The 57,671-nt window shown below is 61.4% G+C and carries 48 protein-coding genes, 1 pseudogene and 1 riboswitch; of the genes and pseudogenes, 25 read left to right on the plus strand and 24 right to left on the minus strand.

Annotation, left to right across the window (positions count from 1 at the left end; all coding sequences use genetic code 11):
- Positions 1-115 precede the first annotated feature (115 nt).
- The 11 genes from C2E25_RS08315 (at position 116) to C2E25_RS08365 (ending at position 14,166) form a co-directional block, all read left to right on the plus strand.
- The gene (locus tag C2E25_RS08315; RefSeq protein ID WP_103115299.1) at positions 116-1,291 is read left to right on the plus strand and encodes a thiolase family protein; all 1,176 of its coding nucleotides are present in this window, start codon (positions 116-118) and stop codon (positions 1,289-1,291) included.
- A 228-nt stretch (positions 1,292-1,519) separates the two neighbouring features.
- Entirely contained in the window at positions 1,520-2,377 is an 858-nt protein-coding gene (locus C2E25_RS08320) for a 3-hydroxybutyryl-CoA dehydrogenase (protein ID WP_103115300.1), read from the plus strand.
- A 46-nt stretch (positions 2,378-2,423) separates the two neighbouring features.
- Positions 2,424-3,218, plus strand: coding sequence for a universal stress protein (locus C2E25_RS08325; RefSeq protein WP_103115301.1), 795 nt, complete (start codon positions 2,424-2,426; stop codon positions 3,216-3,218).
- A 79-nt stretch (positions 3,219-3,297) separates the two neighbouring features.
- Positions 3,298-4,080, plus strand: a complete 783-nt coding sequence (locus C2E25_RS08330) for an enoyl-CoA hydratase-related protein (protein WP_103115302.1) — start codon at positions 3,298-3,300, stop codon at positions 4,078-4,080.
- A gap of 239 nt (positions 4,081-4,319) precedes the next feature.
- Positions 4,320-5,480, plus strand: a complete 1,161-nt coding sequence (locus tag C2E25_RS08335; protein ID WP_103115303.1) for an acyl-CoA dehydrogenase family protein — start codon at positions 4,320-4,322, stop codon at positions 5,478-5,480.
- Positions 5,481-5,728: 248 nt separating this feature from the next.
- Positions 5,729-6,874: an acyl-CoA dehydrogenase gene (locus tag C2E25_RS08340; protein WP_103115304.1), complete on the plus strand. Its 1,146-nt coding sequence runs from the start codon at positions 5,729-5,731 to the stop codon at positions 6,872-6,874.
- Between the two features lie 221 nt (positions 6,875-7,095).
- A complete protein-coding gene (locus tag C2E25_RS08345) occupies positions 7,096-8,274 on the plus strand; it encodes an isovaleryl-CoA dehydrogenase (RefSeq protein WP_269845103.1) in 1,179 nt (392 codons plus the stop codon).
- A gap of 187 nt (positions 8,275-8,461) precedes the next feature.
- The gene (locus C2E25_RS08350; protein WP_103115305.1) at positions 8,462-10,069 is read left to right on the plus strand and encodes a carboxyl transferase domain-containing protein; all 1,608 of its coding nucleotides are present in this window, start codon (positions 8,462-8,464) and stop codon (positions 10,067-10,069) included.
- Positions 10,070-10,212: 143 nt separating this feature from the next.
- Positions 10,213-11,010 carry an enoyl-CoA hydratase/isomerase family protein gene (locus C2E25_RS08355; protein WP_103115306.1) on the plus strand — a complete coding sequence of 266 codons (798 nt, stop codon included), beginning with the start codon at positions 10,213-10,215 and terminating at the stop codon, positions 11,008-11,010.
- A gap of 217 nt (positions 11,011-11,227) precedes the next feature.
- Positions 11,228-13,234, plus strand: a complete 2,007-nt coding sequence (locus tag C2E25_RS08360) for an acetyl/propionyl/methylcrotonyl-CoA carboxylase subunit alpha (RefSeq protein ID WP_103115307.1) — start codon at positions 11,228-11,230, stop codon at positions 13,232-13,234.
- Between the two features lie 8 nt (positions 13,235-13,242).
- On the plus strand, positions 13,243-14,166 hold the full coding sequence (locus C2E25_RS08365) for a hydroxymethylglutaryl-CoA lyase (protein WP_103115361.1): 924 nt from the start codon (positions 13,243-13,245) through the stop codon (positions 14,164-14,166).
- 112 nt (positions 14,167-14,278) lie between these two features.
- Here the strand turns inward: C2E25_RS08365 and C2E25_RS08370 are convergent, their stop codons facing one another.
- The gene (locus C2E25_RS08370; protein ID WP_103115308.1) at positions 14,279-14,677 is read right to left on the minus strand and encodes a tautomerase; all 399 of its coding nucleotides are present in this window, start codon (positions 14,675-14,677) and stop codon (positions 14,279-14,281) included.
- Positions 14,678-14,877: 200 nt separating this feature from the next.
- Between C2E25_RS08370 and C2E25_RS08375 the strand changes: the two genes are divergently transcribed.
- From C2E25_RS08375 to C2E25_RS08385, 3 genes are all read left to right on the plus strand, one after another.
- Complete coding sequence (locus C2E25_RS08375) at positions 14,878-15,441, plus strand: DUF3750 domain-containing protein (protein WP_103115309.1); 564 nt, start codon at positions 14,878-14,880, stop codon at positions 15,439-15,441.
- An 87-nt stretch (positions 15,442-15,528) separates the two neighbouring features.
- Positions 15,529-16,638, plus strand: a complete 1,110-nt coding sequence (locus C2E25_RS08380; RefSeq protein WP_103115310.1) for an MBL fold metallo-hydrolase — start codon at positions 15,529-15,531, stop codon at positions 16,636-16,638.
- A gap of 4 nt (positions 16,639-16,642) precedes the next feature.
- A complete protein-coding gene (locus C2E25_RS08385; protein ID WP_103115311.1) occupies positions 16,643-16,969 on the plus strand; it encodes an MGMT family protein in 327 nt (108 codons plus the stop codon).
- 325 nt (positions 16,970-17,294) lie between these two features.
- On the opposite strand, the gene C2E25_RS08390 is transcribed toward C2E25_RS08385, so the two are convergent.
- The 13 genes from C2E25_RS08390 to C2E25_RS08450 all read right to left on the minus strand — a co-directional run bounded on the left by C2E25_RS08390 (position 17,295) and on the right by C2E25_RS08450 (position 31,440).
- Positions 17,295-18,185 (minus strand): CopD family protein, encoded by an 891-nt coding sequence (locus tag C2E25_RS08390; protein WP_233189380.1) that lies wholly within the window; start codon positions 18,183-18,185, stop codon positions 17,295-17,297.
- Between the two features lie 198 nt (positions 18,186-18,383).
- Complete coding sequence (locus C2E25_RS08395) at positions 18,384-19,682, minus strand: (Fe-S)-binding protein (RefSeq protein WP_103115313.1); 1,299 nt, start codon at positions 19,680-19,682, stop codon at positions 18,384-18,386.
- A gap of 236 nt (positions 19,683-19,918) precedes the next feature.
- Positions 19,919-21,301 carry an FAD-binding oxidoreductase gene (locus C2E25_RS08400; protein ID WP_103115314.1) on the minus strand — a complete coding sequence of 461 codons (1,383 nt, stop codon included), beginning with the start codon at positions 21,299-21,301 and terminating at the stop codon, positions 19,919-19,921.
- A 147-nt stretch (positions 21,302-21,448) separates the two neighbouring features.
- On the minus strand, positions 21,449-22,789 hold the full coding sequence (locus C2E25_RS08405; protein WP_103115315.1) for a TRAP transporter large permease: 1,341 nt from the start codon (positions 22,787-22,789) through the stop codon (positions 21,449-21,451).
- A gap of 20 nt (positions 22,790-22,809) precedes the next feature.
- Positions 22,810-23,310, minus strand: coding sequence for a TRAP transporter small permease subunit (locus tag C2E25_RS08410; protein ID WP_103115316.1), 501 nt, complete (start codon positions 23,308-23,310; stop codon positions 22,810-22,812).
- Between the two features lie 84 nt (positions 23,311-23,394).
- Positions 23,395-24,549, minus strand: a complete 1,155-nt coding sequence (locus C2E25_RS08415) for a TRAP transporter substrate-binding protein (protein WP_103115317.1) — start codon at positions 24,547-24,549, stop codon at positions 23,395-23,397.
- A 369-nt stretch (positions 24,550-24,918) separates the two neighbouring features.
- A complete protein-coding gene (locus C2E25_RS08420; protein ID WP_103115318.1) occupies positions 24,919-25,854 on the minus strand; it encodes a 3-hydroxyacyl-CoA dehydrogenase family protein in 936 nt (311 codons plus the stop codon).
- Positions 25,855-25,884: 30 nt separating this feature from the next.
- Positions 25,885-26,847 carry a branched-chain amino acid ABC transporter permease gene (locus tag C2E25_RS08425; RefSeq protein ID WP_420094623.1) on the minus strand — a complete coding sequence of 321 codons (963 nt, stop codon included), beginning with the start codon at positions 26,845-26,847 and terminating at the stop codon, positions 25,885-25,887.
- Between the two features lie 5 nt (positions 26,848-26,852).
- Positions 26,853-27,758, minus strand: coding sequence for a branched-chain amino acid ABC transporter permease (locus C2E25_RS08430; protein ID WP_103115320.1), 906 nt, complete (start codon positions 27,756-27,758; stop codon positions 26,853-26,855).
- 83 nt (positions 27,759-27,841) lie between these two features.
- Positions 27,842-29,056, minus strand: coding sequence for an ABC transporter substrate-binding protein (locus C2E25_RS08435; RefSeq protein ID WP_103115321.1), 1,215 nt, complete (start codon positions 29,054-29,056; stop codon positions 27,842-27,844).
- Between the two features lie 35 nt (positions 29,057-29,091).
- Positions 29,092-29,808 carry an ABC transporter ATP-binding protein gene (locus tag C2E25_RS08440; RefSeq protein WP_103115322.1) on the minus strand — a complete coding sequence of 239 codons (717 nt, stop codon included), beginning with the start codon at positions 29,806-29,808 and terminating at the stop codon, positions 29,092-29,094.
- A complete protein-coding gene (locus tag C2E25_RS08445) occupies positions 29,801-30,556 on the minus strand; it encodes an ABC transporter ATP-binding protein (RefSeq protein WP_103115323.1) in 756 nt (251 codons plus the stop codon). Before C2E25_RS08445 ends, C2E25_RS08440 begins: the two co-directional genes overlap by 8 nt.
- A 122-nt stretch (positions 30,557-30,678) precedes the next feature.
- The gene (locus C2E25_RS08450; protein WP_103115324.1) at positions 30,679-31,440 is read right to left on the minus strand and encodes a 3-hydroxybutyrate dehydrogenase; all 762 of its coding nucleotides are present in this window, start codon (positions 31,438-31,440) and stop codon (positions 30,679-30,681) included.
- A gap of 316 nt (positions 31,441-31,756) precedes the next feature.
- Here C2E25_RS08450 and C2E25_RS08455 point away from each other — a divergent pair, with 316 nt between their 5' ends.
- Entirely contained in the window at positions 31,757-33,175 is a 1,419-nt protein-coding gene (locus tag C2E25_RS08455) for a sigma-54 interaction domain-containing protein (RefSeq protein WP_233189381.1), read from the plus strand.
- 7 nt (positions 33,176-33,182) lie between these two features.
- Here the strand turns inward: C2E25_RS08455 and C2E25_RS08460 are convergent, their stop codons facing one another.
- Both C2E25_RS08460 and C2E25_RS08465 read right to left on the minus strand, forming a co-directional pair.
- Entirely contained in the window at positions 33,183-34,559 is a 1,377-nt protein-coding gene (locus C2E25_RS08460; protein ID WP_103115325.1) for a sigma-54 interaction domain-containing protein, read from the minus strand.
- Positions 34,560-34,693: 134 nt separating this feature from the next.
- The gene (locus C2E25_RS08465; protein WP_103115326.1) at positions 34,694-36,046 is read right to left on the minus strand and encodes a 3-oxoacid CoA-transferase; all 1,353 of its coding nucleotides are present in this window, start codon (positions 36,044-36,046) and stop codon (positions 34,694-34,696) included.
- Between the two features lie 392 nt (positions 36,047-36,438).
- Here C2E25_RS08465 and C2E25_RS08470 point away from each other — a divergent pair, with 392 nt between their 5' ends.
- From C2E25_RS08470 to C2E25_RS08500, 7 genes are all read left to right on the plus strand, one after another.
- Positions 36,439-37,002 carry a LutC/YkgG family protein gene (locus tag C2E25_RS08470; RefSeq protein ID WP_103115327.1) on the plus strand — a complete coding sequence of 188 codons (564 nt, stop codon included), beginning with the start codon at positions 36,439-36,441 and terminating at the stop codon, positions 37,000-37,002.
- Between the two features lie 111 nt (positions 37,003-37,113).
- Positions 37,114-39,258: an L-lactate dehydrogenase (quinone) large subunit LdhH gene (ldhH, locus tag C2E25_RS08475; protein ID WP_103115328.1), complete on the plus strand. Its 2,145-nt coding sequence runs from the start codon at positions 37,114-37,116 to the stop codon at positions 39,256-39,258.
- A gap of 44 nt (positions 39,259-39,302) precedes the next feature.
- Positions 39,303-40,415 (plus strand): hypothetical protein, encoded by a 1,113-nt coding sequence (locus C2E25_RS08480; protein ID WP_103115329.1) that lies wholly within the window; start codon positions 39,303-39,305, stop codon positions 40,413-40,415.
- A 5-nt stretch (positions 40,416-40,420) separates the two neighbouring features.
- A complete protein-coding gene (locus C2E25_RS08485; RefSeq protein WP_103115330.1) occupies positions 40,421-40,894 on the plus strand; it encodes a hypothetical protein in 474 nt (157 codons plus the stop codon).
- Between the two features lies 1 nt (position 40,895).
- Positions 40,896-42,737 carry a gamma-glutamyltransferase gene (gene ggt / locus C2E25_RS08490; protein WP_158247195.1) on the plus strand — a complete coding sequence of 614 codons (1,842 nt, stop codon included), beginning with the start codon at positions 40,896-40,898 and terminating at the stop codon, positions 42,735-42,737.
- 78 nt (positions 42,738-42,815) lie between these two features.
- Entirely contained in the window at positions 42,816-44,816 is a 2,001-nt protein-coding gene (locus C2E25_RS08495) for a sensor histidine kinase (RefSeq protein WP_103115332.1), read from the plus strand.
- Positions 44,816-45,469 carry a class II aldolase/adducin family protein gene (locus tag C2E25_RS08500; protein ID WP_103115333.1) on the plus strand — a complete coding sequence of 218 codons (654 nt, stop codon included), beginning with the start codon at positions 44,816-44,818 and terminating at the stop codon, positions 45,467-45,469. Before C2E25_RS08495 ends, C2E25_RS08500 begins: the two co-directional genes overlap by 1 nt.
- A gap of 178 nt (positions 45,470-45,647) precedes the next feature.
- Here the strand turns inward: C2E25_RS08500 and C2E25_RS08505 are convergent, their stop codons facing one another.
- The 8 genes from C2E25_RS08505 to C2E25_RS08540 form a co-directional block, all read right to left on the minus strand.
- Complete coding sequence (locus tag C2E25_RS08505; RefSeq protein WP_103115334.1) at positions 45,648-47,585, minus strand: response regulator; 1,938 nt, start codon at positions 47,583-47,585, stop codon at positions 45,648-45,650.
- A 122-nt stretch (positions 47,586-47,707) separates the two neighbouring features.
- Positions 47,708-48,685 carry an endolytic transglycosylase MltG gene (mltG, locus tag C2E25_RS08510; RefSeq protein WP_233189382.1) on the minus strand — a complete coding sequence of 326 codons (978 nt, stop codon included), beginning with the start codon at positions 48,683-48,685 and terminating at the stop codon, positions 47,708-47,710.
- A gap of 164 nt (positions 48,686-48,849) precedes the next feature.
- Positions 48,850-49,440, minus strand: coding sequence for a glycerol-3-phosphate 1-O-acyltransferase PlsY (gene plsY / locus C2E25_RS08515; protein WP_103115336.1), 591 nt, complete (start codon positions 49,438-49,440; stop codon positions 48,850-48,852).
- A gap of 91 nt (positions 49,441-49,531) precedes the next feature.
- Positions 49,532-50,824 (minus strand): ABC transporter ATP-binding protein, encoded by a 1,293-nt coding sequence (locus C2E25_RS08520; RefSeq protein WP_103115337.1) that lies wholly within the window; start codon positions 50,822-50,824, stop codon positions 49,532-49,534.
- Positions 50,821-51,816 carry a FecCD family ABC transporter permease gene (locus C2E25_RS08525; protein ID WP_103115338.1) on the minus strand — a complete coding sequence of 332 codons (996 nt, stop codon included), beginning with the start codon at positions 51,814-51,816 and terminating at the stop codon, positions 50,821-50,823. Before C2E25_RS08525 ends, C2E25_RS08520 begins: the two co-directional genes overlap by 4 nt.
- On the minus strand, positions 51,813-52,712 hold the full coding sequence (locus tag C2E25_RS08530; RefSeq protein WP_103115339.1) for an ABC transporter substrate-binding protein: 900 nt from the start codon (positions 52,710-52,712) through the stop codon (positions 51,813-51,815). The genes C2E25_RS08525 and C2E25_RS08530 overlap by 4 nt, the downstream gene beginning before the upstream one ends.
- A gap of 523 nt (positions 52,713-53,235) precedes the next feature.
- Positions 53,236-55,059, minus strand: coding sequence for a TonB-dependent receptor plug domain-containing protein (locus tag C2E25_RS08535; RefSeq protein WP_158247197.1), 1,824 nt, complete (start codon positions 55,057-55,059; stop codon positions 53,236-53,238).
- Between the two features lie 183 nt (positions 55,060-55,242).
- Positions 55,243-55,447: riboswitch (cobalamin riboswitch) on the minus strand.
- A 33-nt stretch (positions 55,448-55,480) separates the two neighbouring features.
- Complete coding sequence (locus C2E25_RS08540) at positions 55,481-56,125, minus strand: LysR substrate-binding domain-containing protein (RefSeq protein ID WP_103115341.1); 645 nt, start codon at positions 56,123-56,125, stop codon at positions 55,481-55,483.
- 174 nt (positions 56,126-56,299) lie between these two features.
- Between C2E25_RS08540 and C2E25_RS08545 the strand changes: the two genes are divergently transcribed.
- From C2E25_RS08545 to C2E25_RS08555, 3 genes and pseudogenes are all read left to right on the plus strand, one after another.
- Positions 56,300-56,512 (plus strand): helix-turn-helix domain-containing protein, encoded by a 213-nt coding sequence (locus C2E25_RS08545; RefSeq protein ID WP_103115342.1) that lies wholly within the window; start codon positions 56,300-56,302, stop codon positions 56,510-56,512.
- Between the two features lie 70 nt (positions 56,513-56,582).
- Positions 56,583-57,178: pseudogene (gene rhuM, locus C2E25_RS08550) on the plus strand (RhuM family protein); the annotation flags it as partial.
- Between the two features lie 160 nt (positions 57,179-57,338).
- Positions 57,339-57,620, plus strand: a complete 282-nt coding sequence (locus C2E25_RS08555; RefSeq protein ID WP_332882151.1) for a Fic family protein — start codon at positions 57,339-57,341, stop codon at positions 57,618-57,620.
- Positions 57,621-57,671: the final 51 nt, after the last annotated feature.

Raw genomic sequence — 57,671 nt, forward strand, 5'->3', positions numbered from 1 at the left:
CTAAGGGCCAAAGGCGAAAGGGAGTCCCTTGGCCGCTTGTGCCTTTACCTTTAGCCCTTGGCCGATTTTGTTTATTTCCTTAGCCGATTTTTACAAATTCGAAAGGATCCAACCTATGTCAGACGTATTCATTATCGAGGCCCTGCGGACCCCCTTCGGCAGTTTCGGCGGCAATCTTTCCGATGTCCCGGCGCCGCAGCTCGGAGCGACGGTAGTCAGGGAACTGCTGGCAAAAACCGGTGTTGCGCCTGACCAGGTCGGGCAGTTCATCGCCGGCCAGGTGATTCAGGCCGGGGTCGGCCAGGCTCCGGCCCGGCAGGCGATGCGGGCGGCAGGAATCCCCGACGGGGTTCCGGCGATGACCATCAACAAGGTCTGCGGCAGTGGTCTCAAGGCGATCATGCTGGCCGCCGACAGCATCCGTCTCGGTGACGACCAGCTTGCCATCGCCGGCGGCATGGAGAACATGTCACTGGTTCCCTACGCCCTGCCCAAGGCGCGCTACGGTATGCGCATGGGCAACGCTACGGCGATTGACCTGATGATCCATGATGCTTTGTGGGATCCCTACAGCGGTCGCCACATGGGTGAAGTGACCGAGGAAACCGTTGCCCGGCTCGGCATCAGCCGCGAGGACCAGGATGAATTTGCCATCGACTCCTATCGGCGCGCCCAGAACGCGGTCAAGGAAGGCCTGTTCGTCCGGGAAATTGCTCCGGTCTGTAAAAAGACCCGCAAGGGGGATGTCGTCATCAGCGAGGATGAAGACCCGTTCCGGGTCGATTTCGACCGATTCACGTCCCTGCGGCCCGCGTTTCGCAAAGACGGCACCCTGACCGCCGGTAATGCCTCGACCATCGCCGACGGGGCTTCCTTTGTCATGCTCGCCTCCGGTGAAGCGGTGGCGAAATACGGCCTGCAGCCGCGTGCCCGCCTGGTGGCCTACGCGACCAACAGCCTGCACCCGGACAATTTCCCCGAGGCGCCGGTCGGGGCGATTGAGCGGGCCTGTACCAAGGCCGGATTGACGGCCGGGCAGGTCGATCTGTTCGAGATCAACGAGGCTTTCGCCGCGGTGACCATGATCGCCATCCGCAAGCTCGGCCTCGACCGCGACCGGGTCAACATTAACGGCGGCGCCTGCGCCATCGGTCATCCGGTCGGCGCCAGCGGCGCCCGGCTGGTTACGACCCTGCTCAACGGACTGGAACAGCGTCAGCAGCGTTATGGTCTGGCGACCCTCTGCATCGGTGGCGGTGAGGCGGTTTCGGCGATCGTGGAACGAGTCTGACAGGAATATCGACCACGAAGACACGAAGTGACACGAGAATACCCTTTTAACGGAGAGTCGCTGAGAAGGAGAGTCGGAGAGAAAGGAGAAGGTTTCTGTTCTTTTTCAGAGAACCTTTTCTTTTATCTCCCCAATTCTGCCCCTCTCCGCCTCTGCGTTGAAGCCTTTGAATGTTTTTACGTGTTCGTGGCGAGCCCTTCACTCAAATATTCAACCTAGGAGGCGTACATGGCAATCAAGCGGATCATGGTCATCGGGGCCGGTCAGATGGGTGGCGGAATCGCCCAGGTGGCGGCCGAGGCGGGTCTGGAGGTGGTTCTCAACGACATCGACCGGTCCTTCATCGACAATCGGCTGGCGTTTATCGGCAAACTGCTCGACAAGAATATCGCCAAGGGGCGGATCAGCGAGGATGACAAGGTCGCCGTCATGTCCCGCTTGATCCCCTCGACCGATCTGGCCGATGCCGCCGGGGTCGACTTCATCGTCGAGGCCGCCGTCGAGAAGATGGAGATCAAGGAGAAGATCTTCCGTACCCTCGACGAAGTGGCCGCGCCGGGCGTGATTCTCGCCAGCAACACCTCCTCCCTGCCGATTACCGAGCTGGCGGCGGTGACCGGGCGCCCGGAGCTGGTGATCGGCATGCACTTCATGAATCCGGTGCCGGTGATGAAGCTGATCGAGGTGATTCGCGGCATCGCCACCAGTGACGCCACCTATGCCACGGTCAAGGAACTGGCGGAAAAGATGGGCAAGGTTCCGGTTGAGGTTAACGACTATCCCGGTTTCATCTCCAACCGGGTGCTGATGCCGATGATCAATGAGGCGATCTACTGCATCTACGAGGGCGTCGCTGACGCCGAGTCGATCGATACCGTGATGAAACTCGGCATGGCCCATCCGATGGGGCCGCTGACGCTGGCCGATTTCATCGGCCTCGATACCTGCCTGGCAATCATGGAGGTCCTCTATGAAGGCTTTGCCGACAGCAAGTACCGGCCCTGTCCGTTGTTGCGCAAGATGGTCAAGGCCGGCTGGCTGGGCAAGAAGAGCGGCAAGGGATTTTTCGATTACCAGAATCCGTGAGTACACTGATTTCTGGAATTAACCGTTGACACCCCGGGAGGTGAGCATGGCCTACAGGAACATCTTGGTGCACCTCGACCAGACCGACCGCAGCAGCGAACGTTTCGATCTCGCCCTGGATCTGGCAGAACGCCGGCAGGCGCGGTTGAGCGCCTTTTACTCAACATCAATGCCCTATCTCTTTCAAGGGCAGGAAAAGGAACTCCGGGATCAGGTGCAGGCGGATTGTGCCGCCCGTGCCCAACAGGCCGGAGTCGACTTTGTCTGGATTCCGGAAATCCGGAGCATGGCTCACCAGCCTCTGGCGGCGCGGTTGAGTTTTCAGGCCTTTTTCGCCGACCTGATCCTGGTCGGCCAACCGGGTCCCGAGGCTGGAGCACCGCCCGCACCGCCCCGTGACCTGCCGGAAAAAATCATTCTCACCTCCGGACGGCCGATTCTGACCATCCCCTTTGCCGGGAACTTCCAGCGGGTCGGCACCCGGGTAATGCTTGCCTGGCGGTCGGGTCGGGCCTCGGCGCGCGCGGTTTCCGACGCCCTGCCGCTGATGGTGGAGGCCGAGGCGGTTTATCTGCTCAGCTTCGCCTCCGACAGCTCGGAGCGTGAACAGTCCGAGGTGACACTGAAAAAACTTGCGGATTTTCTCGCCCTGCACGGGGTCACGGCCGAGGTTGAAGTGCGTCTGATCAGTGGAATCGGTCTGGGCGATGCTCTGCTCAACCGGGTCGCGGAAGAGGGAATCGACCTGCTGGTCGCCGGCGGCGCGCTGCCCCCGGCCCCGGCCCCGATGGCCTCGCAGCTGCTCAAACAGATGACAGTGCCGGTACTGATGTCGTCTTAGGGTGAAAGTCGGCCAAAGGTTGAAGGGCCAAAGGCTGAAGATGAGTCAACAACCAACTTAGACCCAGACGGGGGATGGAATGACATTCGAAAATTTGTTGTATGCAGTCGAGGATGGTATCGCGACGGTGACCGTCAATCGGCCCAGGGCCCTCAATGCCCTCAATGAAGCGACCCTGAAGGAGCTGATCTGTTGTTTTGCCGGCATTCGTGATGATGATGCGGTCAAGGTGGTGATCCTGACCGGAGGTGGCGAAAAAGCTTTTGTCGCCGGTGCGGATATTGCCGAAATGCACGCACTCGATGCCGTCAAGGCTGGGGAGTTTGCCCGTCTCGGGCACCGGATGACAGCAGTGATTGAAGATTTGTCCAAGCCGGTTATCGCGGCGGTCAACGGCTTCGCTCTTGGTGGCGGCTGTGAATTGGCGCTCAGTTGCGACATCCGCCTGGCGAGTGAAAACGCCCGCTTCGGCCAACCGGAGGTCAATCTCGGTGTCATTCCCGGTTTCGGCGGTACCCAGCGTCTGGCACGACTGATCGGCAAGGGGTTGGCGAGTGAACTCTTGATGACCGGTGACATGATTGATGCCGTTGAAGCCCATCGCGTCGGCCTGGTCAACAAGATTTTCCCGGCGGCGGAACTGTTGCCGGGGGCGCGTAAGATGGCAGAAAAAATTGTTTCCAAGGGGCAGGTTGCCATCGGTTTTGTCAAAAGAGCCCTGCGGGACGGACTGGAAACCGACCTGACGCGCGCCTGTGCCATGGAAGCCGACCTGTTCGGTCTCTGTTTTGCCACCGCCGACCAGAAGGAAGGGATGCAGGCCTTTCTGGAGAAGCGGCCGGCGAAGTTTACGGGGAAATAAGCTGAAAATCTTTGGGCCGCCAGGACACCAAGAGCGCCAAGAAAACCTTTTTCAACGGAGAGACGCAGAGCAGGAGAGAACGCAGAGCAAATCCAGACCTGGATTCAGGAATTTAAATTCTTCCAAATGGATTTTCTCTGTCTCTGCCCCTCTCCGCCTCTGCGTTAAACAGATTTTGACTTTCTTGGCGTTTTGAGCGAGCAGCGCGAGCGGGCGGCTTGCCAAAAAGGATCTGAATTGTGAATCTCGATCTCAACGAAGAACAGAAGTTGATCCAGCAGACCGCGAAGGAATTTGCCGAGGCGGAACTGGCCCCGGTGGCCGGACAGCTTGACCGGGGTGTTGATCAGCAGCCCTTTTTCGACAATCTGCGCAAGCTGGCTGACCTCGGCTTCATGGGGCTGAACGTGCGCGAGGAATATGGTGGTGCCGAGACCGGGGTGGTCGCCTTTTCCCTTGCCCTGACGGAGATCTCCCGTGCCTGTGCCTCGACCGCGGTGACCGTGTCGGTCAACAACATGGTCTGCGAAGTCATTCAGGCGGTCGGCAGTGAAGAGCAACGACGGCAGTACATTCCACGGATCTGTTCGGGGGAGTACCCGGCCGGTGCCTTTGCCCTGACCGAATCCGGTGCCGGTTCCGATCCGGCCGGGATGACGACCACGGCTGTCCTGGAGGGTGACCAGTGGGTTCTCAACGGCAGCAAGATCTTCATCACCAGCGCGCCCTATGCCGGAGTGTTCGTGGTCTGGGCGGTGACCGACAAGCAGGCCCCGAAAGGGAAGGGGATCAGCTGTTTCCTGATCGAGCGGGAGACCCCGGGTCTGAGTATCGGCAAGCAGGAAGAGAAGATGGGGCAACATGCCTCGGCCACCAACGAGGTTGTTTTCAGTGATTGCCGGGTGCCGAAGGATGCGTTGATGGGGCGTCTCAACGACGGGTTCCGCGTCGCGGTCGGTGAACTGGCCGGTGGTCGTATCGGCATCGGTTCCCTGGCTCTCGGCGTCGGCCTGGCAGCCATCGACTGTGCTACCCGCTATGCCCTGGAGCGCAAGCAGTTCGGCCACAATCTGGCCGATTTCCAGGCGATCCAGTGGAAAATAGCGGATACCTTCACCGAACTCGAAGCGGCCCGATTGCTGCTGATGAATGCCGCCTTCCAGAAGGAACAGGGTCGCTCCTACGCTCGAGCGGCGTCGATGGCCAAGCTGTTCGCCAGTGAAAGCGCCAACCGGGCCTGTTACGAGGCGTTGCAGATCCACGGCGGCTATGGTTACACCAGCGACTTCCCGGTCGAGCGCTACGCCCGCGACGCTCGCATCACCACCATCTACGAAGGCACCAGTGAAATCCAGCGGCTGATCATCGCCCGGGATATCCTGCGTAGTTTCGCAACCTGATAAAGACAAGGTCTTTCTGCCGCCAAGGCGCCAAGAGCGCCAAGAAAAACCATTTGAACGGAGAGCCGCAGAGAGGGAAGGGACGCAGAGAAAACAAAAGCAGTTTTTGACTTTAAACCCAAAAGATTTTCTTTCTCAGCTTCTCTCCGTCTCTGCGTTAAACCCGATTTTGACCTTCTTGGCGCTCTTGGCGTCTTGGCGGCCTGAATCGAATTATCTGAATTTTCAACCGACAACAGGAGGCATAAATGAAATTTGAATTGACCGAAGAACAGAGCCTGATCCGCCAGACGGTCCGCGAGTTCGCCGAAAAGGAGATCAAACCGGGCGCCGCGGAGCGGGATGAAACCGAAACCTTCGATCGCGCCCTGATGCACGACAAGGTTGGTGAACTCGGCCTGGCCGGTATCGTTTTTCCCGAAGAATATGGTGGCGCCGGGGCCGACTATATCAGCTACGCCATTGCCGTCGAAGAACTCTCGCGGGTTTGCGCTTCGACCGGCGTGACCCTTTCGGCGCACCTGTCCCTTGGCGCCAATCCGATCTACCTGTTCGGGACCGAGGAACAGAAGCAGCAGTTTCTGACCCCGTTGGCCCAGGGGACCAAGCTCGGAGCTTTCGCCCTGACCGAGACCGGGGCCGGTTCTGACGCCGGCGGCACCCGGACCACCGCGGTCAGGGATGGGGACAGCTGGGTTTTGAACGGTACCAAGATCTTCTGCACCAACGGTGGAGAGGCTGAGATCTACATCGTTTTCGCCCGTACCGACAAACAGGCGGAGAAACATCACGGCATCAGTGCCTTCATTGTCGAGAAGGATACCCCCGGTTTTACCTTCGGCAAGAAGGAGTCGAAGCTGGGTATCCGTTCCTCACCCACCCGTGAGCTGGTGTTCGACAATTGTCGGATTCCCCTTGCCAACCTGCTCGGCGAAGAGGGGAGTGGTTTCAAGGTGGCGATGAAAACCCTCGATGGCGGTCGCATCGGGATTGCCTCCCAGGCTCTCGGCATCGCCCAGGGAGCCTACGAGGAAGCTCTGAACTACGCCCGTGAGCGCAAACAATTCGATCAGCCGATTGCCGGTTTCCAGGCGATCCAGTTCAAGCTGGCCGACATGGCGACCGAGATCGAGGCCGCTCGGCTGCTGGTTTACCAGGCCGCCTACAAGGCGAGCGCCGGGATTCCCTATGGCAAGGATTCGGCCATGGCCAAGATGTACGCTTCCGACGTGGCAATGAAGGTGACCACCGAAGCAGTGCAGATTCACGGCGGATATGGATTTACCCGTGATTTTCCGGTTGAAAGAATGATGCGCGACGCCAAGATCACCCAGATTTACGAAGGCACCAACGAGGTGCAACGGATCGTCATCGGGGCGGCCATCACCCGCTAGCTGTCCCGGGTCAACGGACGGAGACGGCTGTTAAGCAGCGGTCGTCTCCGTCCGTTGACACCCCCCGGAAGAAGATTTGAACAGTCGCTTTACTTGTCTTTAAAGCCGTTTTATTTCAATAGGTTAGTGGAGGATTTTTAAATACGCAATCGCTTCCGGGTTTGGCACTGGGCTTGCTATTCAACAGGACAGCAGTTTCTTAACTACCGTTGGAGAAAATCATGACAGTGATCAACTATCCCGGACTTAGTTTCGACCTTGACGATACCGCCACCCTGCTGCAGGAGACGGTGCGACAATTTGCCGCCGAGGAGATTGCTCCGCGTGCCGCCGACATCGACCGGGACAATCTCTTCCCGGCCGACCTCTGGCGCAAGATGGGGGATCTCGGACTGCTGGGCGTCACCGTCAGCGAAGAGTACGGCGGGGCCGGCATGAGCTACCTTGAGCATGTCATCGCCATGGAGGAAATCAGCCGAGCCTCGGCTTCGGTGGCACTCTCCTACGGCGCTCATTCCAATCTCTGCGTTAACCAGATTTTCCGTAACGGTAATTCCGAACAAAAATCAAAATACCTGCCGAAACTGATCAGCGGCGAGCATGTCGGTGCCCTGGCGATGAGCGAGACCGGGTCCGGTTCCGATGTCGTCAGCATGAAATTGCGGGCTGATCGCCAGGGAGACGTCTTCGTCCTCAACGGGACCAAGATGTGGATCACCAACGGCCCGGATGCCGATGTGCTGGTGGTCTATGCCAAGACCGATCCGGAAGCCGGTCCGCGGGGCATCACCGCCTTCCTGATCGAGAAGGGTTTCGCCGGTTTTTCCACCGCGCAGAAGCTTGATAAACTCGGGATGCGCGGATCGAATACCTGCGAACTGGTTTTCGAGAACTGTCAGGTGCCGGTTGAGAACGTCCTCGGGGAGATCAATGGCGGGGTCAAAGTGCTGATGAGCGGCCTCGATTACGAGCGGATTGTTCTTTCCGGTGGTCCGCTGGGAATCATGGGGGCCTGCATGGATGTGGTGATCCCCTATGTTCATGAACGCAAACAGTTCGGGCACGCGATCGGCGAGTTCCAGTTGATTCAGGCCAAGCTGGCCGATATGTATACCGGTATGAATGCCTGCCGGGCCTACGTCTACGCGGTGGCCCGCGACGCCATCAGGCGCGGTGGCCGCACCCTGCGTAAAGATGCTGCCGGCGCGATCCTCTACTCCGCCGAAACGGCCACCCGGATGGCCCTCGACGCCATCCAGTGTCTCGGCGGCAATGGTTACATCAACGAATTTCCCGCCGGGCGGCTGTTGCGCGATGCCAAACTTTATGAAATCGGCGCCGGAACCAGCGAAATACGTCGCATGCTGATCGGTCGGGAGTTGTTCGCGGAAACGGAGTAGGGAAAGAATTTAACGCAGAGCCGCTGAGAAGGAGAGGCCGGAGAGAATAGCCAAACTTCAACCTGGATGGTTGACCCGTTTCAATTTCCGGGGGTTCTCTCCATCTCTATCCCTCTGCGTCTCTCCGTTAAAGAAGATTTTCGCGACCTTCAGAGTCGCCTTGAAGATTAACCGGATCGGATCATACATGAGTATTCTCAAGAGTTCATTACAGCCCGAATCAGAGGACTTCCGCCGTAACGCCGAGGTGCTGCGCGCCCAGGTTGCGGACCTGCGCGAGAAGGTGGCGCAGATCAAGCTGGGTGGCGGCGAGCGGGCGCGGGAGAAGCACCTGGCCCGCGGCAAACTGCTGCCGCGTGAACGGATCCGCCAGTTGCTTGATGTCGGTTCGCCGTTTCTCGAATTTTCCCAGTTCGCCGCCTGGGACATGTACGACGGCAAGGTCGCGGCCGGTGGGGTGATCACCGGTATCGGCCGGGTTTCCGGTCGGGAATGCCTGGTCATCGCCAACGACGCGACGGTCAAGGGAGGCTCCTACCTGCCGCTGACGGTCAAGAAGCATGTCCGGGCCCAGGAGATCGCCGAACAGAACCATCTGCCCTGCATCTACCTGGTTGATTCGGGCGGGGCTTTCCTGCCCCTGCAGGAAGACGTCTTTCCCGACCGGGACCATTTCGGACGGATTTTCTACAACCAGGCCCGGATGTCCTCCAAGGGTATCCCGCAGATCGCCGTGGTGATGGGTTCCTGCACCGCTGGGGGAGCTTACGTCCCGGCGATGGCCGACGAAAGCATCATCGTCAGGCAGCAGGGCACCATTTTTCTCGGTGGTCCGCCGCTGGTCAAGGCGGCGACCGGCGAAGTGGTCAGCGCCGAGGATCTCGGCGGCGCCGATGTTCACTGCCGCACCTCCGGAGTGACCGACCATTACGCCGCCAACGACGCCCACGCGCTCGGTCTGGCCCGGAAGATCGTCGCCAATCTCAACCGGGTCAAGCGCCCCTCGCTGGCGTTGCGCGAACCGGTCGAACCGCTCTACCCGGCCGAGGAGATCTATGGACTGATTCCGACCGACAGCCGCAAGCCTTTCGATGTCCGCGAAGTGATCGCCCGTATTGTCGACGGGTCGGAGTTCGATGAATTCAAGAAGCTCTACGGTGAAACCCTGGTCTGCGGGTTCGCTCACATCTTCGGCTACCCGGTCGGCATCGTCGCCAACAACGGCATCCTCTTCTCCGAATCGGCGCAGAAGGGTGCTCACTTCATCGAGTTGTGCAGCCAGCGCGGTATCCCGCTGGTGTTTCTGCAGAATGTCACCGGTTTCATGGTCGGCAGCAAGTACGAGGCCGGCGGCATCGCCAAGGACGGGGCCAAGATGGTGACCGCGGTTGCCTGCGCGGCGGTACCGAAGTTCACGGTACTGATCGGCGGCAGCTTCGGGGCCGGCAACTACGGCATGTGCGGTCGGGCCTACAGCCCGCGCATGCTCTGGATGTGGCCCAACGCGCGCATCTCGGTGATGGGCGGCGAACAGGCCGCCGGGGTGCTGGCCCAGGTCAAGCGGGACGGGCTGGAGGCCCGCGGCGAGGATTGGAGCGCCGAGGAGGAAGAGGCCTTCAAACAGCCGATCCGCGAACAGTATGATCGCCAGGGACATCCCTACTATGCCAGCGCCCGGCTCTGGGATGACGGCATCATCGACCCGGCCGAGACCCGCATGGTGCTCGGCCTGGGGATCTCGGCGGCGCTCAACGCGCCGGTTGAAACAACCCGCTTCGGAGTGTTCCGGATGTAGACCGGATATTTCCGCGACCGGCGGCAGGCGGGATGAAGGGATTGTCATTTCCCCCCCCCCCCCTTTCCCCTTACCCTGCTGCAAAGCGCGAGGATGGCCTGCGGCATCTGAACATTCTTCATTTCGAAAGGTGTTATTCAACCATGAGCAATGACAAACTGCTGACGGAGATCGACGACCTCGGCCGGGCGACCCTGACCCTGAATCGGCCGGAGCTGCACAACGCCTTCGATGACAGCCTGATCGCCGGGATGACGGAGGCGCTGCAGAAGTTCGCGGCCGATCCGCTGGTGCGCCTGGTGCGGCTGGCGGCGACGGGAAAGAGCTTTTCCGCCGGGGCCGATCTCGGCTGGATGCGGCGCATGGCCGACTACTCGCGTGAAGAGAATCTCGCCGATGCCATGGCCCTGGCCGAACTGCTGCGGACCCTGAACGATCTGCCCAAGCCGACTGTCGCCCTGGTCCAGGGGGCCGTCTTCGGCGGTGGAGTCGGGCTGGTGGCCGCATGTGACCTGGTGCTGGCCACGCCACGGGCCAGTTTCTGCCTTTCCGAGGTGAAGCTGGGGCTGATCCCGGCGACCATCTCCCCCTATGTGGTGGCCGCCATCGGTCCGCGCGCCGCCCGCCGCTACTTCCTCACTGCCGAGCGGTTTGATGTTGAAAGCGCGCTGCGGATGGGCCTGGTGCATGAGATCGTGGCTGCCGAAGAACTGGACCGGGAAGCGGACCGGCTGACCCGGTTGCTGCTGCAGAACGGCCCGCAGGCGATGGCGGCCGCCAAGCAGTTGGTTGCCGATGTCGCCTGGCGTCCCGTGGACGAGGATCTGCTGGCCGATACCGCCGAGCGGATCGCCGCCGCCCGGGCCAGTGACGAGGGGCGCGAAGGGCTCGGCGCGTTCCTGGAGAAACGCCGGCCGAACTGGGCGGTGGAAAAAGATTAAGAGGGCCTCCAAGGCGCCAAGACCGCCAAGAAAGGCAAAAACTGCAAACTGCTTTAACGCAGAGGTGGAGAGAGGCAGAGAAGGAGAGAAGATCTTTTGGGTTTGAAACCAAAAATCGCTTTTGATTTTCTCTGTATTCTCTCCCTCTCTGCGACTCTCCGTTAAAAGGGTTTTTCTTGGCGTCCCTGGCGCCTTGGCGGCGAAAGGTTGAAACATTATGTTCGATTCTCTACTCATAGCCAACCGCGGCGAGATTGCCTGCCGCATCATCCGCACGGCCCGGAAACTGGGCCTGCGCACCATAGCGGTCTATTCCGATGCCGACCGGCGGGCCCGGCATGTCGCCCTGGCCGACGAGGCCTGGCACATCGGCCCGGCCCCGGCGGCTCAAAGCTACCTGCAGGCCGAAAAGCTGCTCGATGTCGCCCGCCGCGCCGGGGCCGAGGCGATTCATCCCGGCTATGGTTTTCTGGCTGAAAATGCCGATTTCGCTGCCGCCTGTGGCGCCGCCGGACTGATTTTCATCGGTCCGACAGTCGAGGCGATCCGGGCCATGGGCTCAAAAAGTGCCGCCAAGTCGATCATGCAGCAGGCCGGGGTGCCGCTGGTCCCGGGCTACCATGGCGAAGACCAGGCCCTGGAGACCCTGCGCGCGGCGGCCGGTGAGATCGGCTTCCCGCTGCTGGTCAAGGCGAGTGCCGGCGGCGGAGGAAAGGGGATGCGCGTGGTGCGCGATCCGGCGGAGCTGGATGCCGCCATCGAGGGCGCCCGGCGCGAGGCCGTGGCCAGCTTCGGCGACGACAAGCTGCTGCTGGAGCGTTACCTGGAGCAGCCGCGACATGTTGAAATCCAGGTCTTTGCCGACAGCCATGGCCAGGTTCTGCACCTGTTCGAGCGTGACTGTTCGGTGCAGCGCCGTCACCAGAAAGTGCTTGAAGAGGCCCCGGCTCCCGGGATGACTGACGCGTTGCGTCGCGCGATGGGAGCGGCCGCGGTGACCGCCGCCGAGGCGATCGGTTATGTCGGCGCCGGAACGGTCGAGTTCCTGCTTGATACCGATGGCGCTTTCTATTTCATGGAGATGAACACCCGCCTCCAGGTCGAGCACCCAGTGACCGAACTGATCTCCGGGCAGGATCTGGTTGCCTGGCAGCTGCGGGTGGCCGCCGGGGAGCCGCTTCCCTGTCGCCAGGAAGAGCTCAGTATCCATGGCCACGCCATCGAGGCCAGGATCTACGCCGAGGATCCGGCACGTGATTTCCTGCCCTCCATCGGCTGCCTGCATCATCTGCAGTTTCCGTCCGAGGACGGGCATCTGCGGATCGATACCGGAGTCCGCCAGGGGGATGAGGTCAGCATCCATTACGACCCGATGATCGCCAAGCTGATCGTTTGGGACCGGGACCGACCGGCCGCCCTGCGTCGCCTGCGTCGCGCCCTGGAACAGGTCGAAGTGGCCGGGGTGAAGACCAACGTCGGTTTTTTGTCGGCGGTGGCCGGGCAGGACGACTTTGCCGCCGGTACCTTTGACACCGGCTTCATCGCGCGGCATCGTGACGAGCTGATCCCCGAGACCGCTCCGGCTTCCGACCAGGTGCTGGTGTTGGTCTCTCTCTACCTGCTGCTGAGTCGCGAAGCCGAGGCGCAGCGTGCCGCGGTCGGTTCACACGATCCCTGGTCGCCCTGGCACCTGACCGACGGCTGGCGGCTCAATGATGATAATCATCATCGTTTCTGCTTCACCGACGGCGAAACCGATGTTGAGGTCAAGGTCCATTATCGTTCGGGGGGCTGCCTGGTCGAATTGTCGTCCGGAACCATTGAAGCATCCGGATCCCTGGCGGATGACGGTTCCCTGCAGGCGTCGATCGCCGGGAGAAAGCTGCGGGCCAGGGTCGTGCGCCGGGGAGCTGAGCTGGACGTACTGGTGGCCGGGCATGCGCATCGGCTGCTGTTGCACGATCCTTACGCCGAGGCTTTTGACCAGGAGGATGCCGGCGGCAGCGTGACGGCGCCGATGCCGGGTAAGATCATCGCGGTGCTGGTCGACCAGGGGGCGCGGGTCAAGCGCGGCACGCCGTTGGTGATTCTCGAAGCGATGAAGATGGAACACACCATCACCGCTCCCGCTGACGGGGCGGTCGCGGAGCTGAACTATCAGGCCGGAGCCCTGGTGGACGAGGGTGCGCCACTGCTGGTTTTTGACGCAGATGAAGGGACCTGACGATGAGAGTGAGATTGCCGAAACGGGTCAAGATTGTCGAGGTCGGACCGCGTGACGGTCTGCAGCATGAGTCGACCGTCGTCCCGACCGAGGTGAAGATCGAACTGATCAACCGGCTTTCCGAAACCGGTCTGGCTGCCATTGAAGGGGCGAGTTTCGTATCGCCGAAGTGGATGCCGCAGATGGCTGACAGCTCCGAGGTGATGCTGGGAATCAAGCGTCGGCCGGGGGTCAGCTACCCGGTCCTGGTCCCCAATCTGCAAGGGTTGCAGGCGGCGATCGCCGCCGGCGCCGATGAGGTGGCGGTGTTCGGTGCCGCCTCGGAATCCTTCTCGCGCAAGAATATCAACTGCTCGATTGCCGTCAGTTTCGATCGTTTCGGCGAGGTCTGCGAGGCGGCCCGCAAGCAGGGTTTAAGGGTTCGCGGCTATGTTTCCTGCGCACTCGGCTGTCCCTACGAAGGCGCGGTCGATCCGGAGTCGGTCGCCTGGGTGGCCGGGCGGATGATGGAACTCGGCTGTTACGAGATTTCCCTTGGTGACACCATCGGGGTCGGCACTCCGGGCAAGGCCCGGGCGATGATCGCGGCGGTGTCACGCAAGGTCCAGGTGGAGCGCCTGGCGGTTCATTTCCATGATACCTATGGCCAGGCGCTGGCCAACATTCTCGCGGTGCTGGAGCAGGGCATTGCCGTGGTTGACAGTTCGGTGGCCGGTCTCGGCGGCTGTCCCTTCGCTCCCGGCGCTTCCGGTAATGTCGCCAGCGAGGATCTGCTCTACATGCTCAAAGGTCTCGGTGTCGAGACCGGCGTCGATCTGCAGGCGCTGGTGGCGGCAGGTCGTTATATCTCCGACTATCTCCAGCGTCCCTCCGGTTCACGCGTGGCCAATGCCCTGGCCGCGCACCAGGGTGAAGGAAAGAATTGCGCCTGAACTCTCCTCCGCCTCCTCCCGGAGAATGCTCCTCGGTTCAGGTTGGAATCCCCCCTTTTCGCAAGAGAAGGGGGGATTGCTTTGGCCGGCAACGCTGCCGACGGGTTTTTGCTCAGCCTGCCAGGGGGTCTTCCCCTTCTTCCCATCCTGCCAGGTATCTTTCCAGTAGATGAAAATCCTCCCCCCTGTGTTCGGTCAGGGTGACGTACATCTGCTCTTTGGGGATCCCCCAGGTTGCGTGCAGAAGGTCCATGAAGCCCAGGGTCAGCTTTCTGCGCTGCTCAAGGGTTCTTCCTTCTCTGATATCCGCGTTCACAAGGGCTATGCCCTTTTCCGGCTCCTTGGCCCGGCCGATGGATAAATTGTGAACTCCGAATTCGCGGATGGAAATACTTATATGGTCCGTTCCGGTATCCATCACCCGGGAAAAAAGTTGCCTGACCTTTTCAGCGAAGGAAATTTTGGCGTCATTATCCAAGATTCGATTGATCTCGAACTGTAAGTGCGGCATTTGAGCTCCATTCCGGCGGCAGTTGTCATCATTTTCTTCAACCTGAATCAGTGTGGCCGTCACTGATGCAGGTTAAATGTAACATGTACTGTAGCCGGGGGTCTGATAATGGTGGAGTTCCGCTGGAGAAATCGGGGCGGGAAGGCCCGGTATTGGCCGCAGCGAGATTGCGAGGGTAGAATGATGACTGGAGGATCGGGATGTCGCCGTCGGTAAAGACCATACTGAAACTCGTGTTGCCGTTGTGTCTGTTGGTTTTCGTCCTTGCCAACCGTGCCACCCATAGCGACTGGCATGCTGCAAGTCGCGCTTCGGCGGGGATTGCTCCCGATCCGCAAACGACCAGTGAAGCGGTGCTGCAGGTCTATGGAGCCTCTGCCTGGAGCTGGCGGGGGTGGTTCGCCATTCACACCTGGATCGCCGCCAAACCGAGCAACGCCGACCACTATCGGGTTTACGAGGTGATCGGCTGGCGGCTTAAACCCGCCGGTTCGGTGGTGCGGATCGCTGCGGACCTGCCCGACCGTTTCTGGTACGGCGAGCGGCCGCGATTGCTGAACGAGCATCGTGGAAAAGGGGTGGATGAGCTGATCGCCCGGGTCGACGCGGCGGCGCGCAGCTACCCCTGGACGAAAGTCTATAGTCTCTTTCCGGGCCCGAACAGCAATACCTTCACCGCCTGGATCGGCCTCCAGGTCCCTGAACTGCATCTGGATCTGCCTTTTTCCGCCATCGGCAGCGGCTACGCCGAACGAGGTTTGTGAGGCTTTTTGGGGGAGGGGAGGTGGAAGGGGCTTTTGTCCAACCTCACCACCGGATTCATCTCCGTCTGGAAAAGGTAGAATAATTTCATGACCCTGCGGCTGCCGTTTCGTAATCTCCAACCGAACTTCTGCTCCGGGCTGTTCGACGATCCGTTGCTGCTGATCCGCCAGCGGCCGCTCGGCAGCAACCTGCTGTTCGACTGCGGCCGGCTGCAGCACCTCGCCAAGCGCGCCCTGACCGCGATCGAGGCGGTCTTCGTCAGTCACGGCCATATGGATCACTGGATGGGGATTGATACCCTCACCCGCCATGTCTACGTCACGCCGAAGACCGTCGAGCTGTTCGGCCCGGTCGGGATCGCGGCCAAGCTGGAGAGCAAGCTGGCCGGATACGACTGGAACCTTTGTGAGCAGAACTGGGGAAGCTACCAGGTCCACGAGATCGGCAGTGAGACGATCAGGTCCCATCTTCTCTCCGGTCCCGACGGCTTCCGCCGCACGGAACTCGGAAGCCGCCCCCGGAGCAGCCGGGTTATCTTCGAGAACCACCTGCTCCGGGTTGCCGCGGAGCCCTGTGATCACCTGGTCGACTCGCTGATTTTCCGTATCGACGAGCAGCCGATCTTCATCATCGATGAAGCCTTTCTCGAACGGCACCAGTTGCTCAAGGGCCCCTGGATCAGGCAGCTGAAGCGGCGTTTTCACCGGTGGGAAGATCTTGACCTGCCGCTCACCGCCCTGCGGCGCGGGGTGGATGGCGCCGAAGAGTTCCGGATCGAGGACGTACGGGGGTTCTGCCGGGAAATTGCCGCCGAGCAGCGACCGGCCTCGATCGGCTATATCAGCGACATTGGCTGGAGTGCTGCCAATCGGGAGAAAATCACCGGGCTGCTCAGCGGGGTGACCCTGCTGCTCTGCGAAACCACCTTCTTGAGCGATGCTGTCGAACGGGCCCGCAGCTCACGACATCTCTGCAGCGCCGATGTCAACCGGCTGCTGGAGCAGCTGCGTCCGGAGTTTTTTCTGCCGATGCACCTGTCGAAAAGCTATAATCGCTGCAGTTCCCGGCTCTACCGGGAGCTGCAGATCCCGTCCGGAACCACCTTGTTGCGGATCCCCGATCTGGTCACCCCGCGGCCGCTGCTGCAGAGCGAGTTCCCCTGGCAGGAGTACCGCGCTTCCGGACCCGTGGAGTGAACCCATGAGTGCATCTCCCTCTCTTTATCAGCGCATCTATGATCGGGTTCGGCAGATCCCCGAAGGCCGGGTCACCACCTATGGCCGTATTGCCCGGCTGGTCGGCTGCGGCGCCCGCACGGTCGGCTTCGCCATGGCCGCCCTGCCGGACGGGCATGCTCTTCCCTGGCAACGGGTGATCAACAGCAAGGGCGAGGTCAGCCCCCGCGCCGCCGGCGACGGCGGAGAGATCCAGCGGCTGCTGCTGGAAGCGGAGGGTATTTTTTTTGATGCACGGGGCAGGGTGGATCTGGCGAGATTCGGCTGGGACGGTTCGGAGGATGGGAAATGAACGGCCGCGGCGCGATTCCGGCAGGCCAGAGCTTGCTGACCGCAGTCTGCACGAGCCGACCGCTTTTCCCGGGTAATTTGCGCATTGTTGTGGGATGGGGCAGCAGAAAAGCCCGGCATGGTGTCGGGCTTCGATGGGTATCGGGAGGGTTCTTTGACGCCGCCTTTTTTATTTTATCTGCTTCAGGCCTGCAGTCTTCGGAGCCACCGAGTTTCTGCCCTCAACTCCTGTTCGGCTCTCATTTATAGACGCCAAGGGTCTCCGATAGTTGGTATCTCTGTCAATTTCATTATGCACCCGTTGCCGCTTCGCGTGCAACCCGGCTTCAGTTCCAGCGCCAGAGCGCGACAACCATCAGGATAGCGATGGCCAGCCCGAGGTTGAGGTAGGCAAGCAGGTAGAAAAGCCGTTTCGGAGCAGGCTCCGTTTGCTGCCCCGTTGTCGGCAAAAGCTGACCGACATCCGGCAGTTTCAGCACCCGGTCGGCCCCGTGCGGGGCCTGGCCGAGCGCTTCGCTCAGGTCGGTCCCGGCGGGGTGGCGTTTCATGTGCTCACCGCCTTTCCAAAGAGGGCTGTTGCCGGCATTGAAGATCCGCCCCTGGAAGGCGAAGCAGACCGGGTGCCCATCCTTGCCGTCGCAGCGGGCCAACTGCTCAGTGGTCATGTCTCCGAGAACCACGTCCTGGGTCGCCCCCCTTTTCTGCCGCAGTTTCGGTCCGATCACGAACACCGCCAGCAGCGCCAGCGCCACCATGATCCCGAACAGACCAATTTTGACCAGCAGTAGGATGCCGAAACTGGTGTGCAGCAGGGTCTCGAACGAATCGACCCGTAGCCAGGTCAGGTAAGCTCCGGTTACGGCCATCACCACCATCGAGACCAGCCCGACCCGAACTTCGCTGCGCGGCAACCCCTGCGAGGCATAGGCCGGTTTGAGTACCAGATGGACGTAGAAGATGGTGCCGAACCAGAAGACTGCGGTGAACAGGTGCAGAAAACCGGCCAGCAGCCGCAGGACTCTGCCGGCCACGGGTGTGGTGACCGGTGCCCCGGCCGCCGCCTGCTGTTCTATGAAAGCCTCCCCCGCCGCAGTCAGTTCACCGCCTCCGGCCGGGTTGAGGTGGCAATAGCTGCAGTCATGACCGGTCTTCCGGGCGAACTTTTCGGTGGCTCCGGCCAGGCCGACAGAGAGCAACAGCAACAATAAAAACAGCATCGGAATTCTCATGTCTGTTGTCTTACCGACTGACGGTCGCTTTGTCAATCTGACTTCTTTTCTCTCTCCCATGTCTTGACAATCTTGACGAGATGGGAAAATCAGCACCGCCCCTGAGGTTTTCAAATCCGCAACCCCTGTCCTTGAAAGCCCCGCTACGCAGTGGACTTTCAAGGACAGGGAGAAGAGGGGAGAGAGTCACTCCGGGGTTGCCTGTCCCAACAGCTCCATCAGGTGCAGCACGTCCTGCTTTATGCCGGCCTGCTTGAGTCCCCAGGCGAGCTGCAGGTGGCAGCCGGGGTTGGCGGTGACCAGGTGGTCGGCGTCGGTGGCCTTGATGTTGTTCAGCTTGCGGTCGAGGACCTGCCGGCTCTCTTCGGTGAACTTCAGCCCCCAGGTGGCGGCTGAGCCGCAGCACCAGCTCGACTCGTTCATCTCGCGGAACTCGACCCCGGGAATCGCCTTGATCAGATCACGCGGCTGCTTTGAGACGCCCTGGGCGTGACAGAGGTGGCAGGGCTCGTGGTAGGTGACGCTGGTGTTGACCGGCTTGAGCCCTTCGCTGCGCAGCCCGGCCTCGGCGAGGAACTCCTGCACGTCGCGGATCTTCGCGCGGAACTTCTCCAGCTTTTCGTGCGGCACCAGCCCCTCGAGCAGTTCCTCGTATTCCTTCAGCGAGGCGCCACAGCCGGCACAGTCGGTGACGATGGCGTCGACATCCTCTTTTAAAAACAGCTCGAGATTGTGCAGTGCCAGCTGGCGGCTGGTTTCGCGGTCCCCTTCGGCGAGGTGCGGCGCTCCGCAGCACCTGGTCTCTTTCGGGGTGATGACATCGAAGCCCTGGTGGGCCAGCACCCGCACCGTCTGTCGGGAAACCTCAGCGTACATCAGCGACATCACGCAGCCGAGGAAGAAGGCCACCCGTCCACGTTTTTCACCCCGGGCCGGGGTCTGTGCGGGCAACTGCAGGCGCAGCGGTTTGCCGATCTTCGGCATCATCCCTTCGGCCTTCTCCATCCAGTTGGGACCGAGTTTGAGCAGGTGCGAATGGCGTACCAGCCATTGAATGCCGAGCCGCTGGTAGAGTCTGCCGGGCAGCATCGATTTCTCCAGTCGGGACGGGTCGGGCAGCATCCGTTCGAGCACGAAGTCGCGGAATTTTTTTGACAGGTGGCCGCCGGGGAAAAATTGCTGTGCCTGGCTGCGGCAGACCTCCATCACCTCGCCGGCCCTGACGCCGGAAGGGCAGGCGGTGGTGCAGGCACGACAGTCGAGGCAGAAAAAACTCTCCTCTTTCAGGGCCTCGCTGAAAGTGAGTTTGCCATCGTGGACCGCTCGCGCCAGCGCCACCCGGCCGCGCGGACTGGAACGCTCGCGACCAGTGAGGGCGAAGGTCGGACAGGTCGGCAGGCAGAAGCCGCAGCGCATGCACTGCAGCACCGATTCGTATGTCGGGGCGTCGCCGGGGGCGAAGTTGCTGGTTTTTTTATTGTTCATGTTCTTGCCGCTCGCTCTCTTCGCTCGCTCAAGACGCCAAGAACACCAAGAAGGGCAAAGACTCTTTTTAACGGAGAGACGGGGAGGTACAGAGGTGGAGAGAAAATCTTTTTGGGTTTTAAAAACCAAAAAGGTCTTATGCTCTTCTCCGCGTCCTCTCCATCTCTGCGCCTCTCCGTTGGAAAATGGTTTTCTTGGTGTGGACTTGGTGCCTTGGTGGCCGCTTTTTCTCAGCTTTAATGCGCAATAATTTTCCCCGGGTTCAGCATCCCCTGCGGATCGAAGCTGTCCTTGATCCGCCGCATCACGGCGATGCCGGCCGGACCGATCTGCCGGGCCAGGTAGTCGCGCTTGGCGACACCGATGCCGTGTTCGCCGGAGACGGTGCCGCCCCAGGCGAGGACTTTTTCGTAGAGTTCGTCGTAGAAGGCGTGGGCGCGCTGCATCTCCTCGCGGTCGCGTTCATCGCAGAGTACGGTCGGGTGGATGTTGCCGTCGCCGGCATGGCCGAAGGTGCCGACCGTGAGCCGATATTTGTCGGTCAGCCGCTCGATTTCGGCGAAGGTATCGGCCAGTTTCGAGCGGGGCACGGTGGCGTCTTCGAGCAGGGTGGTGGGCGACTTGCGCGCCAGCGCCGACAGGGCGGTGCGCCTGGCAGCGGCCAGCGAGGCGGCCTCCGCGGCGTCGGCCGCCAGTTTGACCTCAGCGGCGCCGACCTGCTGCAGGACCTTCTGTACGGCGGCGGCCTCTTCCTCGACCACCGCCGGGTGGCCGTCGACTTCGATCAGCAGCAGCGCCGCCATGTCGAGCGGCAGACCGATGCCGGCGAATTCCTCGACACAGCCGATGGTCGCCTGGTCCATGATTTCAAGGGTCGAAGGGATGATCTTGGCGGCGATGATCCGGGCCACCGCCTCGCCGGCTTTGGGCATGGTGTCGAAGTATGCGAGCAGGGTTTTCCTGGTCTGCGGCGGTGGGATCAGGCTGACGGTGATCTCACTGATGATGCCGAGGGTCCCCTCGGAGCCGACCAGCAGATCCTTGAAGGCGTAGCCGGCGACATCCTTGACGCTCTTGCCGCCGGTGTTGACGACGCTGCCGTCGGGCAGCACGCACTGCAGGGCCATGACGTAGTCGCGGGTGACGCCGTATTTCAGCCCGCGCAGGCCGCCGGCATTCTCCATCACGTTGCCGCCGAGGGTGGAGATCTTCTGCGAGCCGGGGTCGGGTGGGTAGAAGAGCCCCTTTTCCGCCACGGTGTTGAACAGGTCGAGGGTGATCACCCCCGGTTCGACGGTGGCGGTCAGGTTGGCCTGGTCGATCTCCAGGATCCGGTTCATGCGGTTGAGACAGAGAACCATGCCGCCCGAGACCGGCACCGAACCGCCCGACAGGCCGGTGCCGCTGCCGCGCGGGACGATCGGCAGTTCCTCGTCACGGGCGATCTCGATGGCGGTCAGGATGCCGTCGAGGTGGGTCGGGTAGACGGCGACATCGGGCCGTCCGGAGAGTTCGGGGGTCGAGTCGTAGCCGAGGGTCAGCAGGTCCTCCGGTTCGCTCAGGACATTTTTTGCGCCCAGTTTGTCGCGCAGGCGCGCGACCGCAGCTCGAGAAATCATCGGTGCCTCTTACGGGTAGGTGGATAAAGCGGACGCTCGGCTTTGTGCCTCAGGTGAAACTTTATCATGGAACCATGAAGCTATGAACACGTTGAAATTGGAAAGCTGATATCTGCTGAATGTCGCAGTTGAGGTTCCTTCTGTCAATCAGCCGCCGAAGAAGAGCGATGGCAACCAGGTGATGATTTCCGGGAACCCGACCAGCAGGCAAAGGCCGATCACCTGGATGACAACGAAGGGAATAATTCCGCGGTAGATGTCGCCCATGGTGTACTCGGGCGGCGCCACCCCCTTGAAATAGAAGAGGGCATAGCCGAACGGCGGGGTGAGAAACGATGTCTGCAGGTTGACGCAGACCAGCATCGCGAACCACAGCGGGTTGAAGCCGAGGTCGCCGGCGATCGGTGTGAAAATCGGCACCACCACCAGCAGGATTGCCGCCCAGTCGATGAACATCCCCATGATAAAGACCACCATCATCATGATGGCCAGTACGATATAGGGGCTGACGTCCATGCCGAGCAGCATGTCGGCGACCACGTCGCCGCCTCCCATGCTGAGAAAAACAACGGAGAACATTTTGCCGCCGATGAACAGCAGCATGATCATCGCGGTGGTGCGCAGGGTCGCCTCGCAGGCCAGCTTGAGAACCTCGAAGTTGAGTTTCCTGTTGAACAGCGCCAGCACCATGGCGCCGATACAGCCCAGGGCCGCGGCCTCGGTGGGGGTGGCGACACCGGCGAGGATGGTCCCCATGACGGTCAGGATGAGCCCGAAAGGGGGGACGAAGCTCTTGACGGTCATCATCACTTTCTGCTTCAGGGTGGCGGTCCGGTCTTCTTCGGGGATCGGTGGCCCCAGTTGCGGGTTGATGGCGCAGCGCACCGCCACATAGCTCAGGTAGAGGCTGGACAGCAGGATACCGGGCAGGATGGCGCCGGCGAACAGGTTGCCGACGGAGGTTTCCTTCAGGCCGGTCAGGCCGCCGTAGACCACCAGCATGATCGACGGCGGAATCAGGATGCCCAGGGTGCCCGAAGAACAGATGATGCCCGACGCCAGCCCGCGGTCATAGCCGCGTTTCAGCAGTGCCGGACCGGCCATCAGTCCCATGGCGACGACCGAGGCGCCGATGATGCCGGTGGTGGCGGCGAAGACTGTCGAAACTACGATGACAGCCATTCCGAGGCCGCCGCGCATGCCGCCGAGAACGATGTAGAGCGCATCGAACAGCCCCTCCGAGACCTTGGAACGGTCGAGGATCTGGGCCATGAAGATAAACAGCGGGATGGCGACCAGAACGTAATTCTGTTCGATGCCCCAGGCGTTGTTGATGAACATCTGGAACAGGGCGCTGATGTTTCCGCCGTTGTCAATCAGTCCAAAAAGAGTCGCAACACCGGCCAGGGTGATCGCCAGGGGATGCCCCAGGGCGATGGTGGCCATCAGTGTTACGAACATCAGAATCGTCAGGATTTCCGCACTCATTTCAATCTGTCTCCAGACCGTCAGTGGTCGTTTTGGCCGAGGGATTTAAAGTCTTCGATCAGTTTGGCGACGCCCTGCAGGAAAAGCAGAACAAAACCGAGTGCCATGATCGATTTGAACGGGTAGATAGCCGGAGCCCACGAGGTTGATGCGTGTTCCCACAGACTCCAGGAACTGGCCGCGTAGATAATGCCGTAAGTAGCCAGCAGCCCCACCGTGGGGATGAACAGCACCAGGGAGACAATGATGCGCAGGATGACGCGTGTGCGGGGCTGGAGCCGGGCTTCGAAGACGTCGATGGCGACGTGGCCGTTGTGTTTGTAGGTGTAGCTGAGGCCGAGGATGAAGTGGATGCCGTAGATGAAAGTGGTTGCCTCAAATCCCCAGGAGGTCGGGGCGTTGAAGACGTAGCGCATGAAAACTTCGTAAACCACGACCAGGACCAGTGGCAGGGCGAGAAAGCTGGTCAGCTTGCCGGTCGTTTCACAGAGGCGGTTGATGCCGTTTGCCAGGGGATTCATGTGATCCTCTTTCGTTTCTGCGATGCAGCACAGGGGCGGGGGCCCGATCGCCCCCGCCAGTTTTGACAGTTCCGTTGTGGCCGCTCAGTTGTGTTTGCCGGCGATGTAGTCATCGATTGGCCAGGGCACCACGCCGGCGCGTTCCTCGCGCCAGGTCACGAAGTCCCTCTTGAACTGCTCCTGGGAGTCGAGGGTCTTCTTGACATCGGGGTTCCTGGTCTTGACCGTTTCCAGGTATTCCTTGGTTTTCCTGGCAAAGGCGCTGAGGGTCTTGTCGTCCATGCGGACAAATTTGATTTTTTCCTTGAACTTGTTGATCGCCTTAACGTTGAGATTCTCGATCCAGGCGTTGGACCAGAGCTGGGTCTCCTTGGCGGCGATCTTGACGATCCACTTCAGATCGGCGGGCAGCTTGTCCCAGGCGTCCTTGTTGAAGAACACCGAACACTGCACCGACGGCTGATGGACGCCCGGTTCGATGACGTACTTGGTGATTTCGTCGAAGCCCATCGGGTAGTTGATGGCGGGGGCGGAGAATTCGGCGGCATCGATCACGCCGCGTTCCAGGGCAAGGTAGACCTCGCCGCCCGGCAGCGGTGAGACCGAGGCGCCGAGGCTGTTCATGATGTCCATGTACCAGCCCGGGGTACGGACGCGCATCCCCTTGAAATCTTCCATTTTGGTGGCTTTTTTGTTGGAGAAGAAGCCCATTTCCTGGCCGCCGTTGCCGCAGGGGAAGGCGACCAGGTTGTAGCGGCCGTAGAGTTCCTGCATCTGCTCCAGTCCGCCACGCTCATAAAGCCAGATATTGTAGCCTTCAGTGTCGAGGCCGAAGGGGACCGAGGCGAAGGAAACGAAATTCTCGTTTTTGCCTTTCCAGTAGCCGGGCCAGTCGTGTCCGACCTGGGCCGCGCCCTTGGAGACGGCGTCGAAGGTCTCCATCGCACCGACCAGTTCGCCGGCGGAAAAGACCTTGATATCGAGTCGGCCACCCGAGGCGAGTTTCACCGAGTCGGCGAAGTGCTGGGCCATGTCGTAGAACAGCAGCCCTTTGCTCCAGGGCATGACCATCTTCCAGCGGATCTTTTCATTCGAGGTCTTGATGCGGCGCAGTTCCTTCTTGACCGCGGTGTGGCGGGTGTCTTCGCCGAACTTGGCGCGTTTGGCGGCAAAGGCGTTGGGGGCGAGGACCAGGCTGATGGCGATCGCCAGGCCGATCAACAGTCTCGGTGTCTTCATGGGGCTCCTCCTCTTGGGGTGTTGAGCGGCAGATCTCAATGTCTGCCTGATGTTGACGGTATTCGGTAGACCAGTCAATGGTAAGACCAATTGTGTAAACAAAAGGCTAGGACAATTTTGCAAGACAGTCAAGAAAAAATAAAACGACGTTCTTTTACTAGGGTATTCAGGGTGTTGTGATCGATTTTGGGGAGATTGATGGGTGTCAGGCCAATTAATTTTGGAAGGATGCTTCGCGAGATGAGGTGTTCCGGAAGGGGGTAGACGAAAAGTTTGAATTGAAATCGTGAAGAAGGGGCAGAAGGGTGTGACAGGCGCAGGGACGGAGTGGCTCCCTGCGTGGCCCGAAGGGGGCCGTGGGTAGAATGATCACTCTTTACGGTGCTGTTTCAGGAGCCGGATGAACGCCAGGTTGCGAAAATGAATTTTGCCGGCGATGGTCTGCCGGTCCGGGTAGGAATAGAATCCCTGACCGGTTTTGACGCCGAGTTGCCCCCGGCGGTTCATCTCTTTGAGTACCGCAGGCGTGGTGGGCGTACAGTCGAGTTCGGGGGCAAGGTTTTTCATGACGCTCTGCCAGGTGTCCAGGCCGCCGAAATCAGCTGTCTCCAGCGGGCCGATGACCGACCAGCGGAAACCGGGTCCGGCGGTCACCGCCTGGTCTATGTCCTGTTCGCTCGCCACGCCGCTCTCAACCAGATGCAGGGCTTCGCGCAGGATGGCGGCCTGCAGGCGGTTGGCGATAAATCCCGGAACTTCTTTCTTGAGGACCACCGGAATCTTTCCGGCCTGACGCAATACATTCAAAAGGGTCGTGAGGGTCTCATCCGGAGTGTTCTCCGCCCTGACGATTTCCACCAGCGGCACCAGGTGGGCGGGGTTGAAAAAGTGCGTGATGAGCATCCGTTCCGGTTTGGCCAGCTGCCTGCTCAGTTCGCTCAACGGCAGGGTCGAGGTGTTGGACGCGATGATCGCCGTTGCCGGAGCGTGGGCCTCGATGCGGGAAAAAATCTGCCATTTCAAGGCCAGTTGTTCCGGCACGGCCTCGGTGATGAACCCGGCATCACCGACAGCTTCCTTGAGACTGGTGGTGGGAGTGATGTTGTCCAGTGTCGCCTGACACTCAGCGGCGGAGATCAGTCCTTCGTCGGCGAGCAGCATCAGGTCGGTTCCGATCAGGCTTTTCGCCTGTTCCAAGGCTTCCTCGCTGGTGTCATGCAGGGCGACGGACCAACCGTGCAGGGCATAAACCAGAGCGATCCCGCGTCCCATGATGCCGGCGCCGATGACGGCCGTTTTCTCCATCGTCAAGTTTCTCCCTCAGGCATATGTTCGTCAATCGTTCTGTCCGGGCGGTCGGGTCCTGATTTTTTCAAGCACTTCGCCGACAAAGCCGCGCCGGAAAGAAAGAACGCAGACTACGAAGGTGACGCCGATGACCACGGTGACCCATGAGCCGAAAGCGCTCAGTTCCGCCTGCAGGGCGACCACGGTGAAGGCTCCCACCACAGGGCCCAGTACCGTGCCGAGTCCCCCGAGCAGGGTCATCAAGACCACTTCCCCGGAGGTGTGCCAGCTGACATCGGTCAGCGAGGCCAGTTGAAAGACGAGCGATTTGGTTGCGCCGGCCGTCCCGGCCAGCGAAGCTGAGATGACAAAGGCCAGCAGCTTGAGGCGTTCCACCTTGTATCCCAGGGAGATCGCCCGCGGTTCGTTTTCCCTGATGGCTTTGAGAATTTGACCGAAAGGGGAGTGAATTGCCCGGTGGATGATCCAGAAGCCGATACAGAAGATAATGAAAACGAAATAGTAGAGGTTGAGCTCCAGCGGTTTGCCGGCGACATGATACGTGTGGCCCAGGTCGACCAGCCCCAGGAACATGCCGCGAGGGACGTCCTGCAGGCCGTCCTCGCCGCCGGTAAAAGGCGCCTTCAGGGCGATAAAGTAGATCACCTGGGCCAGGGCCAGGGTAATCATGGCGAAATAGATCCCCTGGCGGCGGATGGTCAGGATGCCGAAGATATAACCCATCAGTCCGGCAGCCAGGGTTCCGACGATCACCCCGAGTTCCGGAGTCAGCCCGGCGTTTTTGACCAGGTATCCGGTGACATAGGCGGCTCCGCCGAAAAACGCGGCGTGGCCGAAGGAGAGCAGCCCGGTATAGCCGATCAACAGGTTGAAGGCGCAGGCGAACAGGGCGAAGCAGAGCAGCTGCATCACGAACACCGGGTAGATCAGGAAGGGAGCCGCCAGTCCCGCTAGAAACAATGCTGCCCACAGTTTACGGTTCACGGATATCTCCTTCACTGTTCCTTGCCGAAGAGGCCTTCCGGTTTCACCAGCAGCACCAGTATCATCATGAAGAAGATCACCGTGTTGGCGGCTGGAGGATAGATCACTTTCGTCAGCCCTTCGAGCATGCCGAGGGAGAGCCCGGTACAGATTGAGCCCATGATCGAACCCATGCCGCCGATGACGACCACGGCAAAGACGGTGATGATCAATTCAGAACCCATGATGGGGCTGACCGAATAAATCGGCGCCGCCACCACCCCGGCAAAGGCCGCCATCCCCACGCCGAAGCCATAGGTCAGGGTGATCATGAGCGGGACGTTGATGCCGAAGGCCTGCACCAGGCTGGGATTTTCCGTGCCGGCACGAAGGTAGGATCCGAGCTTGGTGCGTTCGATCACGAACCAGGTGGCGAAACAGACCGCGAGCGAGATGGCGATCGACCAGAGTCGGTAGGTGGGGAACATCATGAATTTCAGGTTGACCGCCCCACGCAGGATTTCCGGTTTGCCGTTATAGGAAATCCCTGAAACATTGAAGTAATTTGTAAACACCCCCTGAAGAATCAATGCCAGCCCGAACGTGAGCAGCAGGCCGTACAGGTGGTCAACCTTGTACAGACGTCTGAGCATGGTTTTTTCGATGAGAACCCCCAGGAACCCGACCACCAGGGGGGCGACGAGCAGGGCCGTCCAGTAGTTCATGTGAAAGTCCGGCATGCCCAGCAGCGGGCCCAGTTCGTTGTAGCCGAGCAGGGCCACGAAGGCGCCGAGCATGTAAAGGGCGCCGTGAGCGAAGTTGATAATGTTCAGCAATCCGAAAATAACGGCCAGCCCCAGGCTGAGAATGGCGTAAAAGGCGCCGATATTCAGTCCGAGCATCAGTTGCGCCAATACGACTTGATAGGATAGATGCATTGCGGGCTCTCCGGGTTTGCTGTCCGGTCCCGGCGCGAAGCGGACTTCGCGCCGGGACCGTCAACCCTGTTGATCGTGATTTATTATTTCTTCACCGTGGAGCAGCTGCCTTCGGCAAGGGACATGAACGCCTCGTCGCCGGGCACTTGTTTGATGACCTTGAGCAGATCCCAGGGTGCCTTCGATTCGGAAGGTTTCTTCACTTCGACCAGGAACATGTCGTGGACCATGGAGCCATCGGCGCGCAGATGACCGTTGATGGAGAAGAAATCATTGATTTTCATGCCGCGCATCGTCTTCATGACGGCGTCGGGGTTGTCGGTGCCGGCTTTCTTGATCGCCTTGAGATAGGTTGTGACGGCGGAGTAGACCCCGGCCTGGTTCATGGTCGGCATGGAGCCTGTCTTGGCAAAGTAGCGCTGTGACCATTTGCGGGAAGCCTCGTCGCGGTCCCAGTAGAAGCTGGTCGCGAAATTCATCCCCTGGGCGACGTCGAGACCGAGACTTTTGACATCGCTCAGGAAGACCAGCATCCCGGCGATTGTCTGCCCGCCCTGAACGATACCGAACTCACGCGCCTGTTTGACGGCGTTGATGAAATCGCCGCCGGCGTTGGCCAGGCCGATAACTTTGGCTCCGGAGGCCTGGGCCTGCAGCAGGTAGGAGGAGAAGTCCGAGGTGGCCAGGGGGTGGCGGACCTGCCCGAGAACCTTTCCTCCGTGAGCCTTGACAAACGCGGCGGTGTTCTTTTCCAGGGAATGGCCGAAGGCATAGTCGGCGGTGAGGAAAAACCAGCTCTTGCCGCCGGTATCAACGATGGCGCCACCGGCGACCTTGGGAAGAGCATAGGTGTCGTAGACATAGTGGACACCGTAGGGGCTGCAGTGCTCATTGGTCAGCGTGGTGCTGCCCGCGCCGGTGGCGATGGAGATCACCTTTTTCTCCGTACCGATTTTCTGGACTGCCAGGGCGCATCCTGAGTTAAGCAGGCCGGTGATCATGTCGACATGATCGGTGTCGGCCCATTCTCGCGCCTTGGTCGAGGCGATATCCGCTTTGTTCTGATGGTCGGCGGAGATGAGTTTGATCGGTTTGCCGAGAACCTTGCCGCCGAAGTCCGCGATGGCCATTTTCGCGGCGGTCACGCTCCCTTTGCCGCCAATGGCGGAATAGACCCCGGACATATCGGTAAGCACGCCGATTTTTACGACATCCGTGGAAATGCCGGCAGCACCGGCAACCATGGCCATCCCGAGAATGGTTGTGCCCGTGACAAACTGCATAAGCCTTTTTTTCATGATGACGCTCCTTTTTTCATTGAATGAATCTTGCGTTAAACCCCGAGATAGCCGCTGAGCCGTTCCATGCTCGCTCCCAGGGCCTCCATTGGAATCATCTCCACGATATTTCCGTGGTCAACCACGTAGTGACGGTCGGCCAGGTCTGCGGCAAAATGAAAATTCTGTTCCACGAGAATAATGGTGAATCCACGTTCCTTGAGTTGGCGGATCAGTTTTCCAAGGGCCTGAACGATGACCGGCGCGAGGCCCTCGGTGATTTCGTCGAGCAGCAGCAGGTCGGCACCGGTGCGCAGAATACGCGCCATGGCCAGCATCTGTTGTTCTCCCCCGGACAAACTGGTGCCCATGCTCTTTCTGCGCTCCAGCAGGTTGGTAAAGAGCGTGTAGATTTCCTCCAGGCTCATCCCGCCGCTTTTCACGACCGGAGGCAGCAGCAGGTTTTCCTCCACGGTGAGCCGGGAGAAAATTCCCCGTTCCTCGGGGCAGTACCCCACCCCCAATCGGGCGATGCGGTAAGGGGGGAGCTTTATCGTTTCCCTCCCCGCGATGCGGATTGAGCCGGAACGGCGTCCCACCAGCCCCAGGATTGATTTGAGAATTGTGGTTCTGCCCGCCCCGTTGCGGCCGAGCAGGGTGACCAGCTCTCCCCGGCGCACCGAGAAGTCGATGCCGTGCAGAATGTGCGACTCGCCGTAATGGGCGTGCAGGTTCGATACGGAAAGCAGTTCTTGAGTCTGGGTTTCAGGCATGCACGCTCCCCATGTAGGCTTCCATGACTTGCGGATTTCGCGAGACTTCGTCGTATTCACCTTCGGCCAGGATGGAGCCCCGTTGCAGTACGGTGATCCGGTCGGCCAGGCTCGCAACCACCTTCAGGTTGTGTTCAACCATCAGGATCGTACGGTTTTGCGCCACTTTGCGCACCAGTTCGGTGATTTTTCCCACGTCTTCAGCACCCATTCCCTGGGTTGGTTCATCGAGGAGCATCAACTCGGGGTCAAGAGCCAGGGTCGTGGCGATTTCCAGAGCCCGTTTCTGTCCGTAGGCAAGTTCCTCGGTATGGTGATGGGCCAATTCTTTCAGGCCGACGGAGTCCAGCAGTTCGAAGGCCCGTTCAGTCAGGATGTCGAGACTCGATACCGGTTTCCAGAAGTGATAGCAGGTGCCGAGTCGACGCTGCAGCGCGATCCTGACATTCTCGAAAGGGGACAGTTTCGGGAAGACGGCAGAAATCTGGAAGGAACGGATGATCCCGCGCAGGGCGACATCTGCCGGTTTTTCCCGGGTGATGTCCTTGCCCTTGAACAGAATGCTCCCCGATGAAGGGATAAGAAATTTTGTCAGCAGATTGAATACTGTTGTCTTGCCGGCGCCGTTGGGGCCGATCAGGGCGTGAATCGAACCTTTCCTGACCTTGAGGTTGACTTCACTGACGGCGGTGAACCCGGAAAAATCCTTGGTCAGGTCACGCGTTTCGAGAATGTATTCTGCGCTCATAGCGACGGTCATTTCTTCGGGGTGGAACAAGTAAAAGACGCATTGTGCAACGAAGTCGCCACCGCCTCTGCAGTCCCGGTCATCATGGAGGATGGGCCCGCGACGGTGAGGAGTCGGTTCAGTCAGTTGGCGGTCCAGCCGCAGTCGATGGTCAGCATTGATCCCGTGATGCAGGCCGCGGCATCGGAGCAGAGATAGGTGACGAGGTTGCCGATTTCGCCCGGTTCAATGAGTCGTTTAATGGCCGCTTTTTTCAACATGATCGCGTCGATGACTTCGTCGCGCGGAATCCCGTGGGTTGCGGCCTGGTCGTCGATCTGGGCATCAACCAGCGGGGTGCGGACATAGGCCGGACAGATCGAATTGACCGTGATCCCCTGCGGGCCGCCTTCAAGCGCGGCCGTTTTGGTCAGGCCGGCCAGGCCATGTTTGGCACTGATGTAGGCGGCCTTGAATTCCGAGGCGCGCAGGCCGTGGACCGAGTTGATGTTGATGATCCGCCCCCAGCCATGTTCACGCATGCTCGACCAGAGGTGTTTGGTCAGCAGGAAGGGGGCGGTCAGCATCAGGTTGATGATGAAATCCCATTTGTCCTCGGGAAACGTCTCGATGGCGGCGACATGCTGGATACCGGCGTTGTTGACCAGGATGTCACAGCGGCCGAAGCGGTCGAGGACCATGTCGGTCAGCACCCTGCATCCTTGACGGTTGCTCAGGTCGGCTGCGATGAAGGTGCCGTTAAGGCGTCGCGCGGCCACTTCTCCCGTCTCTTTGTTGATGTCGGCCAGGACCACGGTACGGCCGGAGGCGGCCAATGCTTCCGCCGCCGCTAATCCGATGCCGCCGCCGGCGCCGGTTATCAGGGCAACTTGCTGTTCAGGCATAGGTTTTGTTTTCCTCCTGAGGCCGGTGTTCCATTAAATTTCCTTTTGACAAAACAACGTTATGTATATCTTTCGATGGTTCATAAGGCAATGGCCGTGCCAGTCCTGAAAAGTGTTTATGTTGTTTGTTGTGCTCTCTAAAAACATAGAAAAAACAAAGTGTTATGTATGTTTTTCGGGGTACTGTACCCTCCTTGTACGATGACTCGAAAGTGTCGCTGTCAGGCGACATGTAGGCGATTGACTACAGCTTTATGTTTGCCGTATGATTGGGGCGAAATAAAAAGCTGTTTAATATTGAGAGAGGGAACAGGATTTGAAGGGTTTTGAAGAAGATCTGCCACGGGGGTTGTCTGAACAGCTGCGCGGGCTTGGCGATCGTTTGAAGATGGCCGACCTGATTTTCGATCATATCGAAAACGGGGCGGTGGTGACGGATGCCGATGGCTATATCCTATATTTCAACCGGCCTTACGCGAAGTTCCTGGGGATTGAGGGGGAAGAGGCGATCGGCAGGCATGTCACCGAAATTCTGGCCAGCAGCCGCATGCATATTGTCGCTAAAACCGGCAAGGCCGAAATTAATGAAATATTCACCGCCAAGGGCCATGACATGGTGGTCCAACGCATCCCGATTTTCGAAAATGACAGGGTCGTTGCGGTTTTCGGCCAATTAATGTTCAAGGAAGTCAGTGATGTCGGTCGGTTGGCGAGAAACCTGAGCGTACTGGAGTCAAAACTGAAGCTCTATGAAAAGGAGCTGACCTCGTTGCGTGCCGCCCGCTACAGTTTTGACAGCATCTACGGTTCCAGTCCTGCACTGCTCGCGCTCAAAGAGGAGGCACGCAAGGCCGCCTTTACCGACCTGCCGGTTTTGCTGACGGGGGAATCGGGAACCGGCAAGGAATTGTTTGCCCAGGCGATTCATCAGTCCAGCCCCAGGCGTCGCGGTCCGTCGATCAATATCAATTGTGCCGCCATTCCCAAAGAGCTGTTCGAGTCGGAGTTGTTCGGTTATGCCGGTGGCGCCTTTACCGGCGCAAGTTCGGGCGGAAAACCGGGAAAATTCGAGCTGGCTGATGGCGGAACCCTGTTTCTGGATGAGATCGGCGAGATGCCGCTCGATCTGCAGCCCAAGTTGCTGCGGGTGGTGGAAGAGAAGGTTTTCGAGCGGGTCGGCGGTAATCAGGTGATCAGGAGCGACTTCAGGATCATTGCCGCAACCAATCGGGATCTTGCGGAAATGGTCAGGCAGAAAGAGTTCAGGGAGGATCTCTTTTATCGGCTGAATGTTGTTTCGCTCAATATCCCTCCGTTGCGGGAACGGAAGGGGGATATCGTTTCGTTGGCCCGACACCTGTTGGACAAGATTGCCGGAAATCATCCCGGTTCGCACTATCGATTGACCGAAGCGGCAGAGCGCGTCCTGGCAAATTATCACTGGCCCGGCAATATCCGGGAATTGCTGAATGTTCTGGAAAGAACGGTTTTTACAATTGAGGGGGACAGCATCGATGCCTGTGACCTGCCCTTTTATCTGAGCCGTCCGGTCGCCGTCAGGGCGAGGGGGACGCAATGGAGTCTCCAGGAAGTTGTAGCCGAGGCAGAGCGCGAGGCGTTGCGCAATGCGTTGAAGGTCAGCGGCAACAACAAGGCTCGGGCGGCGAAGCTGCTCGGTATTCACCGGACCGTGCTTTACAAAAAGATGACCAGGTACAAGATTCCGCTGAATTGAACCGGGTCTATGCCGGAAGGGTCGGAGGGCGGGAACTGTTGTCTGTCGATTCGCCGATCTTGTGCCGGCGCAGTTTGCGCGCTGCGGTCGCCTGGCTGATGCCGAGGGCGGCGGCGACCCTGCGGGTGGTGCGGTGCTTCTCCCAGGCCCTTTTCAGGATCTCCGCCTCGTGGTTTTCCAGCTGGCGTTTCAGGCTGCCCTGTCCGTTGGCCGGGGCGGTCGGCAGGCCGCAGTTCTCCGGGGTGAGAACGGTTTCCGTCGAGGTGACCACCAGCCGTTCGATGAAATTTTCCAGTTCGCGGATATTTCCCCGCCAGGGGAGCTGCTCCAGGTGGGTCAGCAACGGGGGGGAGAGCTGTTTGAAACTGCGATATTTGCGGTTGAAGCGTTCGACAAAGGCGTCGGCCAGCAGCGGGATATCCTCTGGACGCCGGCGCAGCGGCGGCAGAGTGATCGGTACCACGTTGAGGCGGTAGTAGAGGTCTTCCCGGAAGCGGCCGGCGGCGACCATCTCCAGCAGGTTGCTGTTGCTGGCGGCGATCACCCGGACATCGACCTTTTCGGCCCGATTGCCGCCGATGCGGAAGAACTCCCGCTCCTGCAGCACGCCGAGCAGTTTCGACTGCAGGTGCAGGGGCAGTTCGGCGATTTCGTCGAGGAACAGGGTGCCGCCGTCGGCCAGGGTGAAGCGCCCGTCGCGGCCCTTGCGGTCGGCGCCGGTGAAGGAACCGGGGGCATAGCCGAACAGCTCGGCTTCGAGCAGGGTTTCCGGGATGGCGCCGCAGTTGACCTGCAGAAAGGGCCCTTTGCGCCGTTCGCTGGCGCGATGCACCAGTCGGGCGAGCAGGCTCTTGCCCACCCCCGACTCGCCGCTCAGCAGCAGGGTCGAGTCGGTGGGCGCCACCCGCAGGGCGAGGTCGAGGACCTGCTGCATCTGGGGTGAACAGGTGACCAGGTCCTCTTCTTCGAGCGTGGCGCCGCGGGCGGTGTCGGCGTCGACCGCCCGGCTGTAGGAGACCACGGTCAGATCCCAGATGGTGTTGATAATCAGGCGGATGCTGCCGTCGTCGTGGAACAGCGGAATTCCCCTGACCAGCAGCTTGCGGCCGGTGCTGGTCGAGTAGGTGGCGGTCACCGGCTTCTTTTTCTCCAGTACCAGCAGCGAGGCGCTGCCGGAGAATTCGCGGTTCGGGCCGACCATGTCGCGCAGATTGCGACCGACCAGCTCGGCGTTGGAAAAGCCGCTCATCTCCTCGAAGGTCCGGTTGACCCGGATGGTGGTTCCCTCGCCGTCGACCAGGTAGATGCCGTTGGCGACATGGTCGAAGGTCAGTTCCAGCAGTTCCCGGTCGAGGGGCGGCAGGTTGTCGAGGTGATGGGTCATGGTTGTCTGTTTAACGCAGAGACGGAGAGGAGCAGAGACGCAGAGAAAAATCGATCTCTGTATTCGGGCCCCAAAGTCTTGGGCTTGTTCTCCGCGTTCTCTCCCTCTCTCCCTCTCTGCGTTGAAAAAGAAGGTTACAGGTTCACCGCGAACTCACAGCCGGTACACGCCTGCAGTTCTTCCAGCGAGCTGAAGGGCGAGATTTCAATCAGGGTCAGGCCTTTTTCGGCATCCGCCTCGAACACCCCCTTGTCGGTGACCAGCAGATCGACGACGTTCTTGCCGGTGATCGGCAGGCTGCATTCCGGAAGGATTTTCGGACTGCCGTCCCGGGCGCAGTGGTCCATCATCACCACCACCTTCTTGACCCCGGAAACCAGGTCCATGGCTCCGCCCGGGCCCTTGACCATCTTGCCGGGAATCATCCAGTTGGCCAGGTCCCCGGTGCGGGAGACCTGCATGCCGCCGAGTACCGAGAGGTCGACCTTGCCGCCGCGGATCATGGCGAAGGACTCGGCGGAATCGAAGAAAGCCGCGCCGTCGATGGTGGTGATGGTCTGCTTGCCGGCATTGATCAGGTCGGCGTCGACCTCCTCCTCGGTGGGGAAGGGACCGATGCCGAGCAGGCCGTTCTCCGACTGCAGGATGATGTCGACGCCCGCGGGGATGAAGTTGGCGACCAGGGTCGGCATGCCGATGCCGAGGTTGACATAGGCGCCGTCGGTCAGTTCGCGGGCGACCCGTTTTGCCATCCATTCCCGTTCCGGCTTGATTCCTGCTCCGCCGGTGCCGCTTACCGCCAGGGTGCGCTGCTCGATCGGTTTTTCAAAGGAGGCGCCCAGCAGGATGCGGTCGACATAGACGCCCGGAAGGTGGACCTGGTCGGGATCGAGCTCCCCGGCTTCGACGATCTGTTCGACCTCGGCGATGGTGACCCGGCCGGCCTTGGCGCAGGCGGCGTTGAAGTTGCGGGCGGTCTTGCGGAAGACCAGGTTGCCGGCCTTGTCCGCCTTCCAGGCCTTGATGATCGCCAGGTCGGCGGTCAGGCTTTCTTCCTGGACATAATCCTTGTCGCCGAAACGCTGCACCGGTTTGCCCTCGGTCAGCTTGGTGCCGTAGCCGGTGCGGGTGAAGAAGGCCGGGATCCCGGCGCCGCCGGCCCGCAGTTTCTCGGCCAGGGTGCCTTGCGGGGTCAGTTCCAGTTCGAGGTCGCCGTCGAGGAACTGTTTTTCAAAGGTGGCGTTCTCGCCGACGTAGGAGGAGATCATCTTTCGGATCTGCCGGGTCTGCAGCAACAGGCCGAGACCGAAGTCGTCAACCCCGGCGTTGTTGCTGATCACTGTCAGTCCCCTGGCGCCCGAGTCGCGCAGGGCGGTGATCAGGTTCTCAGGAATCCCGCAGAGTCCGAAGCCGCCGGCCGCTACGGTCATGTTGTCGCTGGTGAGGCCCTCCAGGGCCTTGGCTGCATCATGAAAAATCGGTTTCATCAGTTAAACTCCTTGTGTTAGACCTGCCTGAACAGGCCCGGATTCAGGTCGGGATGAAAGTTGTCTCGGTATGCCTCAGCAAGTCCTGTTCCGGAACTGAAAAAACCAGCAAGAACAACGAGTTATCAGTCGGCGGCTGTTTCTGGCAAGACTGTTTGACGCATTTATGAATCAACAGTTGCCGGATATTGGTGATTTATGCCCCTTTTTTTCGACAAAAGCAACCTCGATTCAGAAACAATTCATCGATTCATTTATGAGTCAATAATTGCAGGTTCAACGACAAGGAGGGGGGTGAGAAAACGATGTTTTGAATTTTTTCTTGACCTGGGATTTTGTCCTGAATATGATAAGACCAATTATTGGTAAGACCAATTGTGATTGAGGTACCCATGAACGAGACAAACCTGATCCGGACTTTCTGCGATGCCGCCGAAGCGGTCGGTGCCGAGATCCTGCGCCCCGCGGGATCTGAGCAGGCGCTGGGGATGATTCGCGAGCTGGCGACCGGTCCGGTCGCCCTGCCCGCCTTCCCGAGTGGTGAACGTCTCGGCCTGGCTGCGGGACTGGCCGGACTTGGCATCGAACTGCTTACCGGTGACCTGCGCGCCGGCGCGGCGGCTGCCGCCCTCGGCATCACCGGCGTCAATTTCGCCCTGGCGGCGACTGGGACGTTGGTGCTGGAGAGTACCCCCGAGCCGATCCGTCTCGCCAGCACCCTGCCGGAGCGCCACGTCGCCCTGCTCGATCCGAAGAAAATCATCCCTGATCTGGTGGCGGCCACTCCGCTGCTGCGGCAGTTTCACCAGCAACAGCCGCAGAACTATCTTGCCTACATCACCGGTCCGTCGCGCACCGCTGATATCGAACGGGTCCTGACCATCGGCGTGCACGGCCCGAAGGAACTGTATATTCTGCTGCTGGAAGGGTTGTCGGACGATCCGCTGGAGATGTGAGAATTTTTAAAGGCGGCCAAAGGTAAAGAGCTGAAAGGCGGCCAAAGGCTAAAGGTTAAAGGCCAAAGTTTTTCCCTTAGCCCTTGGCCCTTAGCCGATTTTGGGTGACTTATGAAAACACGCACAAAACAATACAAGCAGCGCGTCGATGCGGCGCTGGCGACCCCGAAACTGCAACAGGCGCTGCACCAGTTCGGCGATGCCTACCTGCTGGCACGGGAAAAGGCCTTCGAGGGTTTTGATTTCGAACAGTTGCGCGCGGATGTGGCGCAGATGAAGGATTGTGTTCTGGTTGATCGGCAGCAGCTGCAGGAGCAGTTCATCGCCAACGCCGAAGCCGCCGGGGCAAGGGTTTTCCTGGCGAAGACCGCCGAGGATGCCAACCGCTACATCGCCGATTTGGTTCGCGAGCGGGGCGTCAGGCTGGTGGTGAAGAGCAAGAGCATGGCCAGCGAGGAGATTCACCTCAACCGGGCGATCGAAAAGACCGGGGCGAAGGCGCTTGAGACCGATCTCGGCGAGTGGATCATCCAGCTCGCCGGACAGCGGCCGAGCCACATGGTGATGCCGGCGATTCACATGTTCAAGGAAGAGGTGGCTGAGCTGTTCAGCAAACAGACCGGCCGCGAGGAACCGGCCGAGATCGAACACCTGGTCCAGGTCGCCCGCGAGCAGCTGCGTCAGGGCTATCTTGAAGCCGACATGGGTATCTCCGGGGCCAACCTGGCGATCGCCGAAACCGGAGGTATCGCCCTGGTGACCAACGAGGGCAATGCCCGGCTGGCCACCACCCTGCCGAAGATTCATGTCGCCCTGGTCGGTATCGAGAAACTGGTGCCGACCCTGGAAGATGCCGCCAGGGTGCTGCAGGTGCTGCCGCGCAACGCCACCGGTCAGCAGCTCACCTCCTATGTCAGCTGGATCCGCGGCGCGGTGCCCTGCGACGGGAAGGCGAAGGAGCTGCACATCGTCCTGCTCGACAACGGCCGCGGCGCCCTGGCCGAATCGGACAAATGCCGGGACGCCCTGCGCTGTATCAAGTGTGGCGCCTGCGCCAATGTCTGCCCGGTCTACCAGAGCGTCGGCGGGCATGTCTTCGGCCATATCTACATCGGCGCCATCGGCATTATCCTCACCGCCTTTTATCACGGCCTCGACAAGGCCGCCGAACTGGTGCGGGCCTGCATCGGCTGCCGTGCCTGCGTCAGCGTCTGTCCGTCGCGGATCGATCTTGAGGGGATCATCCTCCACCTGCGCGAAACCCTCGGCGACGAGGAGGGTGTCGGCGCAGCCAAGTCGCTGGTGTTCCGCAAGGTGCTGCGCAACCGGGCGCTGTTTCATACCCTGCTGCGCACCGCCGCCAAGCTGCAGAAGCCGGTCACCAGGGGCGAGCGCACCATCCGCCACCTGCCGCTGTTCTTCAATTCTCTGACCGAATGGCGCAGTCTTCCCGCCATCGCCGACAAGCCGCTGCGTGATACTTTCGCCGCTATTCCGCAACAGATCGGGAAGCCGCAATACACCGTTGCCTTCTTTGCCGGCTGCCTGAACGACTTCGTCTACCCGGAGATGGGCGAGTCCCTGGTCAAGGTCCTCAACCGCCTCGGGGTGCGGGTCACTTTTCCGAAAAAGCAGAACTGTTGCGGCGTTCCGGCCCTCTATTCCGGCGACCGGGAGACCGCCACCGAGCTGGCGCGGCAGAATGTCGAGGCGCTGCTCGCGGGCTCCCCCGATTTCATCGTCACCACCTGCCCGACCTGTACCATGGCCCTGCAGCGTGATTTCGTCGATCAGCTCAAGGATAACCCGGCCTGGGCGGCCCGCGCCGAGGAACTGTCGGCGAAGACCATCGATGTCGCCCGCCTGATCCACCAGTACCTCGACGCCGGAGATGTGCTGGGCGAGGTGGCCGAGAAGGTCACCTACCACGATTCCTGCCACCTCAAGCGCGGCGCCGGGGTCTGGCAGGAACCGCGCGCACTGCTCGAACAGAGTGGCCGGGAACTGGTCGAGATGGCCCATGCAGATCGCTGCTGCGGCTTCGGCGGCAGCTATTCCTTCTCCAGTCACCCGGAGATCGCCCGCAGGATTCTCGACGACAAGCTGCATGATATCGAACAGTCCGGCGCGACCTGCGTCGCCATGGATTGTCCCGGATGCCTGCTGCAGATCGCCGGCGGTCTCGACAACCGGCGCTCGAAGGTGCGCGCGCGTCACACCATTGAACTGCTGGCGGAATCGGTGGGTAAGGGGTAAGATGGGGGACGTCTGACATTCTTCTCTCCAGCCCCGGAAGCCCCATGACGTTTTCTTCCACCGCCATCAGTTCCCATCCCGCCTTCATCTCCCGGCAGCAACTTCGACAGATGCTGGGATGTATGCGTGCCCTTTATCGGTTGCAGGCCTGCCCGGCATATCGCCGCGAGGTCGAGGCCGAACTGCCGGCATCGGCTCGCTTCGATCCCGGGCACGACGCGGTGATGATGGGTTACGATTTTCACCTGAGCGATGATGGCCCGCGACTGATCGAAGTCAACACCAATGCCGGCGGTGCCATGTATGCCTATTTCGCCGCCCATCCGGAACAGATCGGCAAATGCCCGCCGCCGGGGCCGTTCCCGCGCCGACTGCTGGAAACCTTCTGGCGGGACTGGCGGGCCTTCAGCGGTGGGCAGTCGCCACGGCCCCGACGGCTGGTGATTCTGGATGAGAAGCCCGAAGAGCAGCATCTCTATCCCGAGATGGTCTGTTGCCGCAGCCTTTTCATCCAGGCCGGACTCAGGTGTGACATTGCTGATCCGGAGGAACTGGAGGCTTCCGCGGAGGGGGTGTTCCTGGCCGGAGAGCGGGTCGATTTCATCTACAACCGGCACTGCGATTTTTATCTTGAGAGCGATGCCATGGCCGGACTGCGCCGGGCCTATCTGGCCGGGAGAATCTGCCTGTCGCCCCATCCGCGTGCCTACGGACTGCTGGCCGACAAGCGGCGCATGGTACTCTGGTCCGATCCGGAGCGCCTGGCCGGGTATGGCCTGCGCCCGGAAGAGCGTGAATTGATTCAGCACTGCCTGCCGATGAGCCGCCTGCTGGCGGATCTCGATCCCGAGAGCGCCTGGCGTGACCGTAAGAAAATGATTTTCAAGCCGGTCGGGCGTTATGGCGGCAAGGGGGTGCTCAGCGGCCGATCCATCACCCGCAAGCGTTTTGCCATCCTGCCGCCGGCGGAAACCCTGGTGCAGGCCGAGGTGCCGCCGTCGATGACCGGCGGAGGAGATGAGCGGTTCAAGACCGATTACCGGGTCTTCGCCTACCGGGACCGGGCGATCGGCATCGCCGCCCGGCTCTACCGGGGGCAGGTGACTAATCTGCAGACGCCCGGCGGCGGCTTTGCCCGGGTCGAACTGGCGGATTGAGCCGGATGGCCCTGCTGGCCGTTGATCTCGGTCTGCGCACCGGGTTGGCCTGTTATGGCCGTGAAGGACGGTTGCTCTGGTACCGTTCCAGTAACTTCGGTCGGCCGGGACGATTGCGGCGGGCTATCCCCGGTATTGTTGCCGGGATCCCGAACCTCTCTCATCTGGTCATGGAGGGGGGCGGCCCCCTGGCCGAGATCTGGCGCCGGGAAGCCGAACGTCAGCGGCTGGAGATTCTGCAGTTCAGTGCCGAGCAATGGCGCCGGGACCTGCTGCTGCCGCGTCAGCAGCGCAGCGGCGTCGACGCCAAACGTCATGCCGACGAACTGGCTCGGCAGGTAATCGCCTGGTCGGGTTTGAAGCGTCCGACCTCGCTGCGGCATGATGCCGCCGAAGCGATCCTGGCCGGCCTGTATGCCGTCCGGCGGCTTGCCTGGATTCCCGACGCAACCGCGTTGCCGGACGCGTCGCGAGGTTGATATGTGTCGTCTCTGCTGTCTGCTGCTGGCCCTGGGTTTATCGATCGCGGCCTGTCACGCTCCGCAGCCTCTGCAGCCGACGTCTGAATCGTCCTCCCCCGTTCAGGACGAACCGTCTGCCGCGCAAGTGATCCCTCCAGGGCAGGTGCCGCCGGACGAGCGACCACCCGTGGTGACGCCGGACATCTCCCTTGAGCCGCTCGAAAAAATTTCCCCGGTTGCGCCGTCAGCCCCGGTGTTTCCGGTTGCCGCCGAGGAGCCGTTTGGAGTCGTGGCCGCTGTTCATCCGTTGGCGGTGGCCGCCGGAATGCGGGTGTTGAGCGGCGGCGGAAACGCGGTGGACGCCGCCGTTGCCGCAGCGCTGACGTTGGGCGTGGTGGATGGCTATAATTCCGGGATCGGCGGCGGCTGCCTGATCCTGGTGCGGGCCTCCGGGGGCGAACTGCTGGCTATCGACGGACGTGAAACGGCGCCGCGGCTGGCCGATCGCGAGATGTTCCTGCACACTGGCGAGGCCGACCCCGACCTTTCGCGCAACGGGCCGTTGGCGGTCGGCACGCCGGGAACCCTGGCCGCTTACCGGCTGTTGCTTGACAAGGCCGGAACAAAAAAACTGTCCGACCTGATCAGGCCTGCCGCCGACCTGGCGGAGCAGGGTTTTCTGATCGATGGGCGCTACGCGGACCGCCTGCGGCGGGTCGCCGGACGATTGAAACGTGACCCCGGCAGCGCGGCGATCTTCCTCGATCGCCGGGGGCGTCCCTGGCCGGCCGGGCATCGTCTGCGCCAGCCCGATCTCGCCGCCAGTTATCGCAGCATCGCCCGCGAGGGAATTGCCTGGTTCTACCGCGGCGCCTATGCGCGCTCTCTTGATCGCTGGATGCGCGCTCACGGCGGAGTGCTGCGTTTCGCCGACCTGGCAGATTATCGCCCCGTTCACCGCCAGCCGATCCGCAGCGGTTACCGCGGACTGACCATCGTCGGTTTTCCGCCGCCTTCCTCGGGAGGAGTTCTCGTTGCCGAAATTCTCAATATCCTGCAGCATTTCCCCCTCGCCCGGTTGCCGGCAGGTCCCCGCCTGCATCTCGTTGCCGAGGCCGAAAAACGGGCCTTCGCCGACCGCGCCTTCTGGCTCGGGGACGCTGATTTCGTTCCGGTTCCGCGGGGGCTGCTGGACAAAGGCTATGCCGCGGAACTGGCTGCCGGAATCGATACCGAGATGGCGACCCCGGTGCCGGTGGCCGGTACGCCACCACGGGCGGCGAGCGACCTGTTCGAACACCACACCACCCACATCGCCGCTGCCGACCGGGCCGGCAACTGGGTCGCCATCACCGCGACCCTCAATACCAGCTTCGGCGCCAAGGTTGTGGTTCCGGGCAGCGGCATCGTCCTCAACAATGAGATGGATGACTTTGCCGTAGCACCGGGGGTGCCCAACAGTTTCGGCCTGGTCGGTGCCGAGGCCAACAGTGTCGCGTCCGGCAAACGACCGCTGTCGAGTATGAGCCCAACCCTGGTTCTGCAGGGGAAAAAACCGATTCTGACCCTTGGTGCCGCCGGCGGACCGACCATCATCAGCCAGGTTGTCCAGGTGTTGATCAACCGTTTTGATCTCGGGATGACCCTTCCCGCTGCGGTTGCGGCGCCTCGCATTCATCACCAGTGGCGTCCCGACCGGCTGCGGGTTGAGCGGCGGCTGTCTCTGCCGGTGCGCAGAGTGCTGGAAAAAGCTGGTCACCGGCTGCAGACGCGTGGCACCATCGGCGTTACCCAGGCGGTCGGCCGCGATCGGGAAGGTCACCTGCGGGCGGTGATCGACCCGCGGCTGCAGGCGGAGTGATGTCGATATTTTTCAGCGGCGTTCTCTTTTCTCTGCTACACTTCCCGTCAAACCCCACTCCTCCGCGATTCGTTGTTCATGACGCTGAAAAGTAAGATCATTCTCCAGACCTCCCTGCTCTGCCTGATCCTCTGGATCGGTGCCTGCTACCTGTTCCTGGGGACCTACCGTGTGCAGCAGAAACTGCGTTTTTTTACTTCGGCCGCCGATTACCTGATTGCGGTGGCCGATATCGACCTCGCTCTTTCCAGTGAGCAGCGGTTCCTCTGGTCGCGGCTGGCGGGAGGAGGGACGCTGCCCGGCAAGACCCTCGAACAGCGGCAGCAAAGAGTTATCGCCGCTTTCGAACGGACCCTGGCCGTGATTGAACGCCAGCGCTCTCTCGGTGTCGTCGGCGAGGATGATGACCTCGCCCGGGTCAGGAGCCTGTTCGAGCTTTACAATCTCTGGCGGCAGCGCAGCCGTGATTTGCTGAAGGCTGATTCCCATGTCCGCCGTCTGACCGAAACGGCCCGCGTGCTGCTCGGGGATCAACTTTTTCCCGGCCTTGAGGAGGCCGCTGAAGACGGGGTCGGTGAAGTCCATGAGGCGTATGCCGATCTTGAAGAAACCCTCGGTTTTTTCCCTTGGATGCAGGCCGGGGCCCGGCAGCGCATTCGTGACATCAATGCCGATCTCGCCTTCGTCATTGACGGCAACCACGTCTATGCCCTGCTCAACCGCCAGTTTGCGGTCCTGCAGGCCTACCGCGTCAACGGCCAGAAAGAAGACCTGGTCCGTTTTCAGGAACTCTTTGCCTTGACGGAAGATGCTCTCAGCCGCTGGCAGGGGCAGTCGCTGGAGCGGCTGCGGTTGAATGTTGATGATCGCGTGCGGTCCCTCGATCTGGACAAGGTGAAGGCTGTCGAAGAGGGTTACTCACTGCTGCGGGAACTGGTCGGCGAGGCCCTGCTGCCGATACCGGTCGAGAAGGCGGACGAGGCGCTCAAGAGCGTGGTTCACCGGATCGAGGGACTGATTCAGGGAAGCCTGCGACCGACGGTAATGGCATCCCTCAAGAGCGGGGTCGAGAGTATCCATCAGACATCAACCATCACCAACCAGGTGGGGGCGGCCGCCTTTGCCGTTCTGTTGCTGCTCATTATCGTGCAGTCGCTTCGCTGGGTTCGTGACCTGCTGCGTTCTCTCGATCGGCTGCGGGTCGGTATCGCGGCCTTCCAGTCCGGGGACCTGGACCATCGGGTCGAGGTCGTCGGACGGGACGAATTTACCGACCTGGCCCGATCGCTCAACCTGATGGCTGAACAACTGCAGTCCAGCCGCCAGGAAATCGGCGACCTGAATGTCTCCCTGGAACGCAAGGTCGGGGAGCGGACACGGCTGCTTGAAGAGGTCAACCGTGAGTTGAAGGCTTTCAACTACATGGTCTCCCACGACCTGCGCAACCCCCTCTCGGCGGTTCTCGGCCTCAGCCAGGTGCTGCTGGAAAAGGCGCGGCGGAACCGGGATGAAGATCAGGTGCCTCTGCGGCACGTGGTCGAGGGAGCCGAGCGGATCGACAGGACCATCGATGCCCTGCTCAACCTGTCGCAGTTCGGCTGTCGGCCCTTGCGTTACGATGCGGTCGATCTCGCCCTGCTGGCGGGGAAGGTCAGGGAGGAACTGCAACTGATTCATGGCGGGTTCATGCTGGATTGCCCCTGTCCGGGGGGGCTGACGGTCGCCGCTGATCCTGACCTGATGCGGCTGGTGATGGAAAACCTGATACAGAATGCCCTCAAGTATGCCGTTGCCGATCGTGAGTTGCGTATCGAGGTCGGCAGGACCGATACCGAAAAAGGAACGGTTTTCTATGTCAGGGACAACGGCCGGGGGTTTGATCCGTCCGCTGCCGACGACATGTTCGCGCCTTTCAGCCGCCTGCACGAGGAGTCGGGGATTGAAGGTAAAGGGATCGGGCTGGCGATCGTGCAGCGCATCATTCGTCGCCATGGCGGTGATGTCTGGGCTGAAGCGACGCCGGGGGAAGGCGCCTGTTTCTACTTCACCATCGGTTTGCCGCAGACAGGAGAGTCCTGATGAGTGATCCTCGTGAAGGAGTCATCAAGTTTGAGCTCGATTACCGGCAGGGACCGGCCCCGGCACGGGAGCTGGTGACCGGCCTCAATGCCTGGCGGCAGATTCTTTGTCGGCTCGGTCTGCTTGGGCAGGATCCCGACCGCTACCAGGGGCTGGGTTTCGGCAATGTCAGTTGCCGGGTCGGCGCCTTTGCCGGTGAGGCCCGCCGGCGCCGGTTCATCATCAGCGGCAGCCAGACCGGCATGCTCGAACAGCTGACCCCGGAGCATTTCGTCCTGGTGGACGAGTGCTGTCCAGAGACCAACCACATCAGCGCCCGCGGGCCGATCAGGCCCTCCTCGGAATCCTTGACCCACGGCGCCCTCTACGCCGCCGACAATCAGCTGCGGGCGGTGCTGCACGCCCATTCCCCGGAAATCTGGCAGGCGGCCGTGACTCTCGGTCTGCCGGTCACCGATCATCGCATTGCCTACGGCACCCCGCAGATGGCGGCCGAGATGCAGCGTCTCTATGCCGATCCGGCGGTCCGCGATGGCGGTCTGATCGTCATGGGCGGCCATGAGGATGGAGTGGTCAGTTTCGGTCCGGGTCTGGATGTTGCCGGCCAGGTGATGGTCCGGACCCTGGCGCGGGCCCTGGCGGTGATCCGCTAGCAGGCTGAAGAAAAACGCCCATCTGCGGCGTTGTCCTTCCCCGCGTCAACGACGTACCTTCCGGTACGCCTTATTCCGCGGGGGTACGGACGCCTTGCATCTGGACATTTTTGCTCAGCCCGGGGAAAGTGTCTTTTTCAACACCCTGCCAGGCAGGGACGGGAGTCTGGAACGTCTTCTAGCCGAACATCCGCTTGAACAATCCCTTCTTTTCCTGTTCACGTTTTTCCCGCAGCTGTTTCAGGCCGCGACGGGCGAGTCTCTGCCGCGGATCGAGCTTCAGCGCCTTGCCGAACTCGGCCTCGGCGAGGGAATCCTGGCCGGCGTCGAGGTGTATCCAGCCCTTGTAGGCGAAGCCTTCGCTGCTGCGCTCCAGGGTCAGGGCGCGGGCCAGCAGCTGCCGCGCCTTGTCACGCATCGCCCGGCTCTGGGCGTTATTGGGATTTTTGTAGATTACCCAGGCGAGGTTGGCGAGATAGATGCCGTTGTTGGTGTCGATGTTGCAGGCATCCTGCAGGGCTTTTTCGGCCTCCTCCCATTCCTCCATGGCAAGGAATGTCAGTCCCGACTGGAACTGGATCCGGGCCTGGAACCGTTCATCTCCCGCTTCCCCCAGGCCGACCTTGTCCGAGCCGAGCAGCTGGTCGTAATTCTCCTTTTTAACCACGTCGGAGAGGGTGTTGTAGGCGTTGCTGACGGTTGACAGGATCTCTTCGACCAGTGCCGCTTCCTCGCCGCCGAGCTGCATCAGCGTCTCCGGACCGAATTTGCGGGTCAGTTTGAAGTAGCGCTGTTTGAGCAGGTCGAAGGAGAACTCGCCGCTGCGCAGCCCGAAGACTTCATAATAGTTTTTGCCCTGCAGTTCGGCATGGGCGCGGCGGACTTCCGCGGCCAGTGAGTTGTCGCTGCTCTCAGTCGACGCGGCGTTCTCCGCCGGCATGACGAATTCGGCGGATTCATCTTCGCCGGCAAGGACATCACCGAAGTTTTCCAGTTTTTCTTCGACGGCGTCAGCTTCGATCTCGAGATCGTTGAACAGGGTTCTGACCGGTCGTTCTCCCGGCTCGGCGGCGGGGATCGGCCGCACGGCAAAGCGGATCATTTCCAGCTTGTCGAGGGTGTGCAGCAGAGCCCGGCCGATGTCGAGTCCCGCGAGGGCCGCCTGCAGCGTCTGTTGGCCGTCAAGGCGCGGCAGAAGTTTTTTTTCTTCCTCTTCCAGGCACAGGAAATTGATGTATCGGTAGTAGTTGTCAGCCAGGGCGACGTACTCGCCACCGTGCCGTGTCAGCAGCCCGTCGCCGGTCGGCGGGTGATGATGAAAACCTTCGTAGAGGACGCGCGGGACGTTGACCGCGACCACCTGCAACCGCGGCGGAAGCCGGTACGGGCGTCGGTTGACTCCGAGGGGTGGGAGGGTGAAGCAGGCCACCAGTTCGGTACTCAGCCAGGCGAGTTTTTCCTGCAGCAGGTCGGGATAGGTGAGGCAGCCCATTTCAACCAGGGCGGTGTGACGGCCTTTGTCAGCGTGTCGGTACCAGGCGTATTCTTCGGCGGAGAGCAGTCCCCGGCTCTGCAGCCAGGTACCGAAGTCGGGCTGGGTCATGCCCGGGGAAAGGGCGACCGGGCGGCCGTCGATCAGGTCGAGGTTGCAGTGCTGTTGCGGCGACCGCAGTTGCAGCCGGCCGCTGAAGCGGTCGAGGAAGGCGCCGGCCAGGATGTCGGCGAAGGGTTGTTCCGTGACCTCGGCCGGTTGCAGTTCGGCTTTGACCGCAGCCAGCAGTTCGGCCCCCTTGAAGGGTTTTTCAAGGTAATGGCGGACGCCCAGTTTGCGGGCCGCCTGAAGATACTTGTCACCCTTGTAGATGCCTGTCGCGATAATCACCGGCAGCGAGCGGGTCTTGGCGCTCTGGCGGAGCTTTTTCAGCAGCTCGATGCCGTGCAGTCGCGGCAGTCGCAGATCGAGCAGCAGCAGGTCGGGCGGCTGCCTGACGATGCGGGTCAGGGCGCTTACTCCGTCGGCAGCGATTTCACAGTCCAGGCCGCGGCGTTCCAGCAGAGTCTGCAGTGACGCCGCCAGTTGCGGGTTGTCTTCGGCGATGAGAATGCGTTTTTTCATGCGCTGCTCCTCCCGCCATTCCCCTCCTGCCGGAATGGAAAAATGCAGAAAATCAAGTTGGCAGTTATCAGTTGCCAGGACTGCCCAGCACCCAGCACTTGGCGCCTGGCGCTTAGCGCCGCCTAGCGCCCCAACTGATATTTTCGTACCGCCCGGTTGTGTTCCGCCAGGGTGCGCGAAAACTCGTGTGTGCCGTCTCCCCGGGCGACGAAGTAGAGATAATCGACAGCTGCCGGATTCGCGGCGGCTTCGAGGGCCGCCATCCCCGGATTGGCGATCGGTCCGGCGGGCAGCCCGGCCCGGGTGTAGGTGTTGTAGGCGGTCGGCGTTTCGAGGTCTCTGCGGGTCAGGTTACCGTCAAAGTTGCTGATGCCGTAGATCACCGTCGGGTCGGCCTGCAGCGGGATGCGACGCCGCAGGCGGTTGTGAAAGACCGCCGCGATCAGTGGCATCTCCGCATTGTTGCCGGCTTCTTTTTGCACAATTGAGGCCAGGATCACCAGCTTGCGGCGATCAAGGCCCCGGCGGGCAGCGGCGGCCAGCAGGTCGGGACCGAGCCGACGCTTGAACTCGTCGATCATCGCCTGCAGCAGCTGCCGTGGTGTGGTGGTCGTCTCCAGGGTGTAGGTTTCGGGAAAGAGATAGCCCTCAAGGCTGGAAACGCCGGGATCAAGCTGTTTCAGCAGCTTCGGGTCGGCGGCGGCACGCAGCAGGTCGTCGGCGCGGCCGAAGCCGGCCTGCTGGTAGCGGGCGGCGATCTCCACCAGCGTCAAACCCTCAGGGATGGTAAAACGGAAGTGCCGGACATCCCCGGCGACCAGTCGCTGCAGAATCTCACCGGGAGTTGCCGGTGTCGAAAACCGGTAGTCACCGGCGCGCAGTTTGGCAGTGACCCCGGTCAGTCGGCCGAGCAGACGGAACAGGATTGGATGGTCGATGACTCCGTTGTCGGCCAACTGTTGGCAGATCTGGCTGAAGCTGCTGCCGGCGGCAATATGCAGGTCGACAGTCTGCGGCGGGCTGACGGGGGTGGTGCGGAAATGGTGAAATTGCAGGCCGAAAAGGATGAGAAAAAGCAGCAGGACGGCCGGCAGGACCACTGCCAACCGGCGCCTGCGGCCACGAAGGGTGGATTTGTCAATGGGTGGCTTCAAAATGCTGGAATTCTAGTCAATAGGGGGACGAGTGTCAATTTGACAGCAGCTGGCAGTTTTGCTCCACTCCATCTCACATCTCACATCTCACATCTCACATCTCACGGCCCTTACGCCTTGAACCTGTTCTCCTGCCCCTTGATCAACCGATCGATGTTTTCGCGGTGCCGCCAGATGATGATGGCGCTGATGAACAGGGCGCCGGTGAAGATGGCGGTATCATTTCCGAGCAGCAGAATGCAGATCGGCATGGCGGCCGCGGCGCTGATCGATCCGAGGGAGACGTAGCGGGTTTTCCAGACCAGCCCGGCGAAGATGAAGACGGCAAGCAGCACCGACAGGGGGGAGAGCACCAGGAAAATGCCGAGGGCGGTGGCGACCCCCTTGCCGCCCTTGAAACCGAGATAAATCGGGTAGCAGTGGCCGAGGAAGGAGGCCGCCGCGGTCAGGGCGATGAGGGTGGTGTCGGCCGGGAAGGAAAGGCTGACCGTCAGCACCGGCAGCAGCCCTTTCAGGGCGTCACCGAGCAGGGTGATGATGCCGAGTTTGCGGCCGGCGGTGCGGTAGACATTGGTGGCGCCGATGTTGCCGCTGCCGGTTTTGCGGATGTCTTCGCCGCCGGTGAGGCGGGTGAGGATCACCCCGGTCGGAATGGCGCCGACCAGGTAGGCGGCGATGAGAATGAAGAAGGTTGTCAGCATGGTTGTTGGAACCTGAATCCGAGAGTTCATGATCGGGGAATCGCGGTTGCGATTCCCCCGATAAGATTCCTAGCATGACGAGGGGCAAATCTCAACCTGAATCAGGAGTTTGCTGCCGGTTGCCGGTCCCCTGGTTTGTCAGGCCTGGGAGCCGGAGCCTGGTGAGAACGGCTTCGGTATCGTCAACTGCTTCAGCGCCTGCTTTTCTCAGCGTCTGTATCTGTTCCCAGGCGTGTCCTCCCGTGAAATCCCGTTCGGCGCGGGGATCGACCAGCAGCACGGGCCGCTTTCGTTCCATGGTATGGCGAGCGAGTTCCAGCAGCGGCAGGTTGCCCGGTCCCCAGACGGTCGGCGCGATCACCAGCATCTCGGCCCGATCGCAGACTTCACGGGCCGCCTTGAGGGCGGTTTCACCGACCGGGCAGAAGGATTCTTCCAGGACTGTCTCCAGGTCCAGAACCGTTGCCAGTACCTGGTCGGAATCCCCCCGATTGAGGGGGCCGACACTGAGTTCGCATCCGGTCAGGTGCAGCCGGCGCAACAACTCGCCGCCGCTGCCGCCGCCGCAGAGCAGATGTATTCGAGGAAAGTTCAGGCCGCTTCTTTCGCGGCGCGCGACCGGGTAGGCACGCGGCGCGCCGCTGTAGGGGTTGCGTTCCACCCGTACCTCGACCCGGAACACCCGACGCAGGTTGGCGGGGGTAAAGACCTCGGCCGGGGTGCCGAGTGCCGCCGGGGCGCCGTCGTCGGCCAGCAGCAGGATGCGCCGGGAGGTTTCGGCCGCCAGGTCGAGATCGTGGGAGACCTGGATGATCGTGGTGCCCTGTTCCCGGTTGAGGCGCACCAGCAGTTCGGCGATCTCCAGCCGGTGATCAAGATCGAGATGGCTGGTCGCCTCGTCGAGCAGCAGCACCGGTGACTGCTGGGCCAGGGCGCGCGCCAGCAGCACCCGCTGCAGCTCGCCGCCGCTCAGGTCGGTGACCGGCCGTTCGGCCAGCTGCAGGGTATCGGTCAGCGCCAGGGCTTTTTCCACCGCCCGGCGGTCGGCGGAAGTGGCGACGGAGAGCCCGGAGCGGTGGGCGAAGCGTCCCATCGCCACCAGTTCCCCGACCGGGTAGGGAAAGGGAATCTGTGGTGACTGGGGGACCACCGCCGCCAGTTTTGCCATCGCCCTGCGGCCCAGTCGACAGGCCTCCCGCCCCCGCCAGAGAACCCTTCCGGACGCCGGTTTCAGGACGCCGCGAAGCAGCCGCAGCAGGGTCGATTTGCCGCAGCCGTTGGGCCCGAGAACAGCGAGAATTTCACCCTCTTCGATCCGCAGATCGAGACCTTTCAGGATCGGCCGGCGGCCGTAGGAAAAATGCAGTTGTTCAAGCCGGATCATTCGTTCCTCCCTTGCTGCCGGCGCAGCAGGTAGAGGAAGAAGGGCGCGCCGAGCAGGGCGGTGACCACCCCGACCGGAATCTCCGCCGGCGCCAGCAGAGTCCGTGCCAGGGCATCCGCCAGCACCAGGAAGGCGGCGCCGAGCAGGGCCGAAGCGGGCAGCAGGTGGCGGTGGGATGCCCCCCAGAGCAGCCGGGCCACGTGCGGAACGGTCAGGCCGACGAAACCGACCAGCCCGGCCAGGGCGACCGCGGCGGCGGTCAGCGCCCCGGCGGCGGCAAACAGCAGCAGCCGGGCCCGGCCGACTTCGAGGCCGAGATCAGCGGCGGTTTCCTCCCCCTGGGTCAGCAGGTCGAGGGCGCCGGACTGGGCCCAGAGACCGCAGAAGGCGAGTCCCGTCCAGAGGGCGGCCCAGGGCAGCCAGCCGACATCGGCCAGGGCGAGGTTGCCGGCCAGCCAGAAGACCGCGGTCCGCACCGGGTCGGCGGGCGCCATCCAGAGCAGGAACAACAGCAGTGCCGACGCCAGACTGCCGACCATCACCCCGGAGAGGATCAGGGTGTGGGGTGAGCCGCGATGGGCGCGGGCGATCCAGTAGACCAGCAGCAGCGCGCCGCAGGCTCCGGCAAAGGCCGCCGCGGGCAGCAGCAGCGGCGAGCTGAAGCCTAGAGTCAGCGCCGCCACCGCGCCGAGGGCGGCGCCGCCGGAGACGCCGAGGATATAAGGATCGGCCAGGGGATTACGCAGCACCGCCTGGAACGCGCTCCCCGATGCGCCGAGGGCGGCGCCGACCAGCGCCGCCAGCAGCGCCCGCGGCAGGCGGATTTTCAGGACGATGGCGGCATGGGTCGGTGATTCCGACCGTCCCAGCAGCACCGCCAGCAGTTCCGCCGGTGAGAGGGTGAGCGAACCGGCCAGCAGCGACAGCAGCAGGGCGACCGCCAGGGCGGCTGTCAGGATCGGCAGCCAGCCGAGGGCAGAGCGGGACTTCATGGCCGTTCCTCCACCCGCAGCGAGGCGGGGTCGAGATGATGAAAGGCTGCCGCCAGGGCCGTCAGCCCGAGCCCGAGGCGTGGTCCGGGGCGATGGACCCAGTCGGGGTTGACGCTGACAACGCGGCCGGTTTTCACCGCCGTCAACTCCGGCCAGGCGGAGAACAGGTCAGCCGGGTTGGGGGTGCCGGGATGGGGTGAGACGACGATCAGGTCCGGGTCGGCCAGCAGCAGCGCCTCGCTGCCCCAGGTCGGATAACGGCTGATACCGGCGGTCACGACATTTTCACCGCCGGCCGCCTCGATCAGGTCGCCGACCAGGGTCCCGGGACCGGCCACGGTCAACGGCCGGGTCATGACGCAGAACAGTACCCGGGGCCGGGGCAGGCCGGCCACCGCTTTTTCGACCCGGGTGACGGTGGTCGCCAGTTTTTCGGCCAGTTGCTCGCCGCGGGATGTCGCGCCGGTGACCCGGCCGATATTGCGGATCATGGTGATGGTCTGTTTGATGCCGCGCGGGTAGACGACATAGACGGTCAAGCCGAGCCCTTCCATTCGTGCCAGCAGGGCGGGGTTGGCGGAGTCGGCGGAGATGAAGACCAGGTCGGGCTGCCGCAACAGCACCGCTTCGAGGTTGGGATTGGAATAGCCGCCGACCTTCGGTTTGGCCAGCGCGGCCGGTGGCCAGTTGCAGAAGCGGGTGACGCCGATGACGCGCTCCTCCAGTCCGAGGGTGAAGAGGATTTCGGTTACCGCCGGCACCAGCGAGACGATGCGCTGCGGCTGTTCCGGGATCTCGACCCGGCGCCCCATGGCATCGGTCCAGACCGCCGCCCCGGCCGTGAGCGGCGAAAGGAGAAAACAGAGCAGCAGGCTGAGGGAGAGGATGCGCTTCACGAAGACCTCGGTTTTTTCCCCGGTCCATCCGGGGGGATCATTGTATGCGGAAACGGGGGACCTGTAAAACGGTGCCGTAAGGATGTCACAAAACCTGTAGGGGCGTCTGCCGGACGCTCCTACAGTACCACCCCCAAAACCCAAAACCGCGGGGGCGCGGCCCCGCCCGCCGCCCTACTCTTTTGCTCGCCACAAAAGAGTAGGCAGAAAATGGCGCCCGACGAAGCCACCCTGCGGGTTCCTTCACTTCGGCGCCGCCCGGCGGGAGGCATGAAAACTCGGCTGACGCCTCAGACATTCATGCCTCTTGTTTCCGCCGGTCGTCCCCTCCGTTCAGTGGCTTCCACGGGAAGGGACAGCACACCTCAGACAAAGTTCCTCCAGCACAGACGTTGAAGGCGGCCGAGACGTGTACAGATGCAAGGCGTCTCACGCGTCGAGGAATGAGGCGTAGCGGCAGCTACGTCGGAATGACGAGGCGCGTGAGCAACGCAGCAGATGTGCGCGTATCGGCCGCCCTCACTCAAAAATAGGTGGTGATGCCGGCGAACACCTCCCTCGGCGGCATCGGATAGCCGCTGTTCTCCTCGTAATCCTTGTCCAGCAGGTTCTTCAGCGTAATCCGGGCGTCGAAGGTAACGCCGTTGTCAAGGACGAAGGGCCGAGAGAAGCTGGCATCCAGCACTACGTAGCCGGTACCGTCGCGGGTGGCGTCGGCATAGTACTTCAGATAGCGGCCGTCGAGGCGCAGCCGGGCTTCCTTGACCGGGCCGACTTCCATGAAGAGATGGACCTGGTGGCGGGCCTTGTTGTCGAGGAAACGGTCGGTGGCGCGGTCCTTGGGATAGAGGTAGGTGTAGTTGCCGCCGCTTTTCAGCAGTTCGCAGAGCTGCAGGTCAATCTCCATTTCGGCGCCCCAGATGCGGGCTTCGTCCACGTTGACCGGGCTCCAGACGAAACTGCTGTCAGCGCGCCAGTCGATGAGATCCTTGGCGTCACGCCGGAAGGCCGCCAGGGAGAGGTCGCCGAGGTCGCCCAGTTGCTGATCGAGGGCCAGTTCATATTCCCAGGCGGTTTCCGGATCGAGGTCGGGATTCCCCCTGGCGAAACTGGTTGCCGGCCAGTAACGGTCATTGAGGGTCGGGGCGCGGAAGGCACGGCTGACCGAGGCCCGCAGGCGGGTGCTTTCGGTCAGCGAGAAGAGTGCCGCGGCCCGCGGGCTCAACTCATTGTTGAACTCGGAGTGGGCATCGTAGCGCAGTCCCAGCAGCAGGCTGAGACGGGAGGTCATTTCGATCTGGTCCTGGCCGAACAGCGACCAGCGGTTCTCATCGTGGTTGCCGCTGGCGGTGGAGTCAAGCTTGTCATCGTAGAAGTCGCCGCCGAACAAGATGTTGTGCGCATCTCTTTGCCAGCTGGCCGACAACTCGGTGCCGAAGGTTTCAACGATATGGGTGTCGTCGACCGGGGTCCAGCCGCCCGGGTCCCGGTAGTTGTTGCGGCGCCGTTCATAGCTTTGCCGGAGGGTGATCGCCAGGGGACCGGCCGGGCCGGTCAGGGTCAGGGCGGCGAGGGTGTTTTTGTCCTGCTGCCGGGCCTGCGGGCTGGGCCAGGCGGTCGAACCCGGTACGCCGGTATCCTTGTCGAGATAGAAGCCGGACAGGCTGAGGTCGTAACCGCCGCCGAGATCGAAGCCGAGCATCCCCTCCAGGTTGGTCTGGTCGAGGTCGGAGTTGGTCCGGTAGCCCTGCGAGCGATCCAGCCCGGCGCCGAGGCGGTAGCGCATGCCGTCTTTTCTGCGGGTGGTGGAAAAGCTCAGGTCGCGGGTTTCGAAACGGCCTTCGCTCCAGTTCAGCGTGGTCTGCGGTTCCGTTTCGGGCGTGCGGGTGAAGATCTGGATGACTCCGGCCAGGGCGTTGGTGCCGTAGAGGGCCGAGGCCGGTCCGCGCAGGACTTCGATCCGCTCGATCTCGCTCAGTGCCACCGGCAGGTTGCTGAGGTTGAACTGGCCATTCTGCGGTGAATTGAGGCGGATGCCATCGAGCAGCACCAGCACCTGGGCGCCTTCCGAACCGCGGATGCTCGGGGTGGCGATGGCGCCGGCCGGTCCGCTGCTGGTGGTCTGCAGGCCGACGGTGTTGCGCAGCACTTCATCGAGGCGGGTGGCTCCGGTGGCGGCAATCTGATCAGCGGTGATCACCGTCACCGAGGCCGTCAGCTGTGATTTCGGCCGGGCGCTGCGGGTTGCGGTGACCACCACCGGGTCGAGGGTCGCGGCGCGAACCGGGACCGGGGTAGAGCTCAGCATGCTTAGTCCGAGCGCCAGGGCAAGACAACTTCTCTTCATCAAATGGTTCCTCCTGCTTGATTCCCGGCCGATGACCGACGCACCGGCGCAGGGCTGGTCCCCGGGTTGTGAAGAGAGTAAAAAAAGGGCAAAAACAGCAGAAGCCCGCGCACTCGTTGCAGAGGGCACGGGCTTCTCGTTTTTGAAGGGCCGCTTTATCCACCCTCCCATCCCGGGGAGGTTCCTGTGGGGGGTCCGGCCGGCAGGTCTTCTGGCTCACGAATCATCCTCCGGGCCGCCTTCCCGATCCTCGGGGATCAGTGGTCTATCGGCCCTTCGTCCTCGCTTACAGCGGCGGGTCCGCGGGGGATTTGCACCCCACTTCCCTCGTGACGCCGACTTAAGTCAGCGTCAGGCCCTCTCGGGCACCGGTGGACAGACAAAATTGTGTCAAATCAATACGGTGGAAGGAGGGCCGCTGTCAAGGAGAAAACGAGGTTGAGCTGTTGTCCGCCGGGGCGCAGAAGGCCATGAACCGCCGCAGCAGCCTGGTGCGGTATTTTTCGCCGTGCAGCAGCAGGTAAAAATTGCGCCGCAGGTCAAGGAACGGGGTCTGCAGCGCCACCAGGGCGCCGCTCCGGCGGGCCCTGCGGGTTGCCAGCAGGGACAGGCAGCTGATGCCGAGCCCCGCCTCCACCGCCTCCTTGATCGCCTCGGTGTTGCCCAACTCCAGGTAAACGCGGATGTTCCCCAATTTGCCCGCCAATGCCGTCTCGAACACTTCACGGGTGCCGGACCCCTGCTCCCGCAGGATCCACTGCGCCTCCGCCAGGTCCTCTGCGGTGATCTCTCCCTTGCGGGTCAAGGGGTGGTCGGCGGCGGCGTGGATGGCCAGGTGGTCCTGGCGCCAGGGGATGGTCTCGATCGCCGGCTGATGACAGAACCCCTCGATGAAGCCGATGTCGATATTGAAATGCAGCAGCTCCTGGACGATCTGTTCGGTGTTGATGCTCTTCAGGCGGCTCAGAGTCTGCACCGCGTCAACGCCGGATATCTTCTTGTTGACATACATCGCCACCAGTTTCGGCTGGTCGAAGCCGGTCTGGAACTTGTTGGCCACCAACATGACCTGGTAGAGGTCAGTATCGAAGGCGCGGCGCAGATCTTGCCCTCTGACGGGGTGTGTCGGAAAAATCCTGCACCTGGCCAGATTTCCTGTTTTCTTCTTGTCTTTATGGGTGGTCAGAGTTATCTTTTTTTATCAATTTTTAACTATAGATATCTTCCGAGCGGTGAGGTCATGGATAAAATCGACAAATGGCTGACCATTGATGAACTGGCGGGCTACATCAAAATGAGCCGGACCAAGCTCTACGGCATGGCCCAGCGTGGTGAGGTTCCCGCCTCCAAGATTGGCAACCAGTGGCGTTTTGACCGGGAGGAGATCGATCAGTGGATGAAGGCGCACGCGACAGGAACTGTCGGAGCTGATAATAAGGACAAGAAGCAATGAACGGTGGACCCCACAGCCAACTGGCCAACTTTATCTGGTCCATCAGCGACCAGCTTCGGGGGGTCATGGCATGAGCACGCCGGATAGAGGAGAACTGATCGTTTACCGTACCGAAGATGGGCAGGCGGAAGTCCATCTGCAAACCCTGGACGGCTCTGTCTGGCTCAGTCAGGGGAGCTGTTCGATACCACCAAGCAGAACGTCAGCCTGCACATCAAGAACATCCTCAAGGAAGGGGAGCTGGCTGAGGATTCAGTTGTCAAGGAATACTTGACAACTGCCGAGGACGGCAAGCGTTACCAGACCAAGCATTACAACCTGCACATGATTCTGGCGGTGGGCTACCGGGTGCGCTCGCCGCGCGGCACCCAGTTTCGCCAGTGGGCCACCGCCCATCTGGCCGAGTATCTGGTCAAGGGCTTCGTCATGGACGACGAGCGGCTCAAGAACCCCGGCGGCTGGGACTACTTCGACGAGCTGCTGGCCCGCATCCGCGAGATCCGCGCCTCCGAGAAACGCTTCTACCAGAAGGTGCGCGACCTCTTCGCCCTCAGTTCCGATTATCGGGCCGATGACCGTGCCGCCCAGCTCTTCTTTGCCGAAACCCAGAATAAGCTGCTCTTCGCCGTCACCGGACAGACCGCTGCCGAAATCGTCGTCTCCCGCGAGGCCATGGCGCGCATCGCCCGCGAGCGATTCGACGCCTTCGACGAAAATCGCCGACTGGTCGAGGCCAGGCAGGCCGATGCCGAAGATATCGAGGAGCTTGCGCGGATCGAAAAGCAACTTGAACACAAAAAGGGGGGGCAATGACATCGTGGGGCGGATGATCCTGGACATTGTTAGCATCTCGACCCCGGAAGTCGCCCAGGAAGTCACCCCGGAAGTTCGATTGATCTCAGTTCTTGCCGGCGAGATGACCCGGAAACAGCTCAAAGAGGCGTTTGGGCTGAGAGACGATGAACATTTTCGCAAGGCTTATTTGCTCCCCGCTTTGGAGGCCGGGTGGGTTGAAATGACCATCCCCGACAAGCCGCGCAGCAGCAAACAGAAATACCGCCTGACCGACAAGGGGTGTCAGCTGAAGACCCAGCACGGCGGTGGATAACTTGCGACAAACTGCTTGTGACAATCCGGCTAAGGCTTTACTTGGAGCGAC

Origin of the sequence: Geothermobacter hydrogeniphilus (assembly GCF_002898515.1) — a bacterium.
GTDB lineage: Bacteria > Desulfobacterota > Desulfuromonadia > Desulfuromonadales > Geothermobacteraceae > Geothermobacter_A.

Excerpts from the sequence above, each read along its gene's own strand:
- C2E25_RS08465 (WP_103115326.1), bottom strand. The coding sequence starts at position 36,046 with ATGAAACCGATTTTTCATGATGCAGCCAAGGCCCTGGAGGGCCTCACC.
- C2E25_RS08540 (WP_103115341.1), bottom strand. The coding sequence starts at position 56,125 with ATGTTGGTGGCCAACAAGTTCCAGACCGGCTTCGACCAGCCGAAACTG.
- C2E25_RS08325 (WP_103115301.1), top strand. The coding sequence starts at position 2,424 with ATGGCCTACAGGAACATCTTGGTGCACCTCGACCAGACCGACCGCAGC.
- C2E25_RS08360 (WP_103115307.1), top strand. The coding sequence starts at position 11,228 with ATGTTCGATTCTCTACTCATAGCCAACCGCGGCGAGATTGCCTGCCGC.
- C2E25_RS08555 (WP_332882151.1), top strand. The coding sequence starts at position 57,339 with ATGATCCTGGACATTGTTAGCATCTCGACCCCGGAAGTCGCCCAGGAA.
- C2E25_RS08485 (WP_103115330.1), top strand. The coding sequence starts at position 40,421 with ATGGCCCTGCTGGCCGTTGATCTCGGTCTGCGCACCGGGTTGGCCTGT.
- C2E25_RS08435 (WP_103115321.1), bottom strand. The coding sequence starts at position 29,056 with ATGAAAAAAAGGCTTATGCAGTTTGTCACGGGCACAACCATTCTCGGG.
- C2E25_RS08345 (WP_269845103.1), top strand. The coding sequence starts at position 7,096 with ATGACAGTGATCAACTATCCCGGACTTAGTTTCGACCTTGACGATACC.
- C2E25_RS08350 (WP_103115305.1), top strand. The coding sequence starts at position 8,462 with ATGAGTATTCTCAAGAGTTCATTACAGCCCGAATCAGAGGACTTCCGC.
- C2E25_RS08375 (WP_103115309.1), top strand. The coding sequence starts at position 14,878 with ATGTCGCCGTCGGTAAAGACCATACTGAAACTCGTGTTGCCGTTGTGT.
- C2E25_RS08380 (WP_103115310.1), top strand. The coding sequence starts at position 15,529 with ATGACCCTGCGGCTGCCGTTTCGTAATCTCCAACCGAACTTCTGCTCC.
- C2E25_RS08445 (WP_103115323.1), bottom strand. The coding sequence starts at position 30,556 with ATGAGCGCAGAATACATTCTCGAAACGCGTGACCTGACCAAGGATTTT.
- C2E25_RS08440 (WP_103115322.1), bottom strand. The coding sequence starts at position 29,808 with ATGCCTGAAACCCAGACTCAAGAACTGCTTTCCGTATCGAACCTGCAC.
- C2E25_RS08420 (WP_103115318.1), bottom strand. The coding sequence starts at position 25,854 with ATGGAGAAAACGGCCGTCATCGGCGCCGGCATCATGGGACGCGGGATC.
- plsY (WP_103115336.1), bottom strand. The coding sequence starts at position 49,440 with ATGCTGACAACCTTCTTCATTCTCATCGCCGCCTACCTGGTCGGCGCC.
- ldhH (WP_103115328.1), top strand. The coding sequence starts at position 37,114 with ATGAAAACACGCACAAAACAATACAAGCAGCGCGTCGATGCGGCGCTG.
- C2E25_RS08470 (WP_103115327.1), top strand. The coding sequence starts at position 36,439 with ATGAACGAGACAAACCTGATCCGGACTTTCTGCGATGCCGCCGAAGCG.
- C2E25_RS08460 (WP_103115325.1), bottom strand. The coding sequence starts at position 34,559 with ATGACCCATCACCTCGACAACCTGCCGCCCCTCGACCGGGAACTGCTG.
- C2E25_RS08405 (WP_103115315.1), bottom strand. The coding sequence starts at position 22,789 with ATGAGTGCGGAAATCCTGACGATTCTGATGTTCGTAACACTGATGGCC.
- C2E25_RS08355 (WP_103115306.1), top strand. The coding sequence starts at position 10,213 with ATGAGCAATGACAAACTGCTGACGGAGATCGACGACCTCGGCCGGGCG.
- C2E25_RS08315 (WP_103115299.1), top strand. The coding sequence starts at position 116 with ATGTCAGACGTATTCATTATCGAGGCCCTGCGGACCCCCTTCGGCAGT.
- C2E25_RS08330 (WP_103115302.1), top strand. The coding sequence starts at position 3,298 with ATGACATTCGAAAATTTGTTGTATGCAGTCGAGGATGGTATCGCGACG.
- C2E25_RS08390 (WP_233189380.1), bottom strand. The coding sequence starts at position 18,185 with ATGCTGTTTTTATTGTTGCTGTTGCTCTCTGTCGGCCTGGCCGGAGCC.
- C2E25_RS08450 (WP_103115324.1), bottom strand. The coding sequence starts at position 31,440 with ATGCCTGAACAGCAAGTTGCCCTGATAACCGGCGCCGGCGGCGGCATC.
- C2E25_RS08385 (WP_103115311.1), top strand. The coding sequence starts at position 16,643 with ATGAGTGCATCTCCCTCTCTTTATCAGCGCATCTATGATCGGGTTCGG.
- C2E25_RS08545 (WP_103115342.1), top strand. The coding sequence starts at position 56,300 with ATGGATAAAATCGACAAATGGCTGACCATTGATGAACTGGCGGGCTAC.
- C2E25_RS08520 (WP_103115337.1), bottom strand. The coding sequence starts at position 50,824 with ATGATCCGGCTTGAACAACTGCATTTTTCCTACGGCCGCCGGCCGATC.
- C2E25_RS08525 (WP_103115338.1), bottom strand. The coding sequence starts at position 51,816 with ATGAAGTCCCGCTCTGCCCTCGGCTGGCTGCCGATCCTGACAGCCGCC.
- C2E25_RS08400 (WP_103115314.1), bottom strand. The coding sequence starts at position 21,301 with ATGATTTCTCGAGCTGCGGTCGCGCGCCTGCGCGACAAACTGGGCGCA.
- C2E25_RS08495 (WP_103115332.1), top strand. The coding sequence starts at position 42,816 with ATGACGCTGAAAAGTAAGATCATTCTCCAGACCTCCCTGCTCTGCCTG.
- C2E25_RS08395 (WP_103115313.1), bottom strand. The coding sequence starts at position 19,682 with ATGAACAATAAAAAAACCAGCAACTTCGCCCCCGGCGACGCCCCGACA.
- C2E25_RS08430 (WP_103115320.1), bottom strand. The coding sequence starts at position 27,758 with ATGCATCTATCCTATCAAGTCGTATTGGCGCAACTGATGCTCGGACTG.
- C2E25_RS08340 (WP_103115304.1), top strand. The coding sequence starts at position 5,729 with ATGAAATTTGAATTGACCGAAGAACAGAGCCTGATCCGCCAGACGGTC.
- C2E25_RS08415 (WP_103115317.1), bottom strand. The coding sequence starts at position 24,549 with ATGAAGACACCGAGACTGTTGATCGGCCTGGCGATCGCCATCAGCCTG.
- C2E25_RS08320 (WP_103115300.1), top strand. The coding sequence starts at position 1,520 with ATGGCAATCAAGCGGATCATGGTCATCGGGGCCGGTCAGATGGGTGGC.
- ggt (WP_158247195.1), top strand. The coding sequence starts at position 40,896 with ATGTGTCGTCTCTGCTGTCTGCTGCTGGCCCTGGGTTTATCGATCGCG.
- C2E25_RS08410 (WP_103115316.1), bottom strand. The coding sequence starts at position 23,310 with ATGAATCCCCTGGCAAACGGCATCAACCGCCTCTGTGAAACGACCGGC.
- C2E25_RS08535 (WP_158247197.1), bottom strand. The coding sequence starts at position 55,059 with ATGAAGAGAAGTTGTCTTGCCCTGGCGCTCGGACTAAGCATGCTGAGC.
- C2E25_RS08505 (WP_103115334.1), bottom strand. The coding sequence starts at position 47,585 with ATGAAAAAACGCATTCTCATCGCCGAAGACAACCCGCAACTGGCGGCG.
- C2E25_RS08480 (WP_103115329.1), top strand. The coding sequence starts at position 39,303 with ATGACGTTTTCTTCCACCGCCATCAGTTCCCATCCCGCCTTCATCTCC.
- C2E25_RS08500 (WP_103115333.1), top strand. The coding sequence starts at position 44,816 with ATGAGTGATCCTCGTGAAGGAGTCATCAAGTTTGAGCTCGATTACCGG.
- C2E25_RS08370 (WP_103115308.1), bottom strand. The coding sequence starts at position 14,677 with ATGCCGCACTTACAGTTCGAGATCAATCGAATCTTGGATAATGACGCC.